Genomic DNA, 57,671 nt, shown 5'->3' on the forward strand with positions numbered 1-57,671 from the left:
TGGTGATGGGTTCGTTTCAGAACCGTAGTTGTAATCTTTGTCTTTGTATGGCTTTGAGCTTGCAACAGCCGTTTGTTCATTGCCGCCTTTTGTGACGTTGGGCGGGACTTTTTCCCAGGAAGATTGACCAAAACAATCGAAATAGCTCGCCAAAGCAATGGCAAGTGTGAACAAACAATTCTTCATAAAATTATATTGATAGGTGAGTATAAGGGTCGTGAAAGATTCTGTGACAGAATTTCGCCATAAACTGAGTATGATATTTGCGCAGAGCTGACTTTAAATTAATTACTCAGGATTTTAACAAGCCGGTGATATAACCGTATGCGCGTACGATTTGGTAGATAAAGTAAATTGTAAGGATGTAAAGTGATGCATGCCATAGCGTAAAATTGAAAGAGGGTATAGAATATGAAGAAGTCAGACCTTCAGACTTTGGTTTTGTATGAAAGTCACAATGGAATACGAATTTATTCTTCGGCACAAAAAACTATGTCTTATTGAAAAATAAAGTAATTCTACATTGTAACTTTTGTAAACATAAAAACAATTGATGTAAATATATTTATCCAGAGGTTACTAACTTATTTAACGGTAAGCAATCAATCCTCAATGAGTAAGTAATGGTGACATCCATTAAAGCTATGCTCCCATTTACCGTTAAGAAAACGTCTTCTAAGAGCAACCATTATGGGAGGAATTAGCCATTACAACTAAGCTAACACGTTCATGAGTGTATTTACACGTATGAATTGGGAGAAGGAAAAATCGTGTCGGTTAATTCTCCTGTGACTGTAGGGAGGAAAATAAACAGATATGGTTATTACCAGACTGTAGTTTTTTTCGGACTGATCCCTCTTTTTGTTGTACCTATGTTGTACCAAACAAAACAGCCGTTACGAATTTTCATCGTAACGGCTTGATTTTGTTGTGGTGATGGACGGAATCGAACCGCCGACACAAGGATTTTCAGTCCTTTGCTCTACCGACTGAGCTACATCACCAGCTCAATTCGTTCCCTTTGGGACTGCAAAGGTAGAATTACGATTTTACTTTCCAAATTATTCAGACAAAAAATTTTCAATTTTTTTTGCCGATATTCCAAAATATTAACTTAGTCTACTGATTTACTAACACTTAACGGTTGGCAAAAAAAATAATTTATTTTAAAAAAGTTGAAGCTAGATACATTTTTACCATATTTGCTTATGGTATGCTTGCATACTAATTAATGAATTATTTCTTTTCCGGTTCACAAAGCGAATTTATATGGCCATAATCCAGCAAATCATTTTTCTAGCTGTCCTTGGAACAGTTGGCGGGCTTGTTTTCAAGCGTGCCAGTCTGATACGGAATACCATATTACTCGGCCGTGATGAAGACCGTACCGATCAGCCGGGATTGCGGTTCGCAACCATGGCCAGAATCGCCTTTGGACAAAAGAAAATGTTTGACCGGCCCCTTATCGGTGTGATGCATTTTGTGGTTTACGCCGGTTTTTTGCTGATCAATATGGAAGTACTTGAAATTGTACTGGACGGAATTTTAGGACAGCACAGGCTTTTCGCACCTTTTCTGGGATCATTTTATACTTTTTTAATCGGTTTTTTTGAGTTTCTCGCCGTTGGTGTATTAATCACCTGCTCCATTTTTCTACTACGCAGGGCTGTTGTTAAAGTGGAAAGACTTCAGCCATCCCGCCACAGAGAAATGAATGGCTGGCCTGAGCTGGACGGCAAAATTATCCTGCTTTTCGAAATCGTGCTGATGGTCGCGATCCTGACCATGAATGCTGCCGATACCGTGTTACAGGAAATGGGAAGTACGCACTACACCCCAACCGGAAATTTCGCTTTCAGCCAGTTTCTTAAACCGCTTTTTGCCGGCTGGAATGAAACTTCCCTGATCATCTACGAACGTTTTGCCTGGTGGTTTCACATCCTTGGCATTTTCACGTTCGCTGTTTACGTCACTTATTCAAAACATTTACACATCGCCCTGGCTTTCCTCAATACCTATTTTTCCCGTCTTACCCCCAAAGGTGAAATGAATAACATGCCCGATATCACCAAAGAGGTAAAAATCATGCTGGGTCTCACCACACCGGATGCAACGACAGGAGCCGAAAATGCAATTCCTGAGCGCTTTGGCGCCAGGGATGTGCCGGATTTAAGCTGGAAAAACCTGATGGATGCCTATTCCTGCACGGAATGCGGCCGGTGTACCTCCGCTTGTCCTGCGAACCTAACGGGCAAAAACTTATCGCCCCGAAAAATTATGATGGATACCCGTGACCGATTAGAAGACATTGGAAGGATTATGCAGGCCAATGATGGAAAATTTGTTGACGATGGAAAAAATCTGATGGGCGACTATATCAGCAACGAGGAAATCCTCGCTTGTACCACCTGTAACGCCTGTGTACAGGAATGCCCGATTCTGATCAACCCGCTGGATATCATTCTCCAATTACGCCGGTATAAGGTCATGGATGAAGCCCAGGCCCCCGGTTCCTGGAATGCTATGTTCCAGAATCTGGATACGAATCAGGCTCCGTGGAAATTCTCTCCGGGAGATCGTTTTAACTGGGCTGACAATTTAAAAAATGGGAGTTAACGGTATTATTAACGTAATTTCTTCCCAATTTACCCGTCTGTAATGATCTGAAACACATGAGCGAAATAACCTATAAAGTGCCAACAATGGCTGAAATGGCAGCCAACAACGAAACACCGGAGGTACTCTTCTGGGTAGGTTGTGCCGGCTCGTTTGACGACCGGTACAAAAAAGTGACTGTCGCTTTCGTGAAAATATTAAATAAGGCGGGTGTAAAATTTGCCGTTTTGGGGACCGAGGAAAGCTGCACCGGCGATCCGGCCCGCCGTGCTGGCAATGAATTTACGTTTCAAATGCTTGCCATGTCCAATATTCAGGTTCTAGATATGTATGGCGTCAAAAAAATTGTTACCGCATGTCCCCATTGTTTTAACACCCTGAAAAATGAGTATCCGGAACTGGGTGGAAACTATGACGTACTGCATCACTCGGAATATTTACAGCAACTGATCAATGAAGGCCGTGTACGGATTGAAGGAGGAGAAACCTTCAAGGGCCGTAAAATCACCTTCCATGATTCCTGTTATCTGGGAAGGGCCAACGGCATTTACGAAGCACCACGGCACGTTTTGGAAGCGTTGGATGCAGATCTGGTCGAAATGAAACGCTGTAAAACAAAAGGACTTTGCTGCGGCGCCGGTGGCGGACAAATGTTTAAAGAACCTGAACCCGGGAAAAAAGATATCAACATCGAACGCATCGAAGAAGCCATAGAAACCGGTGCCACCACCATTGCGGTAGCCTGCCCGTTTTGCATGGTAATGATGACCGACGGCGTTAAAAACAAGGAAAAGGAAGATACCGTTAAGGTCTTCGACCTTGCCGAACTGATTGCCCAGGCGGAAGGATTATAAATTTTATTTTTTGAAACTTAACAAATAACCGGTTATATCCGCCAGCGCCTGTTCATCAAGGCCCAGGTTTGTCGGCTCAGGCATAAAAGAATTCGGCAATTTCTCCCGTGTTTTAATGTCTGAGGCTTTGATCACATGTTTCATGCCCGTTCCATCTTTGAGCACGACATTATTTCCGTCACTCAATAAAAAACCGAAAAAAGATTCGCCTTTTTTAGTCGTGATGGAATACGCCTCATAGCCAAAAACAATGCTGGCGGAAGGATTTATGATCGCATCAAGCAGAGACGTTTTATCAAACTTTTCATGAATTGCAGTAAGATCCGGACCAATTTCCCCTCCGCTTTCACCATGCCGGTGGCAAGCTGCACAATTTGTCCTGAATAATTTGCTCCCGTTGTCCTTGCTCGCAGACATTCGGTTTATGAAATCCACCTTCATCACTTTGCCGTTTCTCGGAAAAAACTGGCTTCCAACGGTGCGCACATTCTGATTGGGATTTTTAAAGATCAGATCACTGACAGATTTCGCGATGGTGTCAGCTAATTTCCCCTGCACTCTCATTTCAATCAGCATATCGCCACCGACCGGATCCATCGCCATTTGTTTTGCAGCAGAAATTCTTGAAGATAAAGGCTGATTATTATCTGAAAGGTTCTTTTTCAATGATAACATTTTTTGGTTGACCGGTGCCGCTGGATGCCCTTCCAGTTTTTTCCAATCCATCAAATCGGCCCAATCATTGGTTTTCCTGAAATTCAGCCACCATAAGGCTGTTGACGAAACATCGGGAAGTTTTGATTTTGACAATTCCATCATCGCCATCGCCGCCTTTTTATCATGGATAAAGGCAATAGCGGTCAAAGCCTTTTTACGTTCTGACTGGGCCAAAACAGCGGCTCCCGCCCTTATTTTTAAATCACTCAGCGCTGATAAAGGATGTAAACGCCAGGCAACGTTCGCGTGCTGTGCCGTCCAGGTTTTAGCTTCCCCAGGATAAATCTCTTTAACCATCGCGTAAACCTGCTCTTCCTTCCCTTCGGAAGTGCTGCCAATCGTTTCCAAAAGCCATGGATCTTTCCCATCGTAATGTTTAAGCAGCATCCGGATTATCTCTTTTGACGATGCAAGCGGAAGATCTCTCAGGGAGACGGCCACTTCGGCACGCACTGCCGGATCAGGATCGGCAGCAAGCTGTTTTGCATAAGATAGCATATCGGGATTAACCACCCGCAAAGCCCGGTAAGCATTCAGCCGCGCCAAAGCATGCGGACTCGCTAATAACTTTTCAACTTCTGCTTTTCCTTTCTCGCCCAGCTGTGCCAATAACCAAACGGCTCTTGCCGCATGGTACGGATTTTCTGATTTTAAAAGTGATTTAACCGGCTCAATGGCTGTCTCACCACGTTTTTTCAACGCATCGAAAGCAACCGCACGCACGTTAATGGCTGGATTTTTTAAGACTTCAATTAATCCCTCCATAGTGGCGAAATCAAGTTTCGGTGAAGTCAGCTTTTTGTTTTTAGGCGCAATACGAAAAATCTTGCCATAACCCTTTTTGTCTTTCATGGCATGCCCTCCAACGATGGGATCGTACCAGTCCGCTACATACAAAGCCCCATCGGTACCTGCAACAATATCCGAGGGACGAAACCATTTCCGGGTATCCGTGTCCGTTTCAAACCACTCATAGCGTTCTGAAGCCTGAGGGAATGAGCTGATAAGGTCCTTTCGCTTCAGATCAAAACCTGCGCCGTTTTTTACAGGCTGATAGGAGAAAATCACATTTCGTCCGGCTTCACAGCTTAGCAAGGTGCCCCTATATTTTGCTCCCAGTGCATCGCCCTCATAAAACATAATGCCCGTTGGCGATCCCGCTCCCGTGTTATCGCCCGCCGGCATTACACCAGGGTCTTCCTGATGCCAGTGCGCCGTAAAAATATCCTGTCCAGGGCGACGGTCCGCCTGCCAGTATCTGGTTCCGTCCGATGAAAAATATCCCGCATTTCCATTTTCAGGCAGATACGAAGTACGACACGTGATCACCTGGTCGTCATTATCATTTTGCCAGCGGTTGCCATAGCTATCCATGCAAACTTCATAGCTATTCCTGAAATTATGCCCCATGACCTTCAAACCTGTACCGTCAGGATTGATTCTTAAAGACAGGCCACCTACCCAAACACGGCCATCATCCGACTTCATGTTTCCCTCGTTCTTTTTATTATAGGGTGTTCCGCCGGTATACAAGCTTCCGCTTCGAAGCGTCCAGCCACTTTTATCTTTTACCACATGCGGACCGGCATTTCCCGTATTAAAATACCACAAACCATCCGGCCCGGCTATCATCGAATGCAGGGAATGGTCGTGATCGAAACCGCCAAAACCAGTCAGGAAAACTTCCCTCCTGTCCGGTTTATCATCACCATTATTATCTGTATAAATCAGTAAATTGGGTGCACAGGAAACGATAACTTTGTTGCCAATAACCGCAATTCCCAGAGGCGCCGTCAGCAACGTGTCCTCCACAAATACTTTTGAACGATCCGCTTTCCCGTCCCCATCGCTGTCTTCCAGAATCACTACGCGATCTCCCTTTTGCTTGTGTGACAACCGCTCTGCCGGTTTGGTATTGAAGTCACGATAATTGACCGCTTCCGTAATCCAGATCCTCCCCTTCGCATCCACATCAAGGTTTGTCGGGTTATTAAACATAGGTGCTTCCGCCCAAAGCGTAGCTTCCAGATCGTCGGGTGTGTACAGTTTTGATGTGTCGCCTGCTTCTTGCAGACCATGAATGATATCATCCGAAAGGCGGATTTCTTTTGTTTGCGGTAAGGCAAGGAAAATACTAAACAGCAGCGCTGAAAAGCTCAGAAAAGTAAAAGTCGGTCTCATATTTCAGTCAAAAAATAGTCTCGATTTTAGTATCAGAATTGAAATAAACGGTTCAAATAGGCACGGTTATGACGATAACATGCAACAATATCAACCCCTTTCGGACTTGCCCATTCAATCTGCATCCAGCCTTCATACCCTATATCTTTCACAGCTTTGGCAATATCCGGCCAGTTCAGTGTCCCCTCCCCCAGCCTCTGACCGTTTTCCTTCATATGAAGCTCACAAATCCGGTCTTTTCCCAATATTTTTAATTCTTTAAAAACATCATTGCCTGCATCTGTTGCATTTCTAAAATCATAATACACTTGTACAGATTTTGATCCGACTTGCTCAATAATATTGAGATGTTCCTCAGCAGTCAGATAAGATTCTATTCCCAGTGTTATCCCCGCCTTTTCAGCATGTGGAGCCACTTTTTTCAACCGCTCAATCACCATTTTCTGACCTGCAGTATCATTCCTCAAATCACCCTCTGAGAAAAAAGCCAGCAAAATGACCCTGGCTCCCAATTCTTTTGCAGCATCCACACTGTTCCAGACCCATTCTTCCGTACGCGCATCCGATTTGTAAGGTACCCGGTTCAGTTCACCAATGGCCAGGCTTGATATTTTAACACCTGAATTTTTTGAAGCATCCCGAATGAGTTCAAGCGTCTTCGGATCAGACAAACCCCCAGGATCTTTTCCCGTATTATAGCTAACCTGAACGCCCTGTAAGCCAATTTTTTTGGCTACATCAAAAGCTTCGGGAGATAATGTTTTACCAAGAGACCAGTCGCAGGCTCCAAGCTGATAAGAAGATTTCAAGGAATGATTATCGTCCATTCCGGCGACCACGCCAAATAATAATGCCGATTTCTTAATTGCCTGCCGTCGGTTCATCTTATTTATTTGTTTTTCTCAAAAAAGAAAGAAACCTTGTATTATACTGTTGCCCTAATCAATCAAATCCTATTTATACTTTTAAAAACCGCATTTTTAGATAACGAACTTAGTTTTGACAAGGCTTGTTTTGATTGCTGAGACGACAACCAATATTTACAACTATTAACCCAGGCTTACCCAATGTATATCCCGTTTAATGAAATTGATTTATCTGCCCGCGTTTGGATTTATCAGGCCAATAGAAAATTTACAGACGAAGAGGTAGGAATCCTTACTGAAACTTTGAAAGCCGCATTGGAAGGCTGGGAGGCACATGGCCATCCGCTTACGGCATCAGGAAAGATTTTCGAACATCGTTTTGTCGTGATCGCCGTGGACGAAACCAAAGAATTGCCCAGCGGCTGTTCGATTGACAAATCGGTTCACTGGTTACAGCAAATCGGAAGCCAGTTAAATATCGATTTTTTTGACCGTTCCCTGGCCTATCTGGATGATAATAATAACGTTGAAACCATTCCGGTGCCCAAAATCAAGCAGGCTGTAACGGATCAGATCATCACACCGTTTACAACCGTTTTCGATAATCAGGTCAACAACAAGGCACAATGGATGAAACGCTGGAAAATACCGGCATCTAATTCATGGCTTAGCCGCTATTTTTCGGCGCAAACCGCATCATAGTTTTGAAAGGTTTCGCTGGCAGCTTAGCTTTGCAAACTACTTACTGATACCTGCATGAAAAGATTTGGAATGTTTGCCGCGCTTTGTCTTGGAATTTTACTGACGGGATGCGACAAAAGTGTTGTTTACAAAGCTTACGAAGATATTGACGACGGGCAGTGGTTCATCAAAAATACACCTTCCTTCAAGGTAGAAATTACGGATACCACCCAGCTTTATAACGTGTTTTACCTCGTTCGGAATACGTTGCAGTATCCTTACTATAATTTATATCTGACGCGCAAAATTACGGCTCCGGACAGTTCGGTGTCCACCAATATGGAAGAAGTATTTCTTTCCAATGAGATTACCGGCAAGCCGTTTGGCAAAGGTTTGGGCGATTTATTTGATCATAAAATACCTTTCCTGACAAACCATAAATTCCCAAGGTCGGGCACTTATACTTTTACACTTTCCCAGTCGATGCGGCAAAATCCTTTGCCTTTTGTCATGGGCATAGGTATCAGTGTTGAAAAGGTCGAAAAGTAACAAAAAAGGATTCCCGGTTAGGAGAATCCTTTTTTGTTATTGAATATTTGTATTCGGCTGCGCTCCTTGTTGCCCTTCCGGTTTTTTACGCGGCCGGTTCTTATAATTCCGGTAACGTTTCTTCTGCCCCTCTTTTTGCTGGATCATCTTTTGTTCCTCCACTGCTTTGTCTTCTTCCACTTCATGAACAGGCTCACCCAGTAAAAAACCATAGGGTTCAAGACTGGGGATCGTATCCAGGACAACCTTTAAAATGGCTGTTACGGGCAATGCCAGGATCAATCCCGATAATCCCCAGAGCTGCCCCCCCAAAAACAGGGCTACAATCGCCGCCATCGGGTTTACGCTGACTTTGGATCCTACAATATTGGGCGTAATAAAATTACCTTCCAGAAACTGCACAAAACTCATCACGCCGATAACACCCAACGCATACCACGGCGAATCCATGGTAACGATGCTTAATAATGCGGGGAATAATGAACCAATCAGAATACCGATATAGGGGATCAGGATAAGAAATCCTGCCAAAAAACCAAAGAAAATGGCATGCGGGACACCCAGAAACAATAGCCCGATGCTGTTTAAAACACCAACAATAATGATGACCAGAAATAATCCTGACAGATAACTCTGGATCACGGTATAGATTTTTTTCAAAAGCGCATTCAGATCTTCATTCGGGACACTGGAGATGGCTTTATAAAAGAATCTTCTGAAAAAATCACGGTATAAGAGGAAGAAGAAAACATAAAGTGGCAGCAGGATAAAGGTTGAAATAGCGCCCGTGGTGGTAACAAGCGTGTTAAGCAACACCGCACGACCTTCGCTTAACATGTTGATCAGATATTTTTTCGCCTCCGTAACCTGTTGCGTTCGGCTCAGGCTCAGATATCTTTCACCCATCGTCAAGGTCTGGTCCAGAATAATCTCGGCCTTTTCAGTAATTCTTGGAAGCTCTTCCGCGAAACTACCTATCTGCACGGTTACGACATAAATCAACACCCCAATCACGAAGAAGAAAACGAGAATACTAAGCAAAATTGCAATAATACGGGGAACCCGGCGATGTTCCAGCCAAACGCAAACCGGGTGAAGAAGTATCGCCAGTAAAACTGAAAAAGCCAATGGGATCAGTGTCTCCCGAAGTACAGAAAGAATGTAAACGCCGGCGATCAGGGCAACCAGAATGCTGGCGAGTTTCAGGTAAGTGGGTGTTTCCTTATCTTTGTTGGACACAGAATGTAAAGGACGGTTCATGAATAAGTTAGTGTATCTTTTATTTGCTTTAAAAACGGTGTTCTGTACCTGCACCCCCGACAAGCGGGCAAATGGATTTGATAAAGTACGTTCTCAATACAAAATTAGCAAAATCGGTAAGCTTCCTGCTGTCGCCAACGAAAGTTCCGGTATTGCCCGAACCAACAAAAATTCATTCTGGACCCATAACGACAGCGGCGGAAATCCGGAATTGTATGAAATTGATTCCACAGGCAAGCTTTTATCAACCAAAGTTATTCCAAACGCAAAAAATTCGGACTGGGAAGATTTGACCCGGGATGCGCAAGGAACGGTCTACATCGGTGATTTTGGCAATAACAGCAATACAAGACGTTCGTTATCGGTGTACAAAGTCCCGGACGGCAACGCAGAAACGGAAGAAATTGCCTTCAACTATGCCGATCAAAAAGATTTCCCCCCATCTGAGGATAACCGCAATTTTGATTGTGAGGCGTTTTTCTACCACAAAGACAATCTGTATTTGTTCTCCAAAAATCGGAGCCCGACAAATCACATGGTAAAAATATACCGGCTGCCGACACAAAAAGGAAATTATTCTATCGCACCGATTGATAGTATTGCTATTGGAACACAGGTTACATCGGCGGATATAAGTCCGGACGGGAAAACATTTGCGCTCCTGACTTATGGAAAAATTCTGCTTTTCCGAATTAATGACGGAATGATTACATTTAAGAATCCAATGGGCTGTTTCAAGTTTGCAAAAAAACAGGCAGAAGCCCTGATATTTTTGAATAATACCGATATGATGATAACCAATGAGCAGGGCCAAATTTTCAGGATTACTTACCGCTGATATTATTTTTTTGTTAACAAAGCATTAAAATAGATAATGTCATAATCACAACAACTAATTTCGAACTGGATTTAACCTGGTAACAATCACATGAGCAGTGCAAAAGCAACCCACTCAGCACCGAAAGTATTAGTAGTTGACGACGATTCAGATATAGTAGAGCTTCTGGAATACAATCTGGTTAAAGAAGGATATACCGTTCAAACGGCTTCTAATGGCAAAAAAGCCATCGAAACGGCTAAAACTTTTATCCCGGACCTTATTCTTCTGGACATTATGATGCCGCAGCTAGACGGTATCGAAACGGGCAGAATTTTACGCCAGAATCCTGATATTAAACATACCTACATTTTATTTTTAACAGCACGCTCGGAAGAATATTCGGAAGTTGCGGCTTTTGAAGTAGGTGCCGACGATTATATCACCAAGCCAATTAAACCCCGTGCCTTGATGAGCCGCATCAATGCTTTGTTCCGTCGCGAGGCGCAAAAAGCTGATTTGGGCGATCAGATCGAGGTATTGGATTTGGTCATTAACCGAAAAAATTACACCGTAACACAAGGCGAAGACAAGTCGGTGGTATTGCCAAAAAAAGAATTTGAGCTTTTGTTTTTCCTGGCCCAAACACCCAATAAGGTTTTCAGCCGTGACGAATTGCTGCAAAAGATATGGGGCGCCGACATTTATGTACTGGAACGAACCGTGGATGTACACATTCGCAAGCTTCGTGAAAAGCTGGGTGACCGTTATATTAAAACCCTGAAAGGCGTTGGTTATATGTTTACAGACGAAGCCGAATAATCCCGATACTATTTTTCTACTTCTCCCTGTTCCTCATCGCCCTTTTTATCTTTCGGTTTCTTTTTTCTGAAGGCCAGTTTTATATTAACCTGGCCATTTTCATCAACGGCCCGAAGATAAATCCTGGATCCTTTCATTTTCTTCGGGTCGTTGGGATTTAACTGATAGGTTGAATCCCGACGACTGAGATTGCTTAGCGGAATCGCGATGCTAAGGTCTGTTTTATTTCCAAAACTGTAAATCCCTTCCACAAACAGGGTCATCACATTGGATTCAATTTCCATTTGTTTGATCTCAATCTCCTCGCCTCTTAAAATCAGATCATTTTTTATTGGGGCAAACCGTACCTGTTCCAGATTTCTGTTTTTGAATATCATTTTCTTCATCTTCAGAAACGGCTCAAAATTAATAATCTGCCCGCTGACAAGATTAAGTTTAACCTCTCCGGCCATTGTCTTGGGTAATAAGGTCACATCGTTTTTCAGATTGACGGCGAATTTGAATTCCGTATTGAGTTTTCCTTTTAGATTTTGATGTGTAACTGTTTTTTGGCCAAAGTTATTGAATGAATAAAATACCGAATGCACATCCGCATTGGCCACGCTTCCTGCAATTTCCAATCTGGGCGGTTCTGTGGAATGGGAATTATTTATGGCACCCGTAATCTTGAATTCCCCACCAAATGCCCGCATGGAGAAGTTGTTCAGACGAACTGAATTGTTTTTAACTGTGATCATTCCCCGTAAATCATTGGCTGAAAAATTGTAGTATACCAAGTGCTTGGAATGCAATTTTGCCTCTACCTCCATTTGATCAATAACATTATCAAGCAGATCGGAAAGCTTGAACTTATTCCTGTTATACTGCTTGCTAGCCCGTCTTTTGGCAACAAAAGCCTCTATCCAGTTCATTTTCCAATTGGGAATACTTACATCGACAGACGCTTTCAATAATCTTGGTGAGCCAAACAAATAGGGAATAAGGTTAGTTACTCCGCCTTTAAGGTATAAGAAATTATGTCCGTCGTTAAAATTAAGCTTGGGTAGAAGGAAATCCTTTTCATTAAAATAAACTTCCGCATTCACTTTTGACAAATGCACTTGTCGCGGTACATAATTTAAAGAAACATTTTCCAGATAAGCTCTGCCCGTCAGCTTTCCTTTAAACTGGTCCGTTTTGGGGTTGTAAAAATTGCGCAGACTACCGTCGTAATGGATTTGAATATAAGCCTTACCGCCCTTCATCACATATCTTTTTGGATCCAGCAAGCCATTTACAGCTGCCGAATCGGCCTTGATCTTACCGCGTATAACAGCCACGGGGTCCGTGATGTTATCAATCTTCAAGTCAAAACTAAACGGAAGCGTTTCAAAAAAACCGGCTACCTGCGGCGCATTTACCCGCGTGTTGAGTAATCCGGGCGGTTTAGTTTTGTCAGCCTGGTTGGTATAAGTACCCTTGGCTTTCATACTTCTAAGCATCCCGATTGGTAAAGGATACCGGAAAGTGTCGGTTTCAAAGGCTACATGTACGGAAGGCGGTTCATGTGAAAAAATACCCTCTACTTCCACATGCGTATCCACCCTTGTTTTTATACCGATTGAGTCAATGGATTTTTCAATTTGTCTCGGAAGTAACTTAATAGCCGTGCCCACCTGAATTTTCCGAGCCGAAAACCCCAAACTGAAATGCGTCGGCTTTTCACGCATATCAAACTTTCCGCTAATACCGATAACATCCTGGGAAGCAACCCGGAGTTCGGAAGAAGGACGGAGCAGCAGATACCTTTTGCTCCGGTTATAGGAAACCGAAAGATTGACGTAAGTTTCCTGCTTGATCAGGAATCCGCCTTTTTCAGGTTTAAAAGTCAACCCTTCAAAAAATATCGGTCCGCTGATGTTGGCGTTCCAGGCCGAATCGGCATAGCTTACCCGGTTGATCACATTCCTGAAAACCGCTCCGAAAGACTTACCACTTGTAGAATCCGCGAAGCGAAAACCGAAATTGGATAAATGCACCTGGCCAAGTTTATCAATGAGCTTATCTGATTTTCCGGCCTCTTTATTTTTATTCTTGCTCTTTTTAGCGCCAAAAACAGAGAGATTCGTATATCCGTCCTTTCGCACGAACAGCGTTACTTCCCCATCCTGCAAAACCAGATTCTGAAGCCGGATAACACCTTTGTAAAAACTGCCAAAATCCAGCGCAACATGGATCATCTTCGCATTCAGAACATCCTTTTTATGCTCATGATAGAGGCTGTCGCGCAACACGACGTTGTACAGCGTAAAGTTAAATCCGAAACCATCCTGAAAAGGCCGAAACCTGAATTGTTCAATTTCAAGGGTACCGCTGATCTGGTCATTAATCGCTTCTTTCACCCGCTCAAATATTTCCTCCTGATTTTTATAAAACCAAAACTCTATTCCGCCAAGAAGCAGGCCGACGAAAAGTGCAAAAATTGCTATACCTTTTAAGAGTTTCTGAAACATGAACGAGGATGGACGGATTACGATAAAAGTAATAGTTTTACAGTGAAATTACCATGCCGGTGGTAACCCATATATACTTAAAAGACACAATTTCGGATCAATTGGTTTGCCTGTATGGGTTCATTAGCAATTAATATGCCAGGTAATGTCCTGTTTTTTAGTCTCATTCCCGATCTTACTTCCTTCAACATCGGGAATAACAGCAAAAAATGCTAATTTTGCGCACTCTTTTGCAACTCAAAGAGTTATCGTTTTCATAAATATTATAATAAAATGCTACTGAGCGAACAGGAAATATTGCGCCGCCAAAAGCGCGAAGAACTAATCAAGATGGGGATCGAACCCTATCCTGCCGAAGAATTTGTAGTAAATGTCACTGCTGCTGATATTATAAAGAATTACGAAAACAATAAGATAGATTATAAACACGTCACGATTGCAGGCCGGTTAATGGGTTTCCGTATCATGGGAAGCGCCGCTTTTGCCGAGTTGCAGGACAGTACGGATCGTATTCAGTTGTATTTCCGCCGCGACGACCTTTGTCCGGGAGAAGATAAAACACTTTACAATACGGTTTTCAAAAAATTGCTGGATATCGGTGACATTATCGGTGTAACAGGATTTGTATTTACCACACAAACGGGTGAAATATCTGTCCACGTCCAGGAGTTCAAAATATTAAATAAATCGCTTCGTCCTCTACCGGTTGTAAAACGGGATGAAGACGGCAATATCCATGACGGTTTTACTGACCCGGAATTGCGTTATCGTCAGCGTTATGTTGACCTGATCGTAAACCCGGAAGTGCGCCAGATTTTCCAGAAACGTGCGCGTATCATTACGACCATGCGTTCGTATTTCGATTCTAAGAACTGGCTTGAAGTGGAAACACCGGTGTTACAAACCATTCATGGTGGTGCGGCGGCAAGACCTTTTGAGACACATCACAATGCGTTGGATACAGATTTATTCCTTCGTATCGCGACCGAACTTCACCTGAAAAGACTGATCGTAGGTGGTTTTGAAGGGGTTTATGAATTCGGTAAACTGTTCCGCAATGAAGGAATGGACCGCACCCATAATCCGGAGTTCACAACGGTTGAGTTATACGTTGCCTACAAGGATTATTTGTGGATGATGAATATGACCGAGGAGGTTTTGGAACAGGTTGCACTCGCAGTAAACGGGACAACAAAAGCCAAATTTGGTGATACTGAACTGGATTTTGCAGGCCCTTATCCAAGATTGAGCATTACCGATGCCATCCACCAGTATACCGGACTGAACGTAGAAGCCCTTGATGAAGCGGCGATCCGTGCGCAGTGCCGCGCCTGGGGTATGGAGGTCAATGACAGTATGGGCAAAGGAAAACTTATCGATGAGATTTTTGGTGAGAAAGTAGAAGAACATATCATTCAGCCGACTTTCATCACGGACCATCCTGTTGAAATGTCTCCGTTAACAAAAAAGCATCGCGAAAAACCAGGTATGGTGGAGCGTTTTGAGCTGTTTGTGAACGGGAAAGAAATAGCCAATGCCTATTCTGAGTTAAATGATCCGATTGAACAGCGTGAGCGTTTTGAAGATCAGCTAAAACTGAAAGAGCGCGGAGACGACGAGGCCATGGAAATGGATGACGACTTCCTTCGTTCCCTGGAATATGGCATGCCGCCTACATCGGGTATCGGTATTGGTATTGACCGCCTAACGATGATGCTTACGAATAATTCAAGTATACAGGAGGTAATTTTCTTCCCGCAGATGCGTCCTGAGAAAAAGGCTGAAATCGCGAAAGAAGCAGATTATATTGCTGCGAATGTTCCCGCTGTGTGGATTCCTGCCTTGCAGAAAATGAACATCCTGACCATTGAACAATTAAAAGCGGCAAGTCCGAATAAGATTTTTAATGACCTGGGCGGTATGCGCAAAAAATTGAAGATCGACGAGAAGATGCCCGCGCTTGACGATATCAAGACCTGGGTTGAATAAACGCTGAACGATTTAAAACAAAAATACCGCAACCTTAAACTGCGGTATTTTTTTGTTCGGACAAGAAATTAAAAAAATTATAATTTTTTAACTTGCACAGCATTTAGTCCTTTTTTCCCTTCAACAACCTCGTATTCAACCTGGTCGTTTTCACGGATAGTAAGTCCTCCCAATCCTGTCACGTGAACAAAGATGTCTCTGTTTGTGTCGTCTTCAACGATGAAGCCGTATCCCTTAGCTTCATTGAAAAATTTTACAGTACCTGTTGGCATAATAGTGGAAATAAAAAAATGAAATAAGTTGAAAATACATAAAGCATTATTAACGTTTCATTATTAAACCATGATTGTCATCTACCAAATTATTGAGGGAGGCTCAACAGATTGACAGAATAAATTATTGGCTATTTTTATCGGGGCATCCCAATAATAATGCTGCGCTAACAATTTCTTCAATCACAAAGAAACAAAAATTGTTCGGAAAACAATTTATTTGCATCAAGAATTTGAAAAATTCCAAGTTAACGGTCGAATTCCGTTAAATTATTGATTCTCGAAAATTCAATTTCTCTTTTGTATATTGCAATGAAAATTGCTAGTTGTGAGCTAATTATTCCAGAATCAGGTATGAATCGGTTTCGATATTTCGTAGAGAATCAGATATTTGGTGTTTGTGCACGGATGGGTGAAAAGCTTAATTTCCCGGCAAGCAGCATCCGCCGTTATTTTATTTATGCAACTTTTATGACCTTCGGGTCCCCGATCATCTTATACCTCGTTCTTGCATTTTGGATGGAAATGCGCCAAAACTGGCGGCGGCACAACAGCCCTACGATTTGGGAGTTGTAGGCGGAAAAGTGATGCCTGTCAATTTGGAAAAACGGTGTTTCCCCAATACAAAATACTCCCATACAATACTTCGGTAATACAAGGGCGCACGGTAATACGTTCTTTCCTGCTGTTCTTTTAATAACGTGGGGATCAGGGCATAAAATGCAAAATGTGCCTGAATAATGGCAAAAACGTCCGGCCATGCCCCTGCGGCGATGAACCTTACACTGGAAATTCCGTCAAGAATTAACCTGAAAAATAATGTTTTCTTGCGCCTGCCTTTGGGAAGATTTTTGAAAAGCATGATCAGGTTGTTGCGGTAATTCAGGAAGGTCTTTTGCGGATTGGATTTGTGCAGGGTACCTCCGCCAACGTGGTAAACGGTCGAATGCGAGCAAAAAGTAACGCGGTAACCCAGATTCAACAAACGCCAGCAAAGATCGATTTCTTCCATGTGCGCAAAAAAGCGCTCGTCAAAACCGTCCGCTTTATGAAACGCCTCAGATCTGACAAATAAACAGGCACCGGTAGCCCAGAAAACATCCTTTACATCATCAAACTGACCCAGATCCTCCTCCCGTGTGTCAAATATCCGTCCACGACAGAACGGATAACCCAGGTAGTCCATATAACCACCTGCTGCGCCCGCATATTCAAAATGGGTCGGGAGGTCATAAGCACGGATTTTAGGCTGACAGGCGGCGATGTTGGCATCCGATTCCATAAAAGCAATTATCGGTTCTATCCAGTCCGGCGTTACCTCGATGTCCGAATTCAGCAGAACATAATATTCGGCATCAATCTGGCTCAGCGCCTTGTTATAACCACCCGCATATCCCTTGTTTTCAGCAATAACGAGTGTTTTGACAGCAGGATACTGACTTTCCAACCATTGCAATGATTGATCTGTTGACCCATTGTCGGCTACCCAGATTTCATAACCTACTGAATATTTAAGGACCGTAGGGAGAAATTTTTCAAGATAATGCCTGCCATTATAATTCAGGATAACAATCGCAACGGTTGGAATCATGCTATCAAAAAAGAATTATTTCATGAATCCCCCTAAATCCAAACCGGGAATGTTGGGAAGAACCCCGTCGGTTGCTTTTTGCAAATGTGCTTTTATTTTGGGCTCAATATTTTCAAGCGCTTTGTTAACAGCGGCTACGATTAAATCCTGAAGCATCTCTTTGTCGTCCGGGTTAACGAGATCTTTATCAATCTCCAGTCCGATCAACGTTTTTTGTCCATTGATTGTGGCGCGTACCATGCCACCGCCTGATTCAGCAGACTCAACAATACCAGATAACTGCTCCTGCGCCTCTTTCATACGCGACTGAAGGTCTTTCATTTTACCCATGAGACCCATCATGTCTGCCATATTTCCAAACATAACCGAAAAATTATGAAGTGAATTAAAACTTAAACTAAATTATTTTAAGAGCACAAAACTACCGTTTTTTTTCACGGTTTGGTCTAAATTATCAACAATTTCAACGTGCCAGGTATAGGCACCCACCGGCGCCTCCTTCCCTTTTACCTTCCCGTCCCACCCCTTTAAAATATCCCCCGAGTGAAAAACGACCTCTCCCCAGCGGTTCATTACCGACATCTTAAATGTCTTATACATGGCTGCTTTGACTTCAAAAACATCATTGTATCCATCGTCATTGGGTGAAAACGCGTCAGGAGCAAAAACGTCTGCGTCTCTTTTGTATTTGATAATATTGGAAAAACTCTGAAAATTTCCATTTTCTGAATCGGCCCGAACCTGAAAAGTATAGTCTTTGTCGCTTTGTTTACCCAGATCGGGATGGTACTTATTGCTAAGTTTCATCGCCTTTCCGGCGTCAGATCCCGCCGAACCTTTCTGAATCATCGTATAAGATTTTATTTCATCGGTAAAAGGTTTCTCGGTCGTCCACGTCAATAACGGAGCCTCATTCTTCAACAAAATAGAACATATTGGCTCAGAAGGAGGTGATTTCTGTCCGCAGGCATTTTCGTAGATCAGGCGATAACAATACGAATGATTGTCCGCTTTTACATTAAAATCTTCAAATACGGTTTCATTGTAAAGGGTGTTGACCTTCTTATAATTTGATTTTTCATCAACGCCTCTTTCAATGACGACAGCATAATTCGTTTTTGATCCTGCACCCGGCACACCCGCGGACAACCGAATCAGATCAACGGCATTTACCGTCAAATGTCCCTCGGTGATCGGTTTGGGGGAAGACAAGCTGGTAGGCACGTTGACCGGAGCCGAAGTTGAGGTAATTGTCCTGGTTGCAGCAATGATTACATATTCATAATTATCCCCACACTGTACGGCATCATCTTCAAAGGAAGTCGTTTTTATGTCTGCAAACGATTTTAAAAGAACACCATCTTTCATCAAACGATACTCCTGAAAATCGGTCGGGTCCGGGTATTCATTCCAGGAAATGGAATTTTTTTCATCCGCCGAGCTGCCCTTTAAAACCATGCTGGACGCTACTTCACTATCCTGTTTCCCTCCACACAAATCTTTCGAGGCCAGTTTAACTTTGTATACCTGAGCGCTGTTAAGACCGGCAATGCGGTAAAACTGAGCCCCGCCGGAAGTTCTTGTTCCGCCAACGGCATAATTTGTTCCTCCGTCGCTGCTGGACATGATATCCGTTGCAATGGAAGTAAGCCCGTCGTAGGCAATTTCAAGGCTTCCGCTGCCTTTCATCTCTACATTTTTAATCTGGATATTTTTAAGAAGGGGTTGCTGAAAGGATATACCAAGGGACAATTCGGAACCCGCCGTGCATGATTTATTTGAATTATAAAGTCCTTTTATTTTTACGACCGGTGCACTCGTTACATTGGCATAATCGTGTTCCAATTCCAGTACCCCACCTTTTTCCAGGGTCTGACTTTTACCATCCCCCCAATTGATTTCAATTTTATCATAAGCCTGGATAATTGCATCATCATTGAAAAGCATTTTTATTTTACCTCCACCACAGGCAGTATAGCTTACATTTACCGGCCTGCTTTCAAATACCCGGACATCCTCACAGTGATAGACCTCATTTCCACCCACATTGGCACTTTGCAAAACGGTATAGTTACCGACATAATAATAAGTAAACTGGGTAGCGTTTCTGGTTAAAGTCGGATTTTCCGTGCTTTTATCATAGCTCTGGGCATAAGAAAGAGAGGACCCATTATTGAGTTTATTGATAATTTTAACAGTTAAGGGCGCACATCCCTCGGCTGGCTGCAATTCAAAATTTCCACCACCTTTGGCGCACAATCCTTGTCCTATGACATGCCTGGGAACCATTGCTGACATCGCCAGCAACAAAACAAATAACAATGATGTTCTCATAAGTGTGTACAGTATTATGACAGTGCCTGTAACAGACACTTAATATACTTTTGGTTTACGTATACGTTTCCTGATTGAAACTGAGCCAAAGTTAAAATTTTTCAGAATTAACAGGCTCACTTTCAACTGCAAATATATTAAAATCCAGTAAACGGCTGGTTACCTTATCAAAAGAACCGTTCCGGTTTTGGCAAACGGCTGATCATAAACATCGACGATTTCAGTTTTATAGGTGTAATAACCCGCGGGCGCGTCTTCACCCTTAATTTTCCCATCCCAGGATTCTGCCATGTCGCCCGATTGAAAAACCACTTGTCCCCAGCGATTGAAAACAGATATTTTAAAAGCATTAACGAAAATGCCTTTTACTGCCAGAACATCATTATGCGAATCGCCATTGGGCGTAAACGCATCAGGTATGAGGATGACCGGTTTACGATCATAATGCACCAGATTGGAAAAACTCAGCAGATTCCCGCTTTTGGCATGCGCACGAATCTGAAACGAATAATCCGCAGTAACCAGATTATTCCGATCCAGATCGTAGGAAGTGTCCAGACCTACAGGCAATCCCGCCGTTCCCGCATTTGCATCGGTTTGGATGACATCATACGAATCCAGCCCTTCCGTAAACGGATTTGCATCGTTCCATGTCAGACTTGTTGGTGTTTGGCGCAATAAAATGGTACAAACCGGGTCACTGAAATCAGACTTTAACGGGCACGAATTTTCATAGCTGAACCGGTAACAATAAGAAGTACCACTGGTATTTACCGCCTTATCTTCAAAATGAATGGCCTGGTTTTGAGCACCCGAAACCTGTTTAAAATCAGTACTTCCCTGCTCTGCTCTTTCAACAATCAGGTTATAAGTACCTGTCAGCCCCTTTCCTTCCAGGATCACGTCGGCGGCCACCATGTTATTGGCTTCGACGGTAACACTTGCTTTGGTTATCTTTTCTGGCGCCGATGTCGTTGTTTGTACACTTTTTGGCGCAGAAAAGGAGCGTGCCAGATTTGTCAATGCAACAATCTGATAAATATATTCCTTGTCGCAATCTAAATCCTTATCCGTCCATTTTACATCATCGACGGATTGAAATGTCTTGATCACCAGATCATTGCGAAACAGGTTATAACCTGTAAATTCCGCTTTATTGGCATATTGATTCCACGACAATGCGATCTCGCCTTCCAGTGGTGTGGCTTTTAGTACCATCGTACCTACTGAACGACTATCTTTCTGACCGCCACAATTTTCCGAAACAAGCTTAATGGTATACTGATTTTCAGGATTCAACCCTTTCTCGATCGTTAAGTTACCTGGCTGTTTTTGGTTTCTGACGATATCTGTCGTTTGATAAGTCCCGTTTTCAGCATAGAAAACTTCTGTTGACACGCCCTCCACCCCTTCATAAAGCAAAGCAATTTTACCATCCTGCTGCATTTCCACGCGCTTGATCTGGATTGTTTCGACAGAACTTTCAGCCGTTATAGGATCCAGGATATTCACCTCGCCTGCACAGGTTACAGAAGATTCATGCCTGCCCTGAATCGATATTTTGGGAATAGCACCTGAATAGTAACGGGTCATCACGCCATCTCCGCTTTTCCAATTGGAATTGGGCTGATTGTCTCCCCAATTCACTTCAACGTGATCGTAGGCCTTTGAAATAGCATCTTCTTCGACTGTAAGCTTCAAAATATTGTTACAGAAAACTTCAAGCGTTGCATTCACTTTTTGGCTTTCCGGGACTTTTACCTGTTTGCATAATGAAAAACCTGTGCCATTTACGCTCCCTATTTGTAAAATTGTATACGTACCCAGTTTGTTGTAGGTATGGGTCGTTTCTAAGGGTAATCCCACCGGTTTCGTCGTTATGTCATAATCCATGAAATACCCAACATTCTCGGCACCCACCACTTTGTTTTCCAGGGTTACAGTCAGGCTGCCACAACCGTTATACTTCTGAAGTATATCAAAAGCTCCGCCCCCCGTATCACAGTAGCCCCCCTTAACAACAGGAGCCTGCCCCAGCGCGCAAAAAGATTGAAATAAGTAAAACCCAAAAAAGAACAAAAGTAGCTGTACCCTCATGAAGTATGATCGAAAAGTAAATAAGGACACCTAAAACCTTGAAATGCCCCTCTTTGAAACCCATCGGAAAATTCGATTGTTCACTTAAAGAAGGTTCAAAATTAAAACATTTCAACATTAAGACCGTACCTTTATATTCTAAAACGTGTTTTCCTGTAAAACTATTTTTTGTCTACCCGAATAATGAATAATAATAGTAATCCCATAGTATTAGATTCGATTGAAGATGCCATTGAGGCAATCAAAAACGGCCAAATGATCATCGTCGTGGATGATGAAGATCGTGAAAACGAAGGCGATTTTATTTGCGCTGCCGAACTGGTCACGCCCGAAATAGTCAATTTCATGGCAAGAGAAGGCCGCGGATTGATTTGTGTTCCGATCACAGAAGAGCGTTGCGCCGAACTGGAACTGGATATGATGGTGGGCAATAACACGGCACTTCATGAAACAGCGTTTACCGTTTCTGTGGATTTGTTAGGCCATGGCTGCACAACCGGTATTTCTGCAAGTGACCGGGCCAAAACGATCCAGGCTTTGGTAAATCCCGAAACGCGTCCGGAAGATCTGGGCCGTCCGGGACATATTTTTCCGCTGAAAGCGAAAAAAGGCGGCGTCCTTCGTCGTACCGGGCACACGGAAGCTGCGATTGATTTCCCTCGTCTTGCCGGTTTATCACCAGCCGGTGTTTTGGTTGAGATATTGAATGAAGATGGTTCGATGGCCCGTTTGCCTCAGCTTCGTGAAATAGCCAACCGTCTGAATTTAAAACTGGTCAGCATCAAGGATCTTATCGAGTATCGTCTTCGGAAAGAATCTTTGATTAAAAGAGAAATTGGCGTGGATATGCCAACGCAGTGGGGACATTTTGACCTGATTGCCTACCGCCAGATCAATACCGGCGACTTACACCTGGCCCTGGTAAAGGGTACCTGGGAAAAGGATGAGCCTGTTTTGGTACGTGTCCATTCGTCTTGTATGACCGGCGATATCTTTGGTTCCTGCCGTTGTGACTGCGGGGCTCAGCTTCACGCGGCCATGGATTTGGTAGACAAAGCCGGAAAAGGTGTTGTCGTTTATATGAACCAGGAAGGAAGAGGCATTGGTTTGTTAAATAAACTCAAAGCTTATAAGCTTCAGGAAATGGGACGCGACACTGTGGAAGCAAACCTGGAACTGGGCTTTGCAAGCGACGAACGTGATTACGGCGTTGGCGCACAGATTCTTCGCGACCTGGATATCACCAAAATAAAACTGATTACCAACAATCCTAAAAAACGTGCCGGACTGATCGGTTATGGCCTGGAAATTGTTGATTCCGTTTCTATTGAAATTCCTGCAAATCCATACAACGAACAATATCTGATCACCAAGCGTGATAAGATGGGGCACAGTTTGAGTAACCTAACTTTCCCCGGAAATCAGGCATGACACAGGTGCAGCTTGTCGCAACAGAAACTGACATTCTAAAATGCCGCAGCGCTATTCAGGCGCTGCGGCCTTCTTTAACGGACGCGCTGTATTTCGAAGCTGTTCAGCGAACACTGGCAGACAACCGGCAGATTATTTTTATTGAAGATGCCGGACAAGCTGCTGCAGTGGCTGTTTTTGAAACGGGTTATAATCTGTTTCGCGGAAAATACATTTACATCGACGACCTCTCCACCCTTCCTCAGTATCGGGGAAAAGGATACGCGGGCATTTTGCTAGACTGGATCTTTGATTTTGCGCAAAAGGAGCAATACGAGCAGATTCATCTAGATTCAGGTGTAAATGTGAACAGAACCGATGCGCACCGCCTGTATCTCAACAAACGTTTTCAGATCACCAGCCTGCATTTCGTGGCAAATGTCTGAACGGTTTGATTTTTTCAGCCCTTTGTACGAATTTTGGCGTAGGTTTTAATCTAAAAGGATTGCCCGAATTCATTCATCAACATACGGTAAACCCGGTCAAAATTATTTTAATGAATATCCATCAGGTTTTTGAAGCATTCAATTCTTTACGCGTACTGGTCATTGGCGATGTTATGCTCGACTCTTATGTTTGGGGAAAAGTAGAACGTATTTCTCCGGAAGCACCTGTCCCGGTTGTTAATGTAAGTCACAGAGAATACCGCCTCGGTGGTGCCGGAAACGTACTTTTGAACGTACAAGCCCTGGGCGCCGAAGCCATCATCTGCTCGGTGATCGGTACGGATACTTCAGGCGATGCCTTGAAAAACAGCCTGATTGAAAAAGGGTTGAACTGTGAAGGCCTCATCCGCAGCGAAAACAGAATCACAACGATCAAGGAACGTATTATTGCAGGATCCCAGCAGGTGGTTCGTATTGACACAGAAACGGATAAACCCGTGTCCAGTGACGAAAAAGACAAACTTGTTAACAAAGCCAAAGAACTGATTCCTTCCTGTCATGTCATTATTTTTGAAGATTACGACAAAGGGGTTCTGACAGCAGAGTCCATTGCGGAGATAACTGAATTTGCCAATTTACATAACGTACCGACGGTTGTTGACCCTAAAAAACACAATTTTCTGGCTTACAACAACGTCACGCTTTTCAAACCAAACCTGAAAGAACTCCGGGAAGGATTGAAAGTGGAATTCAATGTGGATAACCCAGCCGAATTGCAGGCGACCGTTGCGCAATTGAAGGACACTTTGGGCGCCAAAGGTGCGCTGATCACGCTTTCTGAAAGAGGTGTGTACATTGATTTCAAAGAAGAAATACATAAGCTTCCTGCCCATATCCGGCAAATCGCCGATGTTTCGGGCGCGGGCGACACGGTGATCAGCATCGCCGCATGCTGCGTAGCCCTTGGACTTCCGCCGCACTCAATCGCAGGGATTTCCAATCTGGGTGGCGGGCTCGTTTGTGAACTTGTCGGCGTTGTTCCTATTGATAAGGCACTTTTAAAAGCTGAAGCTGAAAAGGAAGGACTGATCTAGACCTTCAAAAGGATAAGTAAAAGGGATCGATAACATTTTAGCTTATCGATCCCTTTTTTTATTTTTTGGTAAAGCGCATCATAGCAATATCGCCACTAATGAAATTTAACGTCGTACCGTCACTCACAGCATAGGTATTCACTTTTTTAAGGGCTTCTGTAAACACATTTTCCCCGTCCCCCTGGCACATCATTCTGGTCATCGCGTAAGGATCTCTGAAACTGATCTTATGCCCGTCTGCATTTAACTTTCCGGAAAAGGAATTACAGCTCGTATTCCCGCTAAACCTGTTTTCCTTGACTTCAAAGGTAATTTCAGGCTTTTTGTCGGCGTACAATTCATCGAAAGATTTTCCGGGAACCATCAGATAATTCAGGACCCAGGTGCCTTCCAGAGAAGCAACGGATGATGTGGCGGCAGGTTTTGAGCTCATTTTGCTGTTTTTACAGGATGGCAGAAAGCTCAGACAAATGAATGCAGCGATAAAGAATTTTTTCATACGTTTTTGTGATAAAGTGTTTGTCCGATGGTCGATCTAATCTCTAATCCAGTATTTCGGTTAAATAAATATAGATAAATTACGACTGGCAGACAAAAATCACCAGTTAATTCCGCCTCCGCCAATGCCCATCTTATGTGTAAATCTGCTGGACAATTTCGACCGGCTTGTGATGTACCGGATGCTGGCACCGATGTATGGCGTTGTTCCCGGCGTGTACGCGGTGAGCGTTTCCCTCGCACTGTTAAAAGTTTTCAACTGGCGGAACGTTGTGACGCCTGCTTCCAGAGAGATATTAATCGCTGTAAACAAGTGTGCATTCGCAGAAACGCCCATTTTTATCTGCCGGTAATTTTCCCTTCTTAACATTTTTTCCTCCGGCGTCTGAATCTGGAACCCGCCGCTGTAACCATTTAAACCGGCCATCATATCTACATTAAACCATTTTGTGGTGCGGTAATTGACATTGGCCATAAAGGGCAGCAATGCAGAAACTCGCCAGTCTTTTCCAAACCGCTTGTTGACACCGAATACCGGCACGAAGCGCAGTTTCTGATTGTAGGCTAAAACGGAGCCGTACATAATTTGCGTATGCAATCCCAGAATATGCATACGGGCCGCGCCTCCCCAGAAAAATGGCTGCGGCGTAAAAAACGTTTCGTTACTTTCCGTCATGCCCAGCCCCCCGCCATAAACCCAAAGCCTGTCTTTGATACTGGCCTGCAATCTGATCACACCCAATGAGAGTGTTTTATAACCATTACTGGGAATATTCTTCCCGTCAAAGGTTGGTTGTATTTGCGTAAACTGGGTTAATAAAACCGTGTGTACGGCCCGCAAATCAAACTTTTTTCTCAGACTATAACCCAGCTGGACTTCGCTCTGAATCGGGATGATGCCGAAAAATCCGCTCCTGGTCACGCCATAATCTTTCCCGGTTCCCTTACCAAGATTTGACGGCACATTGTAATCGGCCTTTAAAGTTAAATTGGGATAAAAAAGTCGGCTCAACGCAAAATGTTGGGCCTCAACCGAAGAAACGGCCGAAAAAAGTAAGCCAAAAAATAAATGTCCGGAAATTTTCATGCAAGGATTCGGGGTGTGATTGTCGGCAAATAACGAGAAAAGGGTTTGGGTATTGTACGGTGTTATTTAGGCGATAGTGTAATTAAAAGTTTGTTTATTTACATTATCACTAAACCCTCATACATTAACATGATAAAATTACCTTCCCTTCAGGCTTTAACTGAAAGCTTTTTGCATACCGTTGTACGCTATAAATGGGTCGTTCTGACCGCTTTGATAAAACTTATTTTACTTATTTATTACATTGAAACACCGTACCAAAATGAAACCATAAGAAATCTTCTAACACGGTTATCTTATACTTTCTTCTTATCGCTTCCCATGGTTCTGGCAATTCAGCTCGTATGGGAAAGGCGACAATGGAAGAATAATATAAAAATTGGGTTACTGGGCGGGACAGCTGCATTGTTGGTTTGTTATTATTTTTCAATAAATAAAAATCCCAGCCAAACTGATTATTACCGCTTCCTGCTTTTTATGGCAGCGGCGCATTTACTCGTATCCTTCGCTCCATTTCTGAAATACGATGAACCAAACGGATTTTGGCAGTTTAATAAAACACTCTTTTTACAGTTTCTAAATGCAGCATTATATTCTACCACCTTATACTTAGGTCTTTTGATTGCTATCGAAACTGTTACGTTTTTATTTGACATTAAATTTCTCTTTGAAATAGAAGCAGACCTTTTCTTTGCCATTTTTATCTTTTTCCATACTGTATTCTTTCTAAGTAAAATCCCAGAAAATCTGGAAAATCTGGAGCAGCAAACTGATTATCCTTCTGGATTAAAAATATTTACGCAATATGTTCTGTTGCCGCTTGAAGTCATTTACCTGCTGATCTTATATGCCTACACAGGGAAAATTCTTTTTCAATGGCAGCTTCCGGAAGGTGGTGTCGCATATCTGGTTTTAGCTTTTTCAATAGCAGGTATTTTAGCTTTATTACTTTTACATCCTTTGCGCAAAAGTTCAAAGGAGTCTTGGATAAGTCTTTTCAGTCATCGATTTTATCTGGCATTATTGCCATTAATTATTCTTCTCTTTACAGGAATTTTCCGAAGGATCAATGACTACGGTGTGACAGAAAATCGCTATTTGGTTGCAGTACTAGCTTTTTGGCTCGCCGGAATCACAATTTATTTTTTAACAATAAAACGTAGTGATATTAGATGGATTCCTCTCACACTTTCTATTATCAGTTTTATTATGGTTGTAGGTCCCTGGAATATTTTTAAGGTCGCAGAGAGTAGTCAATTAAATCAATTTCATGAAATTTTAGTAAAAAACAAGCTCGTAAATAAGGAGAATAAGATTGTTGGCAAGGCAGTATTACCAGATGAAGAATACAATCAATTATTTTCCATTATCCAATTTTTTAGAGAGAGAGAAAAGTCATCACTGGATAAATACTTTCAACAACTTCCCCCAAATACAGATCGCAATAAATTCTATAACGCAATTGATGATTTTATGCGAAAACACGTCTCAAATAAAACATCAAATGAATTTGGCTCTTTTAGGAATTATTCTTCGGATATAGCGAATCAACAGGAGATCAATCTAAACGGTTACGATTTCTTGTTAGACTTTAATGTAGACAACTCTCTTGTAACAAGAAATAAAGAGTGGAAAATTAGTAGTGAGAATAATGGTAAAATCGTAAGTATATATCGTCACAATCAAAAAATTGTATCTTTTGATATTGAAAAAAAGATGGATGAAATAAGTCAACAATTCGGAAGTAATTCGAATAAAATACCTCAACAAATGCTGTCTCTGAAATATGACGATTCAAAAAATCATTTAAAAATCATTTTACGTACAATTTCCGGAGATCGACAGCGATATTATGTTCATGGATACCTCTTGTACAATAATTAAACTGCCGCCGATAGTACAAAAATTTAATTATTTGGTATAGTCATAAACCGAATTCAAACATTATCTCATTCATCGATGCAAGCTCTCAGGAATAGTCTCTTTATGCTTTTGTGCATTTTAGCACCAATGCTTTTATCCGCTCAAAATACCGGGTCTACCTACGCCGAAAAACTGGGTTATCCGAAGGGCAAAAAAGTCCTGATTATCCATGTGGATGATGTGGGCATGTCCTACGAATCCAATCAGGGCGCCATCAGGGCGATCAAGGAGGGGGTTGCCAATTCTTTAAGCGTTATGATGCCCTGTGGCTGGGTGCCTGGTTTCGTACATTATCTGAAAGAAAATCCTGAACTGGATGCGGGGCTGCACTTAACATTAACTTCCGAATGGAAAGATTATCGCTGGGGACCTTTGGCCGGTAAAAATCAGGTAAAAGGTTTGGTTGACTCCGAAGGTGCCATGTGGAGAGGCGTCGCTGATGTAGTCAAAAATGCCTCGCCGGATGAAGTTGAAAAGGAGATCAGGGCACAGCTGGACCGTGCCAGAACCATGGGTTTCACACCAACGCACCTGGATTCGCATATGGGAACACTTTTCGCCACGCCCGAATTTTTACAGCGTTATTTAAAGGTGGGGATGGAAGAAAAAATTCCGGTAATGTTTCCCGGCGGACATAATAGCGTGGCGCAGCAGCAGGAAAAAATAGTTGCGGATCAGCTGGCCATGACGCAAATGGTGGGAAAACAACTTTGGAATGCCGGGTTACCCGTTCTGGATGATCTTGAAAATTCCAGCTATGGATGGAAAGGCCCGGAATCCGGCGATAAATCCGAGAAAGCGCTTCAAAAATATAAAACAGAGAAGTATATCAATGCCATCAAAAACATCAAACCCGGATTGACCATGGTGATTATGCACTGCACCATCCATACCGAAGTGTTCCCGAAAATTTCAGATTCTCACCCAACCCGCGAAGGTGATTTCTTGGCGATGATCGACCCTGAACTTCGAAAATACATTGAAAAAGAAGGCATCATCCTGACGACGTGGAGAGAAGCGATGCAGCGCCGTCAACAGGTTAAATAACACCCCTACCGTGTCAGAACACAGCTATTTAAATTTTGACACGGTATAACTTAACCCGTTGGGTAAAAGTTATAAAATAGTTCACAAATTTTGTGAACTAAAAAACAAAAACCCCGGCAGACCAAAGTCTACCAGGGTTTTATATTTGCTATGACTAAAAGCTCATCGCTAAAAGCCAACTGCTAAATCCTACAAATCAATTGCTTCACCGTAAGCCGCCTCAGTTGCTCCTTTCAAAGCTTCTGACATGGTTGGGTGTGGGTGAACTGAACGCATAATTTCGTGTGCAGTCGTTTCCAGTTTACGGGCCACGACAACCTCAGCGATCATTTCTGTTACGTTCATACCAATCATGTGTGCGCCAAGGAACTCACCATATTTGGCATCAAAAATAACTTTTACGAAACCATCCGTAGCGCCGGCAGCCGTAGCTTTACCCGATGCTTTGAATGGGAATTTACCCACTTTGATATCGTAACCAGCTTCTTTGGCTTTCTTTTCAGTGAAACCAACAGAAGCGATTTCAGGCTGGCAATACGTACAACCCGGAATGTTTCCATAATCCAAAGCTTCTGTTTTGTGGCCTGCAATTTTTTCTGCGCAGATGATACCTTCCGCCGTAGCAACGTGTGCCAAAGCCGGGCCAGGCGTACAGTCACCGATTGCATAGAAACCAGGAACGTTGGTTTCGTACCATTCGTTAACGGCAATTTTACCTTTATCGGTTTTGATACCTGTTTCTTCCAGACCGATATTTTCGATATTTGAAACGATACCAGCCGCTGAAAGCACTACATCTACTTCAAAAGTTTTATCTCCTGTTGGTGTCTTTACAGAAACAACACAGCCGCTTCCGCTTGTATCCACCTTCTCAACTGAAGAGTTTACATACGTGTCAACACCCAGTTTTTTGTATTGCTTGGCAATTTCTTTCGAAATGTCTTCGTCTTCAACAGGAACAAGGTTTGGAAGGAATTCAACAACCGTTACTTTCGTACCCATGGTTGCATACACATAAGCAAATTCCATTCCGATTGCACCAGAACCTACAACCAATAAACTTTTTGGCTGTTTTTCAAGGCTCATTGCTTTACGGTATTCAATGACTTTCTGACCGTCGATTTTGATATTCGGCAATTCACGCGCACGGGCACCCGTTGCGATGATAACGCCTTTGCCAGCCGTGTAATCCGTTTTCTTTCCGTCCTTATCAGTAACTTCAACCGTTTTTACACCTTTTACTTTACCGGCTCCCATGATGACGTCGATCTTATTCTTCTTCATCAAAAAGGCAACACCCTTGCTCATGCCGTCTGCTACACCACGGCTACGTTTGATAACGCCTCCGAAATCAGCAGCATATTCCCCTACGTTAATCCCGTAGTCTTTCGCATGCTTAATGTATTCAAATACCTGCGCACTTTTAAGAAGGGCCTTGGTTGGAATACAGCCCCAGTTAAGGCAAATTCCACCTAAAAGTTCTTTTTCTACAATTGCTACTTTCAATCCTAATTGCGAAGCACGGATCGCTGCCGGATATCCGCCAGGACCGCTACCAACGACAATCACGTCATACGTTTGAGCCATTTTCTAGTATTTTTATTTGAAAGAAATGGGTTGACAAAAATTTCATGCAAAGGTAGTAAATACCTTTATGAAAACGGCAGTTAATCCTCGGGAATGGTCAGGAAATAGTCAGGGATTGACATGGGGTGCCAGGAAGTCGTTGGTTGTGGGGACTTGTCAGGGATGGTCATTTGTTGTCAAGCATAGTCAGGCGTTGACGGCTGCCGGAAGGCAAGTTACCATATTGCCATTGATGCGTACTAATAGAAATTTCATGTATTCATTTATTTTCGAATAATCTTTACTTTATGAAACTTGAAGCGCTACATATTTATCAGATGGCTATGAAGTTGGGGGACGCCGTGTGGAGTTTGGCGGATTCGTGGCGTTATTTTGTTAAAGATACAATTGGCAAACAGTTGATACGATCTGCTGATTCGGTGGCGGCAAACATTGCAGAAGGTTATGGTCGGTATCATTATAAAGAAAATCTGAACTTTTGCTTCTATGCGCGTGGTTCTTTAAAGGAGACATCGACATGGCTTGCAAAAGCACAGAACAGAAATCTGATAAGCCTAGAAAAATTCACAGAATTAAGCCAACTTTGCGAATAACTGTCGGTGAAACTCAATAGCTATATCAGGACGATTGGGAAGGTTCCGGGAAAATGAATGTCATGGATAGTCATTCATAGTCAGGTTTTGTCAAGGAGTGTCATTTATCGTCAGGCATCGCTGGCAACTTCCTGACCATTTCATAACCACCCCGAACAACAAATGACAATTTTATGACCACTTCCTGACAATACTTGACTTTTAATTATTTTTTCAACTATAAATTCAAAAAATTCAATGACACTTGATCAATTGAAAGACTTGAAGGCCCGTGTAGAGGCTTTGGGGAGGTATCTTTGACTACGCTAACCGAAAAAAACAGCTAGACGACCTTGAACAACAAACTTCTCAGCCTGAATTCTGGGGCGATTCAGAACGTGCTGAGAAAACAATGAAGGAAATTCGCGGATTGAAGTTCTGGACCAACGGTTATGAAGAACTATCAAGATTACGCGATGACCTGGATACGATCTGGGAATTTTATGACGCAAGCGAAGCTACCGAAGAAGAGGTAGACGAAGAAGGTAAAAAACTGGAAGCGAAGCTTGATGAAATCGAATTCCGCAAAATGATGGGCGAAGAAGGCGACGAACTTCCGGCCGTTATTGAAATAAACTCCGGTGCCGGTGGTACCGAGTCGCAGGACTGGGCTTCGATGCTCATGCGAATGTACATCATGTGGGCCGAAAAAAATGGCTACAAAGTGCGCGAAGTGGATTTGCAGGATGGAGATGTGGCCGGTGTAAAATCGGTAACATTGGAAATTTCCGGTGAATATGCTTATGGAAATTTAAAGTCGGAAAATGGCGTTCACCGTCTGGTGCGAATTTCTCCTTTCGATTCCAATGCCCGTCGCCACACCTCGTTTACATCGGTTTATGTATACCCACTGGCCGATGATAACATTGAAATTGACGTCAATCTGGCTGATATTACCTGGGATACCTTTCGTTCAGGCGGCGCGGGTGGACAGAATGTAAACAAGGTAGAAACAGCAGTGCGTCTGCACCATAAACCTTCGGGCATTGTCATCGCCTGTCAGCAGGAACGTTCGCAGCTGATGAATAAAGAAGTGGCTATTCGTTTATTGAAATCGCGTCTGTATCAGATCGAGCTTGAAAAACGCAACGCAGCACGTGCAGAGGTAGAAGCATCCAAACGTAAAATCGAATGGGGTTCGCAAATCCGCAGCTACGTACTGGACGACCGCCGTGTAAAAGACCATAGAACGGATTATCAGACCTCCAATACCGATGCCGTATTGAATGGCGAGATTAATGACTTTATTAAGGCTTACTTAATGGAGTATTAATAAATATTGATTTTGAGAAAACCTTCAGACATTATCCAATCACTGGATTTGTTTGGAGGTTTTACCTATATTTATAAAAAAAAGCTATGACCGGCATTCGATATATAACCAATGAAAAAGGTCAAAAAACTGACCTTATTATTTCTTTGGAAGAACACGGACAAATTGTAGAAGACCTATTAGATGCGTTATTAGTTGAAGAGCGGAAAACAGAGGATTCAATGCCTTTCGATACGTTTGTAAACCAATTAACCGCTGAGGGTAAATTCGATGCATAAAGTTTATAAATTACTTATTACAAACTCTGCCCAAAAGGAAATTCGTACCCTTCAAAAAACAGAAGTACAAAAAATAATTCCTGCAATTCAATCACTGTCCGAAAATCCTCGTCCTTCAGGTTGCAAAAAATTAGTGTCTGTAAAAAATATTTACAGAATAAGAATTGGGAATTATCGTGTTCTTTATTCCATAGACGACCTGATACGAATTGTAGAAATTTCCGGGGTAGAACATCGCAGGGAAGCCTATGAGTGATTCCAGCAAAGAAATCCTCCACTATCATGTCCTCGGCCGGGGCCCCAAAATCCTTCTCGCCTTTCACGGCATTGGTCAAACCGGCTTAACCTGTTTTGAACCCTTTTCAGAACTTTTAAGTGATCAGTACACCATCTACGCCTTCGACCTGTTTTTTCACGGATGCAGTAAAGGAATGCACGGGAACGATGATTTTTCCGATCGGGACATTGTTACCAAAAAATTATGGAAAAGTCTGATTTCTGAGTTTTTACAACAAAACAACATTGATCAATTTGATATCGCGGCATTCAGTATGGGCGGCCGATTTGCACTGGCAACCCTGGAAGCTTTTCCGCAACAGATCGATAAAGCATTCCTGATGGCACCAGACGGCGTTTCCGAACACCCGCTTTACACCCTGGCATCCCGGTTCTGGCCAACGCGGAAATTGTTTCACAGGGTTTTGAAAAATCCGGATACTTTAATAAAATCTGCGCATTTCTTCCAAAAACTGGGACTTATCCACAATAGCCTGATACGTTTTACACAATACATGCTGACAGATCCCAAAAGACAGGAAACCATTTACCGCTCCTGGCTAGCTTTCCGGATGCTAAAATTTGATATTCCCCAACTTTATCGCAAACTAAACGGCACAAAAATCTATCTGTTTATCGGTAAATATGATAAGTTGTTGAAAGCAAAGGATGTGAAGCAATTATCAGTGCTTCTTCCAAAAGAGCGATACTTTTTATTGTCTGCCGGGCATTCGAATCTGGTGGACAAAGCTTCGGTTATTATTCGGGATTTGGGAAAGTAAATTTGACGGGTTAACCCCGATCTGCAAGGGTTAATATTTCGCTGCATTAGCGCTGCAATAGTAACATTTTCAAGCGGTTCGCTTAACCTGTCCGTAAAATATTCTATCTTTAAAGAACTCCTTTTCTTCCTGAAAATCCTTAACCTAGATGCTAAAAACAAGTACTTCCAAGCCTGTTACGCACAAAAACGACACAAACTGGCGCCTGAAAGCCATCATGGGCGGTTCCATCGGCAATTTGGTAGAATGGTACGACTGGTACGCTTATTCGGCTTTCTCCCTATATTTTGCCGGCAGTTTTTTTCCCGATTCGAACCCAACCGTTCAGCTTATTAACACCGCTGGAATTTTTGCAGTAGGATTTTTAATGCGTCCGATTGGCGGTTATCTTTTTGGAAAAATTGCAGATACAAAAGGGCGCAAGGAAGCCATGACATTGTCGGTTTTATTGATGTCTTTTGGCTCTTTGCTCATCGCATTTTTGCCTGGTTATGGCACAATCGGTATCGCCGCGCCTGTTTTACTGTTGGTCGCACGGTTATTACAAGGACTGAGCGTTGGTGGTGAATATGGTACTTCGGCAACTTATTTGAGTGAAGTGGCAACCAAAGAAAGACGTGGATTTTATTCCAGTTTTCAATATGTAACGCTCATCGGCGGACAGTTGATCGCCCTGGGGCTGCAACTTATTTTACAAAGGATTTTTCTGACGGAGCAGGAAATGCATGCCTGGGGATGGCGTATCCCTTTTGTTATCGGGGCCGCTCTTTCATTGATCGCGTTATATCTTCGAAGCAATCTGCATGAAACGGACGCTTTCCAAAATAAAAATACATCTCCGGCCAAAAAAGAAGGCTCGATGACCGAATTGCTCAAACATCCCAGGGCCATCGCTATCGTCGTGGGACTTACCCTGGGCGGAACACTGGCATTTTATACTTACACCACCTACATGCAAAAGTTTCTGGTTAACACGGTTGGGTTAACCAAAGGCCAATCCACCACGTTAACTTTCTGCTCACTGCTGATTTTTGCCCTGTTACAACCGGTTTTCGGCGCATTGAGTGATAAAGTGGGGCGTCGGCCACTTTTAATCGGTTTCGGCGTTTTGGGCACGCTTTGCACCATTCCTTTGCTGACCACATTAAGCCATACTTCCACCATGTGGGGGGCATTCGGTTTATTGATGGGCGCACTGCTCATCGTCAGCGGATATACCTCTATCAATGCCGTCGTAAAAGCCGAATTATTTCCGGTGGAGGTACGTGCTTTGGGTGTGGGACTGCCCTACTCTTTAACCGTTGCTATTTTTGGCGGAACCGCTGAATATCTGGCACTTTGGTTTAAAAACATCGGCCACGAAAATTACTATTACTGGTATGTTACCATCTGCATCTTCCTTTCCCTCATGGTATATATAGGCATGAAGGATACAAAATATACCTCTCTGATTGAGCACTGACGCATGCAACCATTAGAAATGTACTATTCCAATTAAAAAGATAATTTATCTATTGACATCACCTTTTTAATTTTATAACTTTCTGGAAACCAAAACATTCCGATAGTTATGGACATGATGCACAAAATTGAACGTTGGGGCGATACACATCACCCTGCCTGGATGGATGGAGTACGCATTGCGTTGGGCATACTGCTTTTTGCTAAAGGTATAAGTTTCATCAGCGATACCACGCGACTGGCTCATCTGATCAGTGACATGGACTTGCATTTATACACGGTCACGGCTGTCCATTACGTCGCTTTTGCACACATTTTCGGTGGTTTTATGATCGCGCTGGGATGTCTGACCAGAATATCGGCTGTTTTGCAAATCCCGATCCTGATCACCGCAGTATTTTTTGTCAACCTTAGAACGGGTTTTTCTTACTTCAATTCAGAATTATGGTTATCGATGATAACCCTCATATTGGTTCTTACCTTCACGGTCATCGGATCTGGTAAATTCTCGATGGACGAATGGATGAAGAATCACAACAATTAAAATATTCAGCGTTACAAATCTCCGTCAGCAGCGCAGCAATTATAGCACGGTTATTGAAATAACCGGTTTAATTGTTGTGCTGTTTTTATTAGGCCCTTGACATCTCATACGGCTTTTTCCCTTCCGGCAAAACCTTGAATAGGTATTTCTTTTTGTACTCAAGCGGTGTCATATCCGTTACCTTTTTGAAATGCCGGTAGAAATTTGAAATGTTATTGAAGCCACATTCAAAACAGATCACTTCGATCGTAAGACTGTCCTCAATCAGGAAGCGGCATGCGTGGCTAACCCTGATTTCGACAAGAAAATCATTATACGTTTTCTTCGTCATCAGTTTGAAATAACGGCAAAAAGACGTGACGCCCAGGTTTGCAATGGCGGCAACATCCTGCAACGAAATCGGATTTTTATAATTGGATAAGGTATAGGCGTAAACCTTGTTCAGGCGGAGCGTTTCCGAATCATTGGATTTGTAAAAAGCATGGGCCGATGTGATCGTTTCGGTTTCACTGGTTTCCGCCAGGATTTTCAAAATCGACAGCAGTGCGATTAACCTGTCAAGATTTTGGGCATTTACCGTCGAGCGCATCAGCGCAATGATCCGTTCCCTTGCCTCGCCGGTAATAACGAGTCCTTTTTTTGCCTTTTCATACAATTTGGGAATAAGATAGGCCTCGGGCAGATTCAGCAAATCACCGCCCAGACAATCGGGCAAAAAATGAATAATAATAACTTCAACCGCAGAACTGCCCATTCCGCCTTCCACCCGCCAGGTATGCGGCAGGTTTTCACCAAGAAGAATCAGCTCACCATCCGAAAAATTACTGATATTATCCCCGATAAACCGTACACCATTGCCTTTGATCAGATAATGCAGTTCCAGCTCCGGATGGTAATGCCAGACCGTGCCAAAACTCGATTCCCGCTCATGTCGTATGCTGAACGAGTTTTGGGATTTTATCGGAACCTTGTGAAAATGGGGTTTCATATTATTAAATTGAATCAGGACAACACGGCCAACATCCTACTGCTTTCAACTTAATAAGTACCAACTATATTATTTCTATTCACCAAAAAACTTAAAACTAATTTTAGCGATCGGCTGCCAGCACCTGTCCGATTGCTGACAGCCGATAACCGATAGTTCCGTTAATATGGCTTGGACGTACCCTGAATCAGCCATATTTTCGAATAATGGTGATCCTTGCTTTGCCCTGCCGGAACATAATTTGTGGGCACTAATTTATCGATTGCAGCATTGTAATTGACCAGATAATTCGGATCTACATTGGCTGTCGGATACATGTACCGTACCGGTAAAGCGGGACCAAATTGTGCTACCGCCCCTGTTTTTAAAGCAGGGAAGCCAGTGCGCCTCCAGTCAAACCAGGACTGAACGCCAAACCAGGACGATATCCACTTTTGTTCCATAATGCGCTCCTGTTTATTGGCTGCATCCGCATAGCCAACGGAAGGCTGTGCATAATAATTATCAAAATTAAAGGCTGTCGCTGTAAACACACCGGCTTTTTCCATCGAAGACCGAATTGCCTTTTTGTAGTGTGCTTCCGCGTCACTCGCCCCAAAACCACCAAGCAAAGCCGCTTCGGCAAGGATAAATTCTACTTCATCATAAGTCATCAGGTCCATCGTTGCATACGGATCGGTATTCTTACGATAGCGGTCGTGAATGTAAGAAATATACGGATTGCGCTCATTTGGATAAGTTGCCCCATCATTTCCTTTGTTATAAGCTACCGCCGAAGTAATGGACATGCCTATGGGCAGTCCTACGTATAACGACGTATCCGCGCTGGTTGCAGCAGCAGGGACATAGACCACGGAGAAAGTCTCTCCAAACATATTTGTCACCGTTTTTGTCGTTGGTGCCGTCACTTTGGCATCCCACTTTCTCTGAACAGGTTGCGCCCAGCGTTCCAGCCTTGGGTCCTTAAGATTGATCAGTTTGTCAATCAAAGTTTTCCCTGGTTTCAACAAATAGTTCGGGTTGGCAGCATTCAAAAGACCACCCGGAGAGGAATTATCCGCGGTTGTTCCCAAAAAAGCCATCACTGCGTTATCACTGTTGCTAGCGAAAGCGGCTGCGCTTGCCTCCTTAAATTCCGCTTCGATATTAATACCCAAAGCACTCATTTCCGCTTTTTTATCCGCCAATCTCAAGGCATAGCGAAGACGTAACGAATTGGCAAATTTCTTCCATTTCACCGCATCCCCTTTGTACATGACATCGGCAGTCGCGCTGATCGCGTCTTTTGCTTCCAGGCTGCTTAACAATGTATTTGCTTCTTTCAGATCAGTCAGTATTCCTTTGTAGATTTCGGCCTGCGCATCATATTTGGGAAAATATTTTCCTGTGGATGCGTTTAACGCCTCCGAATAAGGAATATCTCCATACAAATCCGTCATAAGCCCGAAAATTGAAGATTTCATCGTCAGCGAAATCGCCTGAAAAAAGCGGTTGTTATCACGTACGCCATTGTCATAAATCAGCTTATTATTCCGCAGCACATCAAAAACACCCACGTTCGAAGCACCTATCCAACCTTCCTGAACCCAGGCATACTGGTTGATAATCGCCGCACCTTCGTTGGTTCCTGCCTGCATGTACTGCATCGTCGCCCCGATTTTAGATCCGTCCCGTCCCAGCGTGTACACCATCTTTCCCGCGTTGGTCAACACATAGGTCAGGATGTAATTTGACGAAACATTTTCCGGGGCGTTCGGATTCTTGTTAACCTCTGTCAAATCTTCACACGAAGTCATGAAAAGACATAGTGTCGCCAAAAGTATGATATATATCGATTTTATAGCTTTCATATCGTCTTTCAATTTAAAAATCAACATTCAATTTAAATCCTAATGAACCTGTGTAAGGCAAAATATTGTAGTATTCTATTCCTTGTGTCCAGCTGCCCGTGGCGCTGTTTTGCTGGAAAGCCTTCTCCGGATCAAATCCCTTAATTCCCGCTTTTGACCACATAAACAAGTTATTACCAACAACAGCGACAGAAGCGTTTTGTATTTTGAACCTGTTTACAAACGATTTTGGCAAGTGATAGGTAAGTGACACTTCACGAAGTTTGACGTAGGTGGCACTGTACATATTGCGGTTCGGGAAAGGGCGGTTGGCATAACGATAAGCGCTGAACGGATCGAGCCATTTGCTGCCCGGACCTCCCAGATTTTCAGTATAAACCGTTTCTCCGGCGGCATTTTTTGTGGCAAAAACACCCGGGTTCAAGCTCGCATCCTGTACTCTGACTTTTGATTCTGTGCTTCCTTCAGGCCATGCAAATCCATGATAGTCGGCATTCCGTCCACCTACCCAGTTGCCCAGATATTTGTCAGGGTTTGCCTTGATCTGATCCGACAGACTTTGTGACGGATCATAAGCCACGCCTGTCAACGTTTCCTCTCTCTGACCATTATTACCCAGGAACATCATCGTGTTGGAATAGAAAGACCCTCCCTGACGCCAGTCGATATTCGCGAACAAAGTAAAGTTTTTGTACGTCACCGAAGGCTGAATACCCATCAGGATATTGTGGTTGAAATTCCCTATTTTAACAATTTTTTTAATGTCCGTATTCGCCTGATAAAGTCCGCCCGCCGTTACGATCGGATATTTGTAATAAGGTGATTTAGGATCATCAACAGTCAGCATGGGCTGCATGTAAATATCACCGATTTGCCCCCCGGTATAGGTCCGCACCATGGCGCCTCCGCTTTCATTGGTACCAAAATACGATAAGCCATCCGTCAATTCCCGGATGTATGCCCGGTTACGGCTCAGTGTGATGTTCAGATCAAAAGTAAGGTTATCCGTTTTTACCGGTGTGGTCACAATACCGATTTCAAATCCTTTGCTTTGCACCAGACCAGCGTTGATCAGTTTGCTTGTTGCCCCCGATTCCGAAGGTACCGTTATACCCAGAATCTGGTTTTTGTTTTCCCGGTTGTAGTAAGTTGCTTCCAGTCCCAGACGATTTTTCAGGAATTTCACATCAAAACCAATCTCCGTCGAGGTTGCGATTTCAGGTTTAAGATTTGCATTTTTCAACGTACCTGGCATAAACATTCGTTTGGCAATACCCCAGTCCGCCGCCGTTCCGTAAGTCGGGATCAAATTATAGGGAGCTACATCGTTACCCACCTGTGCATAGCCGGCCCTTACTTTCGCAAAACTCATCCAGCTTGGCAGATTTACCATTTCCGAAATCAGCACGCTCAGCGAAGCCGATGGATAAAAATAGGAATTATTTCCTTTCGGAAGTGTACTCGTCCAGTCGTTACGTGCGGTCAGATCCAGATAAACCATATCCTTGAATCCGAAAGAAGCCGATCCGTATGCCCCATACAACAATTTGCGCGACAGCCCGCTGGAATACGTAACGGTACCAGGTGCGCCATTGGCGATGTTATACAAACCCGGCACGACGAGTGAACCCGCGTTGTTTTCCAGCCCACGGCCGTACTGTTCAAGACGGTTACCGCCCGCCATCGCATTAATACTCCAGTTTTCTCCTAAATTTTTCTTGTACGTAATGATCAGATCGAGGTTGGTTTCCTTGGTGTAGGTATTTCTGACATTGTAACCACCATTGACATACTCGAAGTTGTTAAATGCCTTTTTCGATTCGAAAATCTCATTGTATGCATCACGCGCATAACGACCCGTGATCGAAAATTCTTTGCTGATATCATAATCCAGCTGAATTTTACTCACGGTCCTGTCCCGCTTAAAACTGGTCGGGTTTTCATGAATCAGGTAGAACGGGTTATTCTGCTTATCCTTATACCTACGCTGGGCAATCCCCTCCTGACCAGGTAGCCAGTAGTCCCGTAAGTCATTGATATCGATCTGCGCCCCCGTTTCATAAATACTTCTGACAGGGTCATTACGGGATGCATCGATCATCGGCCGGTTGTCTGAACCCGATTCCGTTATATTCAGGTTAAAAGTTGCGCGTAATTTGTTGGTAATATTATAGGTCGTGTTCAGCGCCAGTGTCAACCGTGAAAGATCCATGGTTGGAATGATCCCTTTATTCGTCATATTTCCCACCGACAACCTGAAATTGCCTTTATCATAATTTCCGTTCACCGCAATGTTGTTGGTATTGGTAACGCCTGTCTGGAAAAAATCCTTGAAACGGTCAGGGTGCGAAACCAAGGGGGTTTTCACACCATTGGTGTTCCATTGCGCCCACATTTCACCTTTATCCAGGGCAGCGCCCCAGCTTTCATTTTCCTGCTCTTCCAACACATGAGCACCTGTTTTCCCTGAGCCGAATTTATTTTGCACCTGGATATATTGCATCGGGATATCAAACACCACCGACGAATTCAATGAAACACCAATTCCCTTTTTACCTGCTGCTCCCGACTTCGTCGTGATCAGCACAACACCATTACCCGCCCTCGAACCATACAAGGCAGCCGCACTGGCACCTTTCAGAATGGATACGTTTGCAATGTCATTCGGGTTAATATCAGAAATCGGGTTTCCCATATCCGCGCCTCCAAATCCGTTACTCAACTTATTCGCTACCGGAACACCGTCGATTACAAAAAGCGGCTGGTTATCGCTGTTCAGCGAGCTTGCTCCGCGGATGATCATGCTCACCGAAGAACCAACGCCACCACCCATCTGCGAAATTTGTACGCCCGCCACTTTTCCTGAAAGCGCGTTCAAGACGTTGTTCTGAGGTGTTTGGGTTAAAGCCGTTCCTTCCACGTTGCCTACCGAATAACCCAGCGAACGTTTCTCTCTTTTAATACCAAGCGCCGTCACAACCGCCTCTTTCAGGGTTTCGGTGCTTTCTTCAAGACTTACATTGATCACAGTTTGCTTTCCCACCACAAAATCCTGGCTGGTAAAACCAATGTATGAAAAGATCAGTGTCGCGCTTTCATCCGGTGCATCGATGGAATAATTTCCTGAGGCATCCGTCGTTGTACCCGTCTGCGAGCCTTTCAAAAGTACATTGACACCTGGCATGGCTGAGCCGTCTTTGGAAGAAGTTACTCTCCCTCTGACTTTTTGAATCAGCTTTTCAACTTCGGAAATACCAGAGTTTTCTTTATCCAGAATATCCGTAGAAACCGGCATCGGGGCCAGTACAATCTGCTTTCCGATAATTCTGTATCTGATTTTCAATGGGACCAACAGATTATCCAGCACATCGGCCAGCCTTTCGTTGGTGACATCCAGAGAATATTTTTTTACAGAAGAAACCAGTTTGGGTCGGTAGGTAAATTTCACGTCCGCCTGTTTTTCCAGGCTATTTAAAATCGATATAACATTCTGATTTTCAATCTTAATACTAACTTTTTTATTGAGCAGATCCTGAGTATCTGCCGGACGAGCCACTGAAATAGTAGCAAAAATCACCGCAACGCAGACCTGAGCCAGCGAGACTTTCAAGAGGTGATAGAGGATTTTGGGAAAACGTAGACCTTTTTTCATTTGCTTCGATGGGTTTAAAGACAAGCAATAACAATCCTTTATCCGCTGATGGGAATGGCGTTTTGTAAGAACGTCAAAGGAGACCTTAAATCGGGGAATACTGTAAAGAGCTGGGTTTATTCATATCAAGAGTTTTATGGGCTGGGAACTGTTAATTACACTTTTTACCATCAATCACGATCTGCGCATCAACCACTTTATAACTCGCCTCCAGCGCTTCGCAGATGATATCAAGCCGCTCAAACAATGTTTCATTGCCAAGCGCAGTCGTCAGACGGCAATTCGACAAAAGCGCTTTATCAAATACTATTTCAACGCCATACGCCTTTTCAAGCGCTTCAAAAATATCGGATAAGGGGGCGTTCGTAAATGTCAGATCACGCAATTCCTGCTGCGAAACAACTACTTGCGGCTTTTCAACCAACGACCTGACCAACATTGCATCTGCTTTGGTAAAGGCCACCTGCTGATTGGGAATCAAAATAATCTCCTTATTGTCAGCACCCAAACGCGTTAAGTCTTTGTTTTTAAAAACAGAAACCCGCCCGGTCCTGACCGCAACCGTTACCTGTTTATTCTCTTCAAAAGCATTGATCGTAAAACTCGTCCCCAACACCTTGGTCACCAACTCATTGGCATACACCACAAAAGGTTTTTCAGGATTTTTAGTCACATTAAAAAAAGCGGCCCCTGATAAAAAAACTTCCCGCTGGTTTCCTTCAAATTCCCGGGCATAACTTAAGCGGCTTGCCTTTTCCAGTGTCACCACGCTCCCATCCGGTAAAGTTATCCGCATTGCCTTGGAACTGCTGTTGATAACTTCCTTTAATGGATTTTCTGCCTGCTCAATTAATCTTGTATACGCCTTTGGCTCATTGTCTTTTAACGGGTTATTCCACCAGATCAAACCCAGGATCAGGATAACAGAGGCTGCTGCGACCCATTTGTTCCAGTTCAAAGGAAACACAACACGGCTATGTCCGCTTTTTTCAGCCAAAGCCGGTTCCAGTTTTGACCAGATTTCTTTCGCATCATGCTTATCCACAGCCATCCGGGAAGCCTCCCCAAGGTGAATTACAATCTGACGTGCCTGCGTGACCGTTTCCTGTTTATGCGGATAGTTTTGCAAAAATTCCGACCAAAAAAGATTTCCCTCCGAATCTGAAAACTTCACCCATGTGATGAAATTGTCATCCTTCACAAAATCCTCAACTGAATATCCGGCGTATCTTTCAAACATAGCAATCGCTTTCTGACCCCTAAATCGGAGTGTTATTGTTTTGTACTCATTTTTATTAAAAAAAATTTAAAAAAAATCCTGTTCGCCCAAAATCAGCTGGATTTGGTTTAAAACGCTTGGCGCAACAGCATCTGAAAGTTGATTTTAACCTGCAAAAGAGGTTATCAGCAGAAAAAACCAGCCCGCCATCTCAAATGAAATACGAAGCTGGCTAATGGCCCGATGAAGAAGGTTTCTGACAGACTGGTTATTAAGCTGCATCAGATTTTCAATTTCTTCCAAACTGAAATCACTGTGATACCGCAGCTGAATAACCTCCTGCTGTCTTTTTGAAAGTTTATTGATTGCTTTTTGCAAACGAGCAATTTGCTCAGTTTCAGCCTCATGCGCCATAAGCTCCTGCTCGAAGGAAAAATCCTCTATGATGTTTTCCAGAATTTTTTCGGCAGTTTGCGGCAGGATATCTGACTTTTCAATATTGCGGAGAATACGGTTTCGGAGCGAGCGAAAAAGATAAAACTTGATAGAATCCGTCTCCGAAAGATTCTCGCGATGCAGCCAAAGGTGCAAAAACAGGTCCTGGATACTATCTTTTATCAGTTGCCGATTTGACGTCACCCGATACCCATAACTTAATAAATCTTCAATGTAAAGGTTGTAAATGTCGGCATACGCTTCCCTGTTACCTTCCCTGAAGGCATTCCACAAAAGCATATCTGTACCCGTAGCTTTCACCGCTTTTTGATTGAGATTTACTTATAATTATTATTCAAATAACCATATTCAATGAAGTGACGCCCATTTTTGTCACCCGATGTAAATTAACCTCTAAAAAAGAGGTTATCAGGCGTAAAAGCTGTTATAAAATTGTTAATTATGAAATAGCGATGCGTGATTGTCGGCGCAAAATTTCTTTCGCCTTGATCAGTTGGTTTTTAACCGTGTTGGTAGATATATTCAGGTAGCTGGCAATCTCTTTATAAGATTTCCCCTCCTCGATATTTAACTTCAATATCTGCTTGCGTTTTTCGGAAAGACAATCAACGGCTACCTGAAGAAACTGGATTCGAGCCTCTTTATCGTCATTGTCATCATCGTTCATGATCGTCATGCGGTCCACGTATTGTTTTCTGAGCATCTGATCCTTCTCAAATTTTTTGAACTGGTCAAAAATCTGGTTTCTTAGGCTCACAAACAAATATGCCTGAAAACTATGCTCCGGTTTGATCTGGACACGGCGGTCCCATATCTTGGCAAACACATCCTGGGTAATATTTTCGGCCTCTTCCTCATCTTTGAGCAAAGTGGTGCAAAATTTGAGCGCCGGCGAACGGAAATGCGTGTACAACTGGGAAAATGCAGCTTCGTCTCCCTGGGTTACTCGGTAAAGGATTTGTTCATTAGGAAAGTTCATAGGATTAGGAAGTAAGGATTTATAACAATCATCAGATTTCACTCAGACGTTAACCCATTCAGGTTAAAACGATAATGTATGCTACTGCTTATCAAATGAATAAGATTATCGGGCGGCTGCGTCAGTGCCAGATATCCCTCGGTTCTGCATGTCTCGAATCCATTTCATCATAAAAATGTTTTTTTACGAGATATTCGCAAAAATACTCGTTATACCCAGCTCACTCTGAATCTTCTCAATTTTCGTCAGCAGTTCATCCATTTCCAGTTTTAGCCCGTCGGTAAGCACACCAACTTCTCTTCTGGTATAGGTTGAAATCGGCAAACCCCGTTTCTGCAAACTGTATTTGGCAATGGTCGGATAAGCCGTGTGCACGATATCCATGGAATCAATAAAAAATTCCTGCACTCTTTTTACATCTTCCTGACGATCAGTGTCATCGAAATGCTCACAAATCCAGACAACCAGTTCCGGATAAATATTGCCCTGAATACAGGAAAGCCCCGCCGCTCCGGCACGCAATGACGTCGCCGCATTAACCATATAGGCATCATAAAGTCCAAACTGATACCCTTCTGCAACCCGGATCCGGCGTTTCACTTCTTCAAGATCCAGCGAAGTATCTTTATGGTAAACCACTTTTCCGGTCTCTACCAGTTTTTCGAGAATTGTACTGGGAATCAATCTTTTGTACGGAACCGGGCATTCGTAAAAACCCAGTGGAATATCACCCGTAGCCTGGATAAGTTCCAGTGCATTTTTCAGAAAAACCTCATCAGATTCATCCTCAGTGGCAATAAGGCCGGATATCACGATAACGGCATCTATGCCGGTACCATATATACGTTTTACAAATTCAGCCTGTGTCGCAATAGAGCCTCCGAAGGTTCCGGTAGCAACCACGGGCACCCTTCCGGCTACCTGCTCAACCACCGTTCTGGTTACATCAATGCGCTCCTGCTCGCTCAGTTCATACATTTCGCTGGACAAACAGTTGGCGAAAAGCCCGGCAGAACCTGCGTTTAAATAAAATTCGGTCAATGTTTTCAAGCCCTCATAATCAACTTCTCCGGATTCCAGAAAGGGAGTTAACATGACAGGAATAAATCCTTGCGGCAAAGATGTAGTAATAGCGGTCATACCAGTTTATAGTCAGTAAGAATCAAATAGTCTCAGATATGCGTTCGCCGGCGGTAATATTTACCGGCTATTGTTTTCGATAGTCCTGTCTAAACAGGGCTCGTCTCAATAAAATCAACGTTTCTTCAGGAAGTATGGCTGTCAGCAGCTACTTCTTTCTCAATTTCAATGGTTTTTCCTTTTAGTCGTGTCAGCAATAAACCTCCGAGAAAAATGGTCAATGTCCCCACCACCATCACCATGTTCTGATGAAGCGGGTTCCGTAAGTACGAATACTCCTCGGGTAATTTGGCTGAAAATGTCATCCAGACAATCACCACGATGCCAATCAAAGTTGCCGTCAGTGCCTCGGCATTTTTAGTATTTTTTGAAATAATTCCCAAAAGGAATAAGCCTAGCATACCGCCTGCAAAAATCCCGGACAATAACCACCAGACATCCAGTACACTTTTTACGCCGATCATGGCAATACCCGTCACCATACCTAATAGTCCGAAACCCGTCGTAGCAATGTATAACAGCTTCATGGATTGCTTCGAATTCATGTCGGTCTTAACGTATCGTTGATAAATATCGACCATAAAAACGGTTGCAGAAGCATTCATTCCGGAGCTTATGGTGCTCATGGCAGCCGACATAATGGCCGCGATGATCAATCCCAATAGTCCTACGGGAACTTTCGTAACCATGAAATGCGGCATTATTTTGTCACCGATATCCGCAGGTGTTAAGGTCGATGCGAGTGTACGAATCGCTTCCGGTGTGCCGTTTGGCAAACGTTCAACAGCCACCTGCATTTGAACGGCATTCAGCAGTTCGGGATTACTTTGATAATATGCGAACAAGCTGGAACCGAGGATAAAGAATATCAGCGAAACGGGCAGATACAAATAAACACACAACCAAACCGAACTTGCTGCTTCCTTGATGGAGCTCGTCGTATGATAGCGCTGAACGTAATTCTGATCCATTCCGAAATTATTCAGGTTCATGAAAAACCCGTACAAAAGAACCACCCAAAAGGATGACGTTGTAAAATCCGGTGCATAACTTCCCAGACTGAATTTATCATCAGCTTTTCCAATGTCAATAATTTTGGAAACACCACCGTCCATGCCGGAAACCACCAGATATAAAATAACTAACGCACCGGCCGTTTTGATGACCCCCTGAACAACCTCCGTCCAGATTACCGCTTCGATACCGCCCATGACGGTATAAAGAACGATACAAATCCCTACTACGATCATAATCGTAGCCATCGGATAACCTGTCAACGCTTGCAAACTGAGTGCGATTCCAAAAAATATAGACCCCATTCTGGCCAGCTGTGTCAGCAGAAAACATGCCACGGCATAAGTCCTGGCCCAGGGACCAAAACGATGTTCCAAATGTGTATACGCGGAAACGGCTCCCGTATTTCTGTAAAAAGGAATAAAAAACTTTGTGGCAACCCAGGCCGCCAACGGCATGGACAAACTAAAAACAAAGGAATTCCAGTTACTTCCAAAAGCTTTTCCCGGTACGCCGAGAAATGTGTTACTACTTAAAAATGTAGCATAAATAGATATACCAATTGCCCAGCCGGGAATTTTTCCGGAAGCTTTGGTAAACTGGTCGGCGGTCGTATTTTTTCGTGAAAAATAAATACCAACGGCCACCATCCCTACCAGGTAGGTGATAACAATAATCAGATCGATAACGGGCAAGGATTTCATTCTACTTTTTTAATAAGTATAACTTAATTGCAAATAAACAGGATTAACTTGATGTATTTATGTGGTTTTATATCCTGTTATTGTACGATATTATCATACTATCAAGTTTTCAGCTGTTAATCCTGTCAATTGTCCCTATTTCTCCTTGTCTTTGAACAAATAACCGATCCCAACGGAAGAAATCACGATGAGTGATAACAGCAGAATTTTGGTACCCAACCCCTCATTCGGGTGTTCCAGCAGGTAACGGATTTCCTGGGCCTCTCTTCCGGCCCAAACGGCCAGAACCGTTCTCGGAATCATACCCAGAGTTCCGCCAGCAAGTACCTGCGGCAATTTTGCACCGACAACGTTGAAAAATAAATTGGTAACCGTAAAGGGTAAAACAGGGGACAGTTTGGCGAAAAAGATCAGACGAAACTGATTTGCTCTGAATTTCTTAATCAGTGATTCGATCTGGGGATAAATCTGGACGAGATAGACACGAATGGCTTCTGCCTGAAAAAAATCCGCTAGTATATAAAGGATGCCTATTGCACCAAGATTGAGGATAAACAGATAAGGAACAGCATACCAACCCAGAAAATAGCCGAACACCAGTGCAAGAAAAGTAGGCGGTGTCAGGGCAATAGCAGAAGTAAAAGTGAGCCCGAGCGCTACGAGGATCCAGGTCCCATAGGTCCATTCGCGCAAAATTTCTTCGTGCGCGATCGCGGAAGCGGTGAGCAAAGAAGTAGTTACTAAAGGGACAACAGTGAGTAAAACACTTACAACCAGCGGTAAAGGAAGTTTTTTTACTAATGAATTTGCCAAAAGAGGATATTTTTAGTCATTACAAACATTTCAGATATCAAAATAACCATATCTTTCTGTAAAAGGTTTTTCCGGAGGGTTATCTTTGGCTTTTTTACCACAAAGCCGACTCGCTTCAAAACAAAATAGATGCTATGAAATTCGCTACCAAGGCCATACACGCCGGTGTTGAGCCCGATCCGACGACGGGTGCTATCATGACGCCCATTTATCAGACTTCCACCTATGTTCAGGAAAGTCCGGGCAAACACAAGGGATATGAATATTCCCGCACCCACAATCCGACACGGACCGCTTTGCAAAATGCCCTGGCCGCTTTGGAAAATGGAAAACATGGTATTTGCTACGCTTCCGGCCTGGCCGCAACTGACGCCGTGTTAAAATTATTCCGCCCCGGCGATGAAATTATTGCTACCAACGATATTTACGGCGGCACGTACCGGATCATGAAACGGATTTATGAGCCGTTGGGCCTCGTTTTTCATTTTGTGGACATGAGCGACAGCACAGCCATTGAAAAAGTGATTTCTGAAAAAACAAAAATGATCTGGGTGGAAACACCGACAAACCCTTTGTTGAAAATCATTGATATTGAAGCTGTCACAAATCTTGCCAAAAGCAAGGGAATTTTGAGCGCTGTGGATAACACTTTTGCTTCTCCTTATCTTCAAAACCCGCTGGATCAGGGCGCAGATATTGTGATGCATTCTGTTACTAAATATTTGGGCGGGCATTCAGATACCGTCATGGGCGCTTTGATTGTAAACGACGATGAACTGGCAAAAAAACTGGCATTTATCCAAAATGCCAGTGGCGCCGTACCGGGTCCACAGGATTGTTTTCTCGTTTTACGGGGCATAAAAACTTTACATATCCGGATGCAGCGGCATTGCGAAAATGCAAAAGTTGTTTCGATGTGGCTTGAAGATCATCCGAAGGTTGGAAAAGTTTACTATCCGGGGCTTGCTTCCCATGCAGGTCATCAGCTGGCGTCCCGGCAAATGCGCGGATATGGCGGAATTGTTTCCTTTGAACTAAAAGGCGATAACTACCGCCAAGCCGTGAAAGTAATGGAGAGTCTGGAAGTATTTTCCCTTGGAGAATCATTGGGTGGTGTAGAATCGCTTTGCACGCACCCGGCCAGCATGACACACGCCAGCATTCCTAAAGAAGAAAGGGAAAAAGTCGGGTTAAAAGACACATTGATCCGGCTGAGCGTCGGGATTGAAGATGTGGAAGATTTAATCGCCGATTTACAGCAGGCAATCGGATGAGAATTCGATTCTCTTTTGCATTCCAAAAGCAAAACCATTACTTTTGATCTCTATTTTTTAGCAAAACTTACAAATTCGTTTTTCATGGAATTAACAGGAACTGTCATCGCTTTACTCCCTGAGGTAAATGGTCAGGGTAAAAATGGAACATGGCGGAAGCAGGAATTCATTCTTGAAATCCCTTCTCAATATCCAAAAAAAGTATGCATTTCATTGTGGGGTGATAAAATCGATCAGGCTGGCTTACAGGTGAATGACGCTGTAACGGCATCCATTGACGTAGAAAGCCGCGAATATAACAATCGCTGGTACACTGAAGTAAAAGCATGGAAAGTTGACAAAGCAGGTGCAGGAAACGGCGGCGGCGCTTCTTACAACGCGGGAAGCAGCAACAGCACTTTGCCTCCGGTGACTACTTTTACCGAAGACGAATCCGACGATCTTCCTTTCTAAGATATCACGATAATATAGCGATCCACTGCCCGGCGGTGGATCGTTTTTATTTTACCACTGCTTCTCAGGAGGCCATTGCTATGGTAAAATGATCCAGTACCTCATTCGGATGCACTTCCAAAACATTGGCAAGCACCAGCAGCACCAACGTATTCGAGGCCATTTTTCTGGAAATTCCGGCAGCGGAAGCAAATAATTCCACTGTGACGGCCTTCTTTTCGTCCAGCAGCTGCATCAGCTTTTTTTCCTTATCACCGTACTGAAAACTTATGTCCCGGTTAAACCGGCCGCGACGCATGATTTCCCTCATTTCCTTGCTGGCCTGAATGGATTTGTCCGCCACACGCACATAAGCCTTTCGGATTCCCGAAGGATCCACCACGTAATGCGGCTTATCGGGACTTCGTGGGATCGTCAGGACTAAAACTTCCCGTTCCGTGTCAATGGGAATTTTTTCCAGCCTGTAATCAAGTTTGGGGAAACAATAGGTATTTATCGCTTTGACGAGCGTGTATTCATCTTCATCTGAATCCTTCACGCCTTTTATCGTCCGGTCGTCTCCAACACCGACGAATAATTTTCCACCGCCAGAATTGGCGAAAGCGACTAGTTCCCGGACGATTTTCTCAGGGTGATTAGATTTCAATTTGAATTCCACATGATCACCCTCGCCTCTTTTGACCAACTCTTTAAGCAATCGTAGTTCCATCAATTGGCCTGGATAGATACTTAAACTATGAAAAAAACAATTTCGGATTCTGGCAAATCCTTTTCATCATAACGTTAACAAGATACATTCCTTTTCACGGTATTAAAAATATTAACGGATTTTATCCCGTCAGAAATCCCATTTTTATAATCTTCAAAACAAGACCCGTAACGATTTCCCGGACCTTTTAAAAACAAAAAACGGCACCTGTTGGCGCCGTTCTTTATTAATATTCATCTTCATTAAAGAAGAAGTCATCTTTGGTCGGATAATCCGGCCAAATTTCCTCAATGCTTTCATAAGGCTGACCATCATCTTCCAATTCTTGTAGGTTTTCAACTACTTCTAACGGAGCGCCTGTTCTAATTGCGAAGTCAATCAGCTCGTCTTTGGTAGCTGGCCAAGGAGCATCTTCAAGGTATGATGCAAGTTCGAGAGTCCAGTACATAATTTTTTTCGCCTATTAAATAGTTACTTAATTCTTTCAAGATTGCAAAAGTAAAAAAAATTGCATCTTTTAATAATTTTAAACAAAAAAAATCCAAAATAATTGTTTTTTAAATTATATATTTTTTGTATTGGAAATAATGGTTTGATTATCAAAAGCTTATATCATATTATTACACCGGCATCTCTAACCTTTAAAGACAGCGATCATCCAATACAATTGTAAAATTTGTTCTACTGTAAACCGCGTACTTCCTATCGAAGAATATCGGCTTTAATCCTTTCTTTTGGTATATCACCCCGCCAATAACAAAAAAAAGAAGAAAAAAGGACGCCAGACTTTGTATCCCTGAATCTAGTCCCAACAGCCTTGATCCCATAAAAAAACTTGGAAAAATCATGGCTGTAAACATCCAGGTGGTCAGAAACGGTTCTAGAAATTCGGCCAGTTTCGGACTATCGGAGACACGACGCCTGATTCCTTTGGACATCAGAAACAAAGCCGGTGGCAATAATAGAATACTCATGTTCAGCTCGCTTTTCAGCGAAAGCGTCTGGATAGGCTCCAACACTCTCAATAATTTCGGATAATATTCCATGAGGAGAAACTCTTCCCGAATTTGTGCTAAGGTCAGCAAGTGGCGATAAATTTTTTCCATTGCAGGTTAATTTTCAAGTTGAATGATTAATTTGAACCTATATTAGCCAGCAGGTAAAACATTCTGACTGATTATTCCTTAAACGGTCATTTGTTGTGATGGGGAAAAAAAATATTCGAATACCGAATAAATCGATTTACTCCCGTCTAGCTTTGACTACGAGTTCAAAAATTAAAGTAAATTTAACCTTATATGACAATTGAAGTTTGTGCATATTCACTGGAGTCTTGTATGAATGCCCAGGTGGGTGGTGCAGGGCGCATTGAATTATGCGGAGGCCTGGGCGAAGGAGGTACTACCCCGAGCGCAGGATTTATTGAAATGGTACTGGAACAGATACAAATCCCTGTTTTTGTAATGATCCGTCCGCGCGGCGGCGATTTTGTTTATGATTTTTTTGAAGAAGAGATCATGAAAAGGGATATTGCTGTGGCCAAAAGACTAGGTGCACAGGGTGTTGTATTGGGTATTTTACTGCCAGACGGGCAAGTGGATGTGGCACGTACGAAAGCACTCGTGGATTTCGCATCGCCTATGAAAGTGACTTTTCACCGCGCTTTCGACCTGACACCCGACCCGGTTAAGGCTTTAAAAGCAGTGATTGAAACCGGTGCGGAGAGAATTCTTACCTCGGGACAGAAACCAAGTGCCCCGCTTGGAATAAAAACACTGGAACAACTGGCAAAAGCTGCGGGCAGCTCCATTGAAATTATGGCCGGCGGCGGTGTCAACCACAATAATGCCAAGGAACTGAAAGAAGCCGGTGTGCATGCCCTGCACCTTACCGCCAAATCATTCAGACCGGGCAGACAAAAATATTTCCCCGCCGATGTTTCAATGGCCGGAGAAATTCCAGATGAACGTTCCGTGTTATATAGTGATTTGAATCTTATTGAAGCGATTGTGGAGGCGGTAGCGGATAAATAACAACATACATAGCAGGAATCTCTAACCTAAGTCTCCGCAATATGAAATTTGTCAAAGCTGTTTTATCAGTAATAGTCGCAATAGGTTTAGTATATGCATTGAACAGACCATGGGGAAAGGTTCCCGCTTTAGGTTCATTTTTAAGCCCGTTTACCGGATTTTGGCAAAACGGGGAAAAACTTGCTGCACCGGGAGAAGAAGTAGTATTGAAACTGGACAGTCTGAAAGACGAGGTAACCATCCGTTTTGACGATACCGGTGTACCACACATTTTTGCCAAAAACGACTTCGACCTTTTCTATGTGCAAGGGTATATCACCGCAAAAGACAGGTTATGGCAAATGGATATACAAACCAGAGCCGCCTCCGGCAGACTTTCAGAGGTACTGGGCCCTGCAACCTTTGAGCTGGACCAGAAAAGCCGGAGACTTGGGATGGCCTACGGTGCGGAGGTCAATGTAAAAATTGCATTGAGTGACCCTAAATCGAGAGAAGCATTGCTCGGTTATTCGGCTGGTGTTAATGCTTATATCAGTCAGCTTTCTCCCAAAGATTATCCGGTGGAGTTCAAATTGCTGGGTTATAAACCTGAACCTTGGAAACCCATCAATACGATGTACATGCTGGAACAAATGACGCTTACCCTTGCGGGCAGGTCAAACAATCTGAACATGTCCAATATTCTCAAAAAATACGGAAGCGAGGTTGTAAAAGATTTGTTTCCTGATTATCCCATGCTTCAGGAAAGTCCGATTATTCCTGTCGGCACACCATGGAATTTTACCCCCGTTTCCATCCCTGAAAATAAACCCGGCGATGTTAAGGACACCGTTTTAACCAATGAATATCCGAAAGAAGAACCAAAACCGGAAGGAATAGGGAGCAATAACTGGGCTGTCGGGCCGGGTAAATCCAAAACGGGCTACCCTATTCTTGCCAATGATCCACACCTGGAATTAACACTCCCGTCTATCTGGTATCAGGTACAGCTGCATTCGCCGGATATGAACGTTTATGGTGTTTCTTTGCCGGGCATCCCCAGCGTTATCATCGGTTTTAACCAAAATATTGCCTGGGGTGTGACAAATGTCGATGCTGACGTTTTTGATCAGTATAAAATTACCTTTAAAGACACCACACAAAATAGCTACTGGTACGATAACCAATGGAAACCGACCCGTAAACGCGAAGAAATTATTTACATAAAAGGACAGCGCGAGCCATTCCGCGAAAACGTTATTTATACACACCACGGCCCGGTAACAGCCTATACCGATGACAGCAACGGCACGTTAAACCTGGCTACCAAATGGATTGGCCATGAGCCAGGTAACAGCTTCCTAACATTTTATGATTTAAACAAAGCAAAGAATTACGAAGATTATCGTAACGCTTTGGCTAAGTACGTCGGACCGGCCCAAAACTTTGTTTTTGCTGATAACGGGAAAAATATCGCCATCACGGTGAATGGCAAATTACCTTTAAAACGGAAAGAGCAGGGTAAGTTTTTACTCGATGGGACTAATCCCGACGACGATTGGAAAGGCTGGATTCCGGCCGAGCAAAATCCGTTTGTTAAAAACCCTCCGAGGGGATTTGTCAGTTCCGCCAATCAATCGTCGACAGACCCTACGTATCCTTATTATATCAACTGGATGTTTGCACCTTCTGAACGAGGAATCCGGATTAACGAGCGTTTGGAAAAAATGACGTCGGCCAATGCCGATAGTCTGCGCGCGTTGCAAAATGATAATTTCAATGTGCTTGCCCGGACCATACTTCCGAAGCTCCTTGCCATACTCCAGACAACCCCGTTAAACGCTACTTACAAAGCGGCGCAGCAAGTTTTAACCGATTGGAATTACCAGAATTCTCCCGGCGCCATTGCTGCTTCGATTTTCGAAGAATGGATGCCGGCATTGAAAAGTGCTGTCTGGGATGATGAATTTGACTCGCCCAAGGCTCCTATGGCCTACCCTTCCAGAGACCGTTTATTGTATATGATATTGAAGCAACCCGATGAAAAGTGGTTTGACAATGTCAAAACACCGAAAAAAGAAACCTTATCCGATGTAACGGTCGCTAGTTTTAAAACTGCCGTGGATACTTTGATTGCAAGACATGGCGCGATGAGTCCTTCGTGGCAGTGGTCGGAAGTGAAAAATACCGAGATCCGGCATTTAAGCCGTAGTTTGAAAGCATTTAACGCACCGCACCTGCAAGTGGGCGGCGGCTCAAGTATTGTCAATGCCATCACAAAAAAGAATGGCCCGTCCTGGCGCATGGTGGTGGAACTTGGCCCGACACCCAAGGCTTACGGGATCTATCCCGGTGGACAGTCCGGAAATCCGGGGAGCCCCTATTATCTTAACTTATTAGAGAAATGGGAGAAAGGTGAATTAAATGAGCTTATTTATCTGTCATCTCCCGATCAGCAAAACCAGCATCTTACTTCGCGGATAACCCTAAAAAAGAAATAAGCTATGAACTTCGTCATTATTTTCATCGTCACAGCCATACTGCAGTTTTTTACACCCTGGTGGACCGTTGCTTTAATTCCTTTTATGATCGCAGCCTGGCGGCCGACAACTTCATTTCAATCCTTTTTCACCGGTTTTCTGGCCATTGCTTTGTTATGGTTTTTGTACGGATTATACCTTCATATCAATTCGCTGGGCTCTATGTCCAATAAGATTGCAGAAATTTTTTCTCTGCCCAATGGTATTTTGTTGCTGATCGTAACAACCATTTTGGGTGGGTTGGTTGGCGGATTAGCCGGATTGTCCGGGTATTTTGTCAGAAAAACCGTTGCATAAATCCCGATACTCTGAAAATTTTGTGGTAAAGCCATCTCATATCGGGTTTGATTCATTTAAAGTAGCGTAAAAAACTGCGTAATTGTAGGGCTTGAAACACAAATCATTATATTTGCGGCTCTTTCTAAAAAAACAAAACCTTAAAAAACGTGAATAACAATACTTCGTTAATTTGGAACATCGTGCTTAGCATAGCCGTAGCGGTGTTATTTTTCTTACATTTCTCAGGAAATAAATCAGAAGCAGTGTCAGGAGACGGAGGAGTGGTAGCTGGCCGCCGCACTGTTTATGTACAAGTCGATTCTCTTTTGACGAATTACGATTATTTTAAGGATGCTAAAAAAGCGCTTGAAAACAAACATTTCCAATTGGAAAATGAATTGAATACAAAAGGACGCTCTTTGCAAAATGAAGTTGCTTTTTTCCAGCAAAAAGCACAAACGATGACACCAGACCAGGCTCGTTCAACAGAAGCTCAGCTGATGAAAAAACAGCAGGATCTTGTTGCCTACCGTGATCAGGCGATGGCAGGTCTTCAGCAGGAAGAAGCTGGCAAAAATGAAGAATTGTACAAGCAGATCAGAGCATACATTGAGAAATATAATAAAGACAACAAGTACGAGTTTGTATTGGGTTATTCTTTGGGCGGCGGAATTTTGTTCGCTGACAAATCGCTTGATGTAACGCAGAAGATCATCGAAGGTTTGAATAAAACTTATAAAGAAACAGATGCCGGTAAAGCTGCGGCGGATACTACTGCTAAGAAGTAAATTCTGATTATTCAGATTCGAAAAAGGCGGCTGATCAAATCAGCCGCCTTTTTCGTTTTCCGCTTTCCGTTTTCCGTGGATTGAAATCCACGGTTACAAGATCGGTCGTACCGATGGCACTTTGGCTTTTGAGAATTTGCCTTAAACGGAAAGAGACGGCTTAAATGGATAAGCCGTCTCTTTTCATATTTCTTTAATCCTTATTATATTCTTAATCCGGTTGGATTAAATTGCTTTTAAAGCGCTTTCGAAGAAACTTTTGCGCCTAAATATTCACGGTTCATACGTGCGATATTCTCGAAACTGATTTCTTTTGGACATTCAG

General features: G+C 43.2%; 53 protein-coding genes and 1 tRNA gene (1 of these 54 running past the window's edge). 27 read left to right on the top strand and 27 right to left on the bottom strand.

The annotated features are described in order from the left end of the window. Both RB622_RS25160 and RB622_RS25165 read right to left on the bottom strand, forming a co-directional pair. On the bottom strand, window positions 1–186 hold a 186-nt coding region (locus RB622_RS25160; protein WP_308049517.1), incomplete at its 3' end, for a hypothetical protein. A 745-nt stretch (window positions 187–931) separates the two neighbouring features. Then, window positions 932–1,004, bottom strand: a tRNA-Phe gene (locus tag RB622_RS25165). A 265-nt stretch (window positions 1,005–1,269) separates the two neighbouring features. Between RB622_RS25165 and RB622_RS25170 the strand changes: the two genes are divergently transcribed. Continuing rightward, the gene (locus tag RB622_RS25170) at window positions 1,270–2,616 is read left to right on the top strand and encodes a (Fe-S)-binding protein (RefSeq protein WP_308049518.1); all 1,347 of its coding nucleotides are present in this window, start codon (window positions 1,270–1,272) and stop codon (window positions 2,614–2,616) included. 56 nt (window positions 2,617–2,672) lie between these two features. Beyond that, window positions 2,673–3,470 carry a (Fe-S)-binding protein gene (locus RB622_RS25175; RefSeq protein WP_308049519.1) on the top strand — a complete coding sequence of 266 codons (798 nt, stop codon included), beginning with the start codon at window positions 2,673–2,675 and terminating at the stop codon, window positions 3,468–3,470. Window positions 3,471–3,473: 3 nt separating this feature from the next. Here the strand turns inward: RB622_RS25175 and RB622_RS25180 are convergent, their stop codons facing one another. Then, window positions 3,474–6,368: a PVC-type heme-binding CxxCH protein gene (locus RB622_RS25180; protein ID WP_308049520.1), complete on the bottom strand. Its 2,895-nt coding sequence runs from the start codon at window positions 6,366–6,368 to the stop codon at window positions 3,474–3,476. Window positions 6,369–6,400: 32 nt separating this feature from the next. Continuing rightward, window positions 6,401–7,252 carry a sugar phosphate isomerase/epimerase family protein gene (locus RB622_RS25185; RefSeq protein WP_308049521.1) on the bottom strand — a complete coding sequence of 284 codons (852 nt, stop codon included), beginning with the start codon at window positions 7,250–7,252 and terminating at the stop codon, window positions 6,401–6,403. Window positions 7,253–7,435: 183 nt separating this feature from the next. Between RB622_RS25185 and RB622_RS25190 the strand changes: the two genes are divergently transcribed. Then, window positions 7,436–7,936 (top strand): hypothetical protein, encoded by a 501-nt coding sequence (locus RB622_RS25190; protein ID WP_308049522.1) that lies wholly within the window; start codon window positions 7,436–7,438, stop codon window positions 7,934–7,936. Between the two features lie 54 nt (window positions 7,937–7,990). Further along, window positions 7,991–8,464, top strand: coding sequence for a gliding motility lipoprotein GldH (locus tag RB622_RS25195; protein ID WP_308049523.1), 474 nt, complete (start codon window positions 7,991–7,993; stop codon window positions 8,462–8,464). 36 nt (window positions 8,465–8,500) lie between these two features. Here the strand turns inward: RB622_RS25195 and RB622_RS25200 are convergent, their stop codons facing one another. Then, a complete protein-coding gene (locus tag RB622_RS25200; RefSeq protein ID WP_308049524.1) occupies window positions 8,501–9,724 on the bottom strand; it encodes an AI-2E family transporter in 1,224 nt (407 codons plus the stop codon). Here RB622_RS25200 and RB622_RS25205 point away from each other — a divergent pair. Then, window positions 9,723–10,562 carry a hypothetical protein gene (locus tag RB622_RS25205; RefSeq protein WP_308049525.1) on the top strand — a complete coding sequence of 280 codons (840 nt, stop codon included), beginning with the start codon at window positions 9,723–9,725 and terminating at the stop codon, window positions 10,560–10,562. The genes RB622_RS25200 and RB622_RS25205 overlap by 2 nt on opposite strands. 90 nt (window positions 10,563–10,652) lie before the next feature. After that, entirely contained in the window at window positions 10,653–11,363 is a 711-nt protein-coding gene (locus tag RB622_RS25210) for a response regulator transcription factor (protein ID WP_308049526.1), read from the top strand. 8 nt (window positions 11,364–11,371) lie between these two features. On the opposite strand, the gene RB622_RS25215 is transcribed toward RB622_RS25210, so the two are convergent. Continuing rightward, window positions 11,372–13,855 (bottom strand): AsmA-like C-terminal region-containing protein, encoded by a 2,484-nt coding sequence (locus tag RB622_RS25215; RefSeq protein ID WP_308049527.1) that lies wholly within the window; start codon window positions 13,853–13,855, stop codon window positions 11,372–11,374. A 273-nt stretch (window positions 13,856–14,128) separates the two neighbouring features. On the opposite strand from RB622_RS25215, the gene lysS reads away from it, so the two are divergent. Continuing rightward, on the top strand, window positions 14,129–15,844 hold the full coding sequence (gene lysS, locus RB622_RS25220) for a lysine--tRNA ligase (RefSeq protein WP_308049528.1): 1,716 nt from the start codon (window positions 14,129–14,131) through the stop codon (window positions 15,842–15,844). Between the two features lie 77 nt (window positions 15,845–15,921). Here lysS and RB622_RS25225 read toward each other — a convergent pair whose 3' ends face one another. Beyond that, window positions 15,922–16,116: a cold-shock protein gene (locus RB622_RS25225; RefSeq protein WP_149241463.1), complete on the bottom strand. Its 195-nt coding sequence runs from the start codon at window positions 16,114–16,116 to the stop codon at window positions 15,922–15,924. 354 nt (window positions 16,117–16,470) lie between these two features. Here RB622_RS25225 and RB622_RS25230 point away from each other — a divergent pair, with 354 nt between their 5' ends. After that, complete coding sequence (locus tag RB622_RS25230; RefSeq protein ID WP_254412937.1) at window positions 16,471–16,692, top strand: PspC domain-containing protein; 222 nt, start codon at window positions 16,471–16,473, stop codon at window positions 16,690–16,692. Here the strand turns inward: RB622_RS25230 and RB622_RS25235 are convergent. From RB622_RS25235 to RB622_RS25250, 4 genes are all read right to left on the bottom strand, one after another. After that, entirely contained in the window at window positions 16,673–17,707 is a 1,035-nt protein-coding gene (locus tag RB622_RS25235; protein ID WP_308049530.1) for a glycosyltransferase, read from the bottom strand. The genes RB622_RS25230 and RB622_RS25235 overlap by 20 nt on opposite strands. A 15-nt stretch (window positions 17,708–17,722) precedes the next feature. After that, window positions 17,723–18,070, bottom strand: coding sequence for a YbaB/EbfC family nucleoid-associated protein (locus tag RB622_RS25240; RefSeq protein WP_308049531.1), 348 nt, complete (start codon window positions 18,068–18,070; stop codon window positions 17,723–17,725). A 39-nt stretch (window positions 18,071–18,109) separates the two neighbouring features. Continuing rightward, window positions 18,110–20,041 (bottom strand): gliding motility-associated C-terminal domain-containing protein, encoded by a 1,932-nt coding sequence (locus tag RB622_RS25245; RefSeq protein WP_308049532.1) that lies wholly within the window; start codon window positions 20,039–20,041, stop codon window positions 18,110–18,112. A 159-nt stretch (window positions 20,042–20,200) separates the two neighbouring features. Next, the gene (locus RB622_RS25250; RefSeq protein WP_308049533.1) at window positions 20,201–22,138 is read right to left on the bottom strand and encodes a gliding motility-associated C-terminal domain-containing protein; all 1,938 of its coding nucleotides are present in this window, start codon (window positions 22,136–22,138) and stop codon (window positions 20,201–20,203) included. Between the two features lie 183 nt (window positions 22,139–22,321). Here RB622_RS25250 and RB622_RS25255 point away from each other — a divergent pair, with 183 nt between their 5' ends. The 3 genes from RB622_RS25255 to RB622_RS25265 all read left to right on the top strand — a co-directional run bounded on the left by RB622_RS25255 (window position 22,322) and on the right by RB622_RS25265 (window position 25,088). Beyond that, window positions 22,322–23,569, top strand: a complete 1,248-nt coding sequence (locus RB622_RS25255) for a bifunctional 3,4-dihydroxy-2-butanone-4-phosphate synthase/GTP cyclohydrolase II (RefSeq protein WP_308049534.1) — start codon at window positions 22,322–22,324, stop codon at window positions 23,567–23,569. Next, the gene (locus tag RB622_RS25260) at window positions 23,566–23,994 is read left to right on the top strand and encodes a GNAT family N-acetyltransferase (protein WP_308049535.1); all 429 of its coding nucleotides are present in this window, start codon (window positions 23,566–23,568) and stop codon (window positions 23,992–23,994) included. Before RB622_RS25255 ends, RB622_RS25260 begins: the two co-directional genes overlap by 4 nt. A 110-nt stretch (window positions 23,995–24,104) precedes the next feature. After that, window positions 24,105–25,088 (top strand): bifunctional ADP-heptose synthase, encoded by a 984-nt coding sequence (locus RB622_RS25265; protein WP_308049537.1) that lies wholly within the window; start codon window positions 24,105–24,107, stop codon window positions 25,086–25,088. A 58-nt stretch (window positions 25,089–25,146) separates the two neighbouring features. Here the strand turns inward: RB622_RS25265 and RB622_RS25270 are convergent, their stop codons facing one another. Both RB622_RS25270 and RB622_RS25275 read right to left on the bottom strand, forming a co-directional pair. Next, window positions 25,147–25,587, bottom strand: a complete 441-nt coding sequence (locus RB622_RS25270) for an META domain-containing protein (RefSeq protein WP_308049538.1) — start codon at window positions 25,585–25,587, stop codon at window positions 25,147–25,149. A 99-nt stretch (window positions 25,588–25,686) separates the two neighbouring features. Continuing rightward, window positions 25,687–26,673 (bottom strand): DUF6268 family outer membrane beta-barrel protein, encoded by a 987-nt coding sequence (locus RB622_RS25275; RefSeq protein WP_308049539.1) that lies wholly within the window; start codon window positions 26,671–26,673, stop codon window positions 25,687–25,689. 129 nt (window positions 26,674–26,802) lie between these two features. On the opposite strand from RB622_RS25275, the gene RB622_RS25280 reads away from it, so the two are divergent. Beyond that, entirely contained in the window at window positions 26,803–28,557 is a 1,755-nt protein-coding gene (locus RB622_RS25280; RefSeq protein ID WP_308049540.1) for a DUF4153 domain-containing protein, read from the top strand. A 126-nt stretch (window positions 28,558–28,683) separates the two neighbouring features. Next, window positions 28,684–29,643: a polysaccharide deacetylase family protein gene (locus tag RB622_RS25285; RefSeq protein ID WP_308049541.1), complete on the top strand. Its 960-nt coding sequence runs from the start codon at window positions 28,684–28,686 to the stop codon at window positions 29,641–29,643. Between the two features lie 189 nt (window positions 29,644–29,832). Here RB622_RS25285 and lpdA read toward each other — a convergent pair whose 3' ends face one another. Further along, window positions 29,833–31,230 (bottom strand): dihydrolipoyl dehydrogenase, encoded by a 1,398-nt coding sequence (gene lpdA, locus RB622_RS25290; protein ID WP_308049542.1) that lies wholly within the window; start codon window positions 31,228–31,230, stop codon window positions 29,833–29,835. Window positions 31,231–31,297: 67 nt separating this feature from the next. On the opposite strand from lpdA, the gene RB622_RS25295 reads away from it, so the two are divergent. The 8 genes from RB622_RS25295 to RB622_RS25330 all read left to right on the top strand — a co-directional run bounded on the left by RB622_RS25295 (window position 31,298) and on the right by RB622_RS25330 (window position 36,476). Continuing rightward, on the top strand, window positions 31,298–31,507 hold the full coding sequence (locus RB622_RS25295; protein ID WP_308049543.1) for a hypothetical protein: 210 nt from the start codon (window positions 31,298–31,300) through the stop codon (window positions 31,505–31,507). Between the two features lie 10 nt (window positions 31,508–31,517). After that, complete coding sequence (locus RB622_RS25300; protein ID WP_308049545.1) at window positions 31,518–31,823, top strand: four helix bundle protein; 306 nt, start codon at window positions 31,518–31,520, stop codon at window positions 31,821–31,823. A gap of 237 nt (window positions 31,824–32,060) precedes the next feature. Continuing rightward, window positions 32,061–33,135, top strand: a protein-coding gene (prfB, locus tag RB622_RS25305) for a peptide chain release factor 2 (RefSeq protein WP_308049546.1) whose coding sequence is annotated in 2 segments (ribosomal slippage) — window positions 32,061–32,120 and window positions 32,122–33,135 — 1,074 coding nt in all. Because the reading frame shifts where the segments join, the coding sequence is not laid out codon by codon here. 86 nt (window positions 33,136–33,221) lie between these two features. Further along, entirely contained in the window at window positions 33,222–33,413 is a 192-nt protein-coding gene (locus RB622_RS25310; protein WP_308049547.1) for a hypothetical protein, read from the top strand. Further along, window positions 33,406–33,669 carry a type II toxin-antitoxin system RelE/ParE family toxin gene (locus RB622_RS25315; protein ID WP_308049549.1) on the top strand — a complete coding sequence of 88 codons (264 nt, stop codon included), beginning with the start codon at window positions 33,406–33,408 and terminating at the stop codon, window positions 33,667–33,669. Before RB622_RS25310 ends, RB622_RS25315 begins: the two co-directional genes overlap by 8 nt. Beyond that, window positions 33,662–34,471 (top strand): alpha/beta fold hydrolase, encoded by an 810-nt coding sequence (locus tag RB622_RS25320; protein ID WP_308049550.1) that lies wholly within the window; start codon window positions 33,662–33,664, stop codon window positions 34,469–34,471. The genes RB622_RS25315 and RB622_RS25320 overlap by 8 nt, the downstream gene beginning before the upstream one ends. 148 nt (window positions 34,472–34,619) lie before the next feature. Continuing rightward, entirely contained in the window at window positions 34,620–35,933 is a 1,314-nt protein-coding gene (locus tag RB622_RS25325) for an MFS transporter (protein ID WP_308049551.1), read from the top strand. Window positions 35,934–36,041: 108 nt separating this feature from the next. Beyond that, a complete protein-coding gene (locus tag RB622_RS25330) occupies window positions 36,042–36,476 on the top strand; it encodes a DoxX family protein (RefSeq protein ID WP_308049552.1) in 435 nt (144 codons plus the stop codon). Window positions 36,477–36,564: 88 nt separating this feature from the next. Here the strand turns inward: RB622_RS25330 and RB622_RS25335 are convergent, their stop codons facing one another. The 9 genes from RB622_RS25335 to RB622_RS25375 all read right to left on the bottom strand — a co-directional run bounded on the left by RB622_RS25335 (window position 36,565) and on the right by RB622_RS25375 (window position 49,291). Further along, entirely contained in the window at window positions 36,565–37,464 is a 900-nt protein-coding gene (locus RB622_RS25335) for an AraC family transcriptional regulator (RefSeq protein ID WP_308049553.1), read from the bottom strand. Window positions 37,465–37,625: 161 nt separating this feature from the next. After that, window positions 37,626–39,314: a SusD/RagB family nutrient-binding outer membrane lipoprotein gene (locus RB622_RS25340; RefSeq protein ID WP_308049554.1), complete on the bottom strand. Its 1,689-nt coding sequence runs from the start codon at window positions 39,312–39,314 to the stop codon at window positions 37,626–37,628. Window positions 39,315–39,327: 13 nt separating this feature from the next. Then, window positions 39,328–42,966, bottom strand: a complete 3,639-nt coding sequence (locus tag RB622_RS25345; protein WP_308049555.1) for a SusC/RagA family TonB-linked outer membrane protein — start codon at window positions 42,964–42,966, stop codon at window positions 39,328–39,330. 151 nt (window positions 42,967–43,117) lie between these two features. Continuing rightward, window positions 43,118–44,206 (bottom strand): FecR domain-containing protein, encoded by a 1,089-nt coding sequence (locus RB622_RS25350; RefSeq protein ID WP_308049556.1) that lies wholly within the window; start codon window positions 44,204–44,206, stop codon window positions 43,118–43,120. Between the two features lie 144 nt (window positions 44,207–44,350). Continuing rightward, window positions 44,351–44,941, bottom strand: a complete 591-nt coding sequence (locus RB622_RS25355; protein ID WP_308049557.1) for a sigma-70 family RNA polymerase sigma factor — start codon at window positions 44,939–44,941, stop codon at window positions 44,351–44,353. A 139-nt stretch (window positions 44,942–45,080) separates the two neighbouring features. After that, entirely contained in the window at window positions 45,081–45,620 is a 540-nt protein-coding gene (locus RB622_RS25360; RefSeq protein ID WP_308049558.1) for a sigma-70 family RNA polymerase sigma factor, read from the bottom strand. A 183-nt stretch (window positions 45,621–45,803) separates the two neighbouring features. Beyond that, a complete protein-coding gene (locus RB622_RS25365; RefSeq protein ID WP_308049559.1) occupies window positions 45,804–46,760 on the bottom strand; it encodes a dihydrodipicolinate synthase family protein in 957 nt (318 codons plus the stop codon). A 125-nt stretch (window positions 46,761–46,885) separates the two neighbouring features. Beyond that, entirely contained in the window at window positions 46,886–48,478 is a 1,593-nt protein-coding gene (locus RB622_RS25370; protein WP_308049560.1) for a sodium:solute symporter, read from the bottom strand. 135 nt (window positions 48,479–48,613) lie between these two features. After that, window positions 48,614–49,291: a VTT domain-containing protein gene (locus tag RB622_RS25375; RefSeq protein ID WP_308049561.1), complete on the bottom strand. Its 678-nt coding sequence runs from the start codon at window positions 49,289–49,291 to the stop codon at window positions 48,614–48,616. Between the two features lie 125 nt (window positions 49,292–49,416). On the opposite strand from RB622_RS25375, the gene RB622_RS25380 reads away from it, so the two are divergent. Together RB622_RS25380 and RB622_RS25385 are read left to right on the top strand one after the other, a co-directional pair. Beyond that, window positions 49,417–50,565 carry a cystathionine gamma-synthase gene (locus RB622_RS25380; RefSeq protein ID WP_308049575.1) on the top strand — a complete coding sequence of 383 codons (1,149 nt, stop codon included), beginning with the start codon at window positions 49,417–49,419 and terminating at the stop codon, window positions 50,563–50,565. An 84-nt stretch (window positions 50,566–50,649) separates the two neighbouring features. Next, on the top strand, window positions 50,650–51,018 hold the full coding sequence (locus RB622_RS25385) for a DUF3127 domain-containing protein (RefSeq protein WP_308049562.1): 369 nt from the start codon (window positions 50,650–50,652) through the stop codon (window positions 51,016–51,018). Window positions 51,019–51,082: 64 nt separating this feature from the next. Here RB622_RS25385 and RB622_RS25390 read toward each other — a convergent pair whose 3' ends face one another. From RB622_RS25390 to RB622_RS25400, 3 genes are all read right to left on the bottom strand, one after another. Continuing rightward, window positions 51,083–51,727, bottom strand: a complete 645-nt coding sequence (locus tag RB622_RS25390; RefSeq protein ID WP_308049563.1) for an ATP-binding protein — start codon at window positions 51,725–51,727, stop codon at window positions 51,083–51,085. 226 nt (window positions 51,728–51,953) lie between these two features. Next, window positions 51,954–52,175: a DUF2795 domain-containing protein gene (locus tag RB622_RS25395; protein ID WP_013927448.1), complete on the bottom strand. Its 222-nt coding sequence runs from the start codon at window positions 52,173–52,175 to the stop codon at window positions 51,954–51,956. A gap of 193 nt (window positions 52,176–52,368) precedes the next feature. Next, a complete protein-coding gene (locus RB622_RS25400; RefSeq protein ID WP_308049567.1) occupies window positions 52,369–52,833 on the bottom strand; it encodes a hypothetical protein in 465 nt (154 codons plus the stop codon). Window positions 52,834–53,025: 192 nt separating this feature from the next. Here RB622_RS25400 and RB622_RS25405 point away from each other — a divergent pair, with 192 nt between their 5' ends. From RB622_RS25405 to RB622_RS25420, 4 genes are all read left to right on the top strand, one after another. Further along, complete coding sequence (locus RB622_RS25405; protein ID WP_308049568.1) at window positions 53,026–53,760, top strand: copper homeostasis protein CutC; 735 nt, start codon at window positions 53,026–53,028, stop codon at window positions 53,758–53,760. A 41-nt stretch (window positions 53,761–53,801) separates the two neighbouring features. Next, on the top strand, window positions 53,802–56,240 hold the full coding sequence (locus tag RB622_RS25410) for a penicillin acylase family protein (RefSeq protein WP_308049570.1): 2,439 nt from the start codon (window positions 53,802–53,804) through the stop codon (window positions 56,238–56,240). Window positions 56,241–56,243: 3 nt separating this feature from the next. Beyond that, complete coding sequence (locus tag RB622_RS25415; RefSeq protein ID WP_308049571.1) at window positions 56,244–56,576, top strand: hypothetical protein; 333 nt, start codon at window positions 56,244–56,246, stop codon at window positions 56,574–56,576. Window positions 56,577–56,725: 149 nt separating this feature from the next. Next, entirely contained in the window at window positions 56,726–57,346 is a 621-nt protein-coding gene (locus RB622_RS25420; RefSeq protein ID WP_308049572.1) for an OmpH family outer membrane protein, read from the top strand. 236 nt (window positions 57,347–57,582) lie between these two features. On the opposite strand, the gene RB622_RS25425 is transcribed toward RB622_RS25420, so the two are convergent. Next, window positions 57,583–57,671: the end of a succinate dehydrogenase/fumarate reductase iron-sulfur subunit gene (locus tag RB622_RS25425; RefSeq protein ID WP_308049576.1), read on the bottom strand. Its footprint extends 664 nt past the window's final position; 89 of the gene's 753 nt are visible here — the last part of the coding sequence; its start codon lies beyond the right edge, outside the window; it ends in the stop codon at window positions 57,583–57,585.

The sequence above is a fragment of the Dyadobacter sp. LHD-138 genome, assembly GCF_030929615.1.
Classification (GTDB): domain Bacteria; phylum Bacteroidota; class Bacteroidia; order Cytophagales; family Spirosomataceae; genus Dyadobacter.

Bases quoted from the DNA above. Each gene is read 5' to 3' on its own strand.
- RB622_RS25170 (WP_308049518.1), top strand. From the start codon at position 1,270: ATGGCCATAATCCAGCAAATCATTTTTCTAGCTGTCCTTGGAACAGTT.
- RB622_RS25175 (WP_308049519.1), top strand. From the start codon at position 2,673: ATGAGCGAAATAACCTATAAAGTGCCAACAATGGCTGAAATGGCAGCC.
- RB622_RS25180 (WP_308049520.1), bottom strand. From the start codon at position 6,368: ATGAGACCGACTTTTACTTTTCTGAGCTTTTCAGCGCTGCTGTTTAGT.
- RB622_RS25185 (WP_308049521.1), bottom strand. From the start codon at position 7,252: ATGAACCGACGGCAGGCAATTAAGAAATCGGCATTATTATTTGGCGTG.
- RB622_RS25190 (WP_308049522.1), top strand. From the start codon at position 7,436: ATGTATATCCCGTTTAATGAAATTGATTTATCTGCCCGCGTTTGGATT.
- RB622_RS25195 (WP_308049523.1), top strand. From the start codon at position 7,991: ATGAAAAGATTTGGAATGTTTGCCGCGCTTTGTCTTGGAATTTTACTG.
- RB622_RS25205 (WP_308049525.1), top strand. From the start codon at position 9,723: ATGAATAAGTTAGTGTATCTTTTATTTGCTTTAAAAACGGTGTTCTGT.
- RB622_RS25200 (WP_308049524.1), bottom strand. From the start codon at position 9,724: ATGAACCGTCCTTTACATTCTGTGTCCAACAAAGATAAGGAAACACCC.
- RB622_RS25210 (WP_308049526.1), top strand. From the start codon at position 10,653: ATGAGCAGTGCAAAAGCAACCCACTCAGCACCGAAAGTATTAGTAGTT.
- RB622_RS25215 (WP_308049527.1), bottom strand. From the start codon at position 13,855: ATGTTTCAGAAACTCTTAAAAGGTATAGCAATTTTTGCACTTTTCGTC.
- lysS (WP_308049528.1), top strand. From the start codon at position 14,129: ATGCTACTGAGCGAACAGGAAATATTGCGCCGCCAAAAGCGCGAAGAA.
- RB622_RS25225 (WP_149241463.1), bottom strand. From the start codon at position 16,116: ATGCCAACAGGTACTGTAAAATTTTTCAATGAAGCTAAGGGATACGGC.
- RB622_RS25230 (WP_254412937.1), top strand. From the start codon at position 16,471: ATGAATCGGTTTCGATATTTCGTAGAGAATCAGATATTTGGTGTTTGT.
- RB622_RS25235 (WP_308049530.1), bottom strand. From the start codon at position 17,707: ATGATTCCAACCGTTGCGATTGTTATCCTGAATTATAATGGCAGGCAT.
- RB622_RS25240 (WP_308049531.1), bottom strand. From the start codon at position 18,070: ATGTTTGGAAATATGGCAGACATGATGGGTCTCATGGGTAAAATGAAA.
- RB622_RS25245 (WP_308049532.1), bottom strand. From the start codon at position 20,041: ATGAGAACATCATTGTTATTTGTTTTGTTGCTGGCGATGTCAGCAATG.
- RB622_RS25250 (WP_308049533.1), bottom strand. From the start codon at position 22,138: ATGAGGGTACAGCTACTTTTGTTCTTTTTTGGGTTTTACTTATTTCAA.
- RB622_RS25255 (WP_308049534.1), top strand. From the start codon at position 22,322: ATGAATAATAATAGTAATCCCATAGTATTAGATTCGATTGAAGATGCC.
- RB622_RS25260 (WP_308049535.1), top strand. From the start codon at position 23,566: ATGACACAGGTGCAGCTTGTCGCAACAGAAACTGACATTCTAAAATGC.
- RB622_RS25265 (WP_308049537.1), top strand. From the start codon at position 24,105: ATGAATATCCATCAGGTTTTTGAAGCATTCAATTCTTTACGCGTACTG.
- RB622_RS25270 (WP_308049538.1), bottom strand. From the start codon at position 25,587: ATGAAAAAATTCTTTATCGCTGCATTCATTTGTCTGAGCTTTCTGCCA.
- RB622_RS25275 (WP_308049539.1), bottom strand. From the start codon at position 26,673: ATGAAAATTTCCGGACATTTATTTTTTGGCTTACTTTTTTCGGCCGTT.
- RB622_RS25280 (WP_308049540.1), top strand. From the start codon at position 26,803: ATGATAAAATTACCTTCCCTTCAGGCTTTAACTGAAAGCTTTTTGCAT.
- RB622_RS25285 (WP_308049541.1), top strand. From the start codon at position 28,684: ATGCTTTTATCCGCTCAAAATACCGGGTCTACCTACGCCGAAAAACTG.
- lpdA (WP_308049542.1), bottom strand. From the start codon at position 31,230: ATGGCTCAAACGTATGACGTGATTGTCGTTGGTAGCGGTCCTGGCGGA.
- RB622_RS25295 (WP_308049543.1), top strand. From the start codon at position 31,298: ATGAAAACGGCAGTTAATCCTCGGGAATGGTCAGGAAATAGTCAGGGA.
- RB622_RS25300 (WP_308049545.1), top strand. From the start codon at position 31,518: ATGAAACTTGAAGCGCTACATATTTATCAGATGGCTATGAAGTTGGGG.
- RB622_RS25310 (WP_308049547.1), top strand. From the start codon at position 33,222: ATGACCGGCATTCGATATATAACCAATGAAAAAGGTCAAAAAACTGAC.
- RB622_RS25315 (WP_308049549.1), top strand. From the start codon at position 33,406: ATGCATAAAGTTTATAAATTACTTATTACAAACTCTGCCCAAAAGGAA.
- RB622_RS25320 (WP_308049550.1), top strand. From the start codon at position 33,662: ATGAGTGATTCCAGCAAAGAAATCCTCCACTATCATGTCCTCGGCCGG.
- RB622_RS25325 (WP_308049551.1), top strand. From the start codon at position 34,620: ATGCTAAAAACAAGTACTTCCAAGCCTGTTACGCACAAAAACGACACA.
- RB622_RS25330 (WP_308049552.1), top strand. From the start codon at position 36,042: ATGGACATGATGCACAAAATTGAACGTTGGGGCGATACACATCACCCT.
- RB622_RS25335 (WP_308049553.1), bottom strand. From the start codon at position 37,464: ATGAAACCCCATTTTCACAAGGTTCCGATAAAATCCCAAAACTCGTTC.
- RB622_RS25340 (WP_308049554.1), bottom strand. From the start codon at position 39,314: ATGAAAGCTATAAAATCGATATATATCATACTTTTGGCGACACTATGT.
- RB622_RS25345 (WP_308049555.1), bottom strand. From the start codon at position 42,966: ATGAAAAAAGGTCTACGTTTTCCCAAAATCCTCTATCACCTCTTGAAA.
- RB622_RS25350 (WP_308049556.1), bottom strand. From the start codon at position 44,206: ATGTTTGAAAGATACGCCGGATATTCAGTTGAGGATTTTGTGAAGGAT.
- RB622_RS25360 (WP_308049558.1), bottom strand. From the start codon at position 45,620: ATGAACTTTCCTAATGAACAAATCCTTTACCGAGTAACCCAGGGAGAC.
- RB622_RS25365 (WP_308049559.1), bottom strand. From the start codon at position 46,760: ATGACCGCTATTACTACATCTTTGCCGCAAGGATTTATTCCTGTCATG.
- RB622_RS25370 (WP_308049560.1), bottom strand. From the start codon at position 48,478: ATGAAATCCTTGCCCGTTATCGATCTGATTATTGTTATCACCTACCTG.
- RB622_RS25385 (WP_308049562.1), top strand. From the start codon at position 50,650: ATGGAATTAACAGGAACTGTCATCGCTTTACTCCCTGAGGTAAATGGT.
- RB622_RS25390 (WP_308049563.1), bottom strand. From the start codon at position 51,727: ATGGAACTACGATTGCTTAAAGAGTTGGTCAAAAGAGGCGAGGGTGAT.
- RB622_RS25395 (WP_013927448.1), bottom strand. From the start codon at position 52,175: ATGTACTGGACTCTCGAACTTGCATCATACCTTGAAGATGCTCCTTGG.
- RB622_RS25400 (WP_308049567.1), bottom strand. From the start codon at position 52,833: ATGGAAAAAATTTATCGCCACTTGCTGACCTTAGCACAAATTCGGGAA.
- RB622_RS25405 (WP_308049568.1), top strand. From the start codon at position 53,026: ATGACAATTGAAGTTTGTGCATATTCACTGGAGTCTTGTATGAATGCC.
- RB622_RS25410 (WP_308049570.1), top strand. From the start codon at position 53,802: ATGAAATTTGTCAAAGCTGTTTTATCAGTAATAGTCGCAATAGGTTTA.
- RB622_RS25415 (WP_308049571.1), top strand. From the start codon at position 56,244: ATGAACTTCGTCATTATTTTCATCGTCACAGCCATACTGCAGTTTTTT.